At 44.6% G+C, this 57671-nt stretch carries 49 protein-coding genes, 4 tRNA genes, 3 rRNA genes, 2 pseudogenes and 2 riboswitches (2 of these 60 only partly in view); of the genes and pseudogenes, 45 read left to right on the forward strand and 13 right to left on the reverse strand.

Features of this window, described 5'->3' with window-relative positions:
- A protein-coding gene (locus M1M80_RS03310) for a manganese catalase family protein (RefSeq protein WP_060398045.1) crosses the window boundary here: on the reverse strand, positions 1-515 show its 5' portion. Its footprint begins 340 nt before the window's first position; only the first 515 of its 855 coding nucleotides appear in the window; the start codon lies at positions 513-515; its stop codon lies off the left edge, out of view.
- A gap of 334 nt (positions 516-849) precedes the next feature.
- Here M1M80_RS03310 and M1M80_RS03315 point away from each other — a divergent pair.
- From M1M80_RS03315 to tsaD, 12 genes are all read left to right on the forward strand, one after another.
- Positions 850-926 (forward strand) — tRNA-Arg (locus tag M1M80_RS03315).
- A 13-nt stretch (positions 927-939) separates the two neighbouring features.
- Positions 940-1013 (forward strand) — tRNA-Gly (locus M1M80_RS03320).
- Positions 1014-1175: 162 nt separating this feature from the next.
- Positions 1176-2725 (forward strand): 16S ribosomal RNA (locus tag M1M80_RS03325).
- A gap of 169 nt (positions 2726-2894) precedes the next feature.
- Positions 2895-5822, forward strand: a 23S ribosomal RNA gene (locus tag M1M80_RS03330).
- Between the two features lie 54 nt (positions 5823-5876).
- Positions 5877-5992, forward strand: a 5S ribosomal RNA gene (rrf, locus tag M1M80_RS03335).
- The 16S, 23S and 5S rRNA genes sit together here with 4 tRNA genes alongside, the layout of an rRNA operon.
- 22 nt (positions 5993-6014) lie before the next feature.
- Positions 6015-6091 (forward strand) — tRNA-Met (locus M1M80_RS03340).
- Positions 6092-6153: 62 nt separating this feature from the next.
- Positions 6154-6230 (forward strand) — tRNA-Asp (locus M1M80_RS03345).
- Between the two features lie 178 nt (positions 6231-6408).
- Entirely contained in the window at positions 6409-7386 is a 978-nt protein-coding gene (thiL, locus tag M1M80_RS03350; RefSeq protein ID WP_060398046.1) for a thiamine-phosphate kinase, read from the forward strand.
- Positions 7387-7400: 14 nt separating this feature from the next.
- Complete coding sequence (gene tsaE / locus M1M80_RS03355; RefSeq protein ID WP_060398047.1) at positions 7401-7877, forward strand: tRNA (adenosine(37)-N6)-threonylcarbamoyltransferase complex ATPase subunit type 1 TsaE; 477 nt, start codon at positions 7401-7403, stop codon at positions 7875-7877.
- Positions 7858-8547 (forward strand): tRNA (adenosine(37)-N6)-threonylcarbamoyltransferase complex dimerization subunit type 1 TsaB, encoded by a 690-nt coding sequence (gene tsaB, locus M1M80_RS03360; protein WP_060398048.1) that lies wholly within the window; start codon positions 7858-7860, stop codon positions 8545-8547. Before tsaE ends, tsaB begins: the two co-directional genes overlap by 20 nt.
- A 9-nt stretch (positions 8548-8556) precedes the next feature.
- Positions 8557-9012, forward strand: coding sequence for a ribosomal protein S18-alanine N-acetyltransferase (gene rimI, locus M1M80_RS03365; RefSeq protein ID WP_060398049.1), 456 nt, complete (start codon positions 8557-8559; stop codon positions 9010-9012).
- Positions 9005-10045, forward strand: a complete 1041-nt coding sequence (tsaD, locus tag M1M80_RS03370) for a tRNA (adenosine(37)-N6)-threonylcarbamoyltransferase complex transferase subunit TsaD (protein WP_060398050.1) — start codon at positions 9005-9007, stop codon at positions 10043-10045. Before rimI ends, tsaD begins: the two co-directional genes overlap by 8 nt.
- A 226-nt stretch (positions 10046-10271) precedes the next feature.
- Here the strand turns inward: tsaD and M1M80_RS03375 are convergent, their stop codons facing one another.
- Positions 10272-12200 carry an ABC-F family ATP-binding cassette domain-containing protein gene (locus tag M1M80_RS03375; protein WP_060398051.1) on the reverse strand — a complete coding sequence of 643 codons (1929 nt, stop codon included), beginning with the start codon at positions 12198-12200 and terminating at the stop codon, positions 10272-10274.
- Positions 12201-12325: 125 nt separating this feature from the next.
- Between M1M80_RS03375 and moaC the strand changes: the two genes are divergently transcribed.
- Genes moaC through tatC form a run of 4 tightly spaced genes read left to right on the forward strand, consistent with a single transcriptional unit; the run spans position 12326 to position 14448 of the window.
- Complete coding sequence (moaC, locus tag M1M80_RS03380) at positions 12326-12838, forward strand: cyclic pyranopterin monophosphate synthase MoaC (protein ID WP_003243499.1); 513 nt, start codon at positions 12326-12328, stop codon at positions 12836-12838.
- Positions 12835-13482, forward strand: a complete 648-nt coding sequence (locus tag M1M80_RS03385) for a redox-sensing transcriptional repressor Rex (protein ID WP_003225686.1) — start codon at positions 12835-12837, stop codon at positions 13480-13482. Before moaC ends, M1M80_RS03385 begins: the two co-directional genes overlap by 4 nt.
- A gap of 21 nt (positions 13483-13503) precedes the next feature.
- The gene (gene tatAY, locus M1M80_RS03390; protein WP_003225684.1) at positions 13504-13677 is read left to right on the forward strand and encodes a sec-independent protein translocase protein TatAY; all 174 of its coding nucleotides are present in this window, start codon (positions 13504-13506) and stop codon (positions 13675-13677) included.
- A 6-nt stretch (positions 13678-13683) separates the two neighbouring features.
- Positions 13684-14448: a twin-arginine translocase subunit TatC gene (gene tatC, locus M1M80_RS03395; protein ID WP_015252680.1), complete on the forward strand. Its 765-nt coding sequence runs from the start codon at positions 13684-13686 to the stop codon at positions 14446-14448.
- 36 nt (positions 14449-14484) lie between these two features.
- On the opposite strand, the gene M1M80_RS03400 is transcribed toward tatC, so the two are convergent.
- Together M1M80_RS03400 and M1M80_RS03405 are read right to left on the reverse strand one after the other, a co-directional pair.
- Positions 14485-14676 (reverse strand): YdiK family protein, encoded by a 192-nt coding sequence (locus M1M80_RS03400; RefSeq protein ID WP_003225680.1) that lies wholly within the window; start codon positions 14674-14676, stop codon positions 14485-14487.
- Entirely contained in the window at positions 14673-15407 is a 735-nt protein-coding gene (locus M1M80_RS03405) for a CPBP family intramembrane glutamic endopeptidase (RefSeq protein WP_004397818.1), read from the reverse strand. Before M1M80_RS03405 ends, M1M80_RS03400 begins: the two co-directional genes overlap by 4 nt.
- Positions 15408-15645: 238 nt before the next feature.
- Here M1M80_RS03405 and groES point away from each other — a divergent pair, with 238 nt between their 5' ends.
- From groES to M1M80_RS03425, 4 genes and pseudogenes are all read left to right on the forward strand, one after another.
- Entirely contained in the window at positions 15646-15930 is a 285-nt protein-coding gene (groES, locus tag M1M80_RS03410; RefSeq protein ID WP_003155970.1) for a co-chaperone GroES, read from the forward strand.
- Between the two features lie 46 nt (positions 15931-15976).
- Positions 15977-17611, forward strand: a complete 1635-nt coding sequence (gene groL, locus M1M80_RS03415) for a chaperonin GroEL (protein WP_004397771.1) — start codon at positions 15977-15979, stop codon at positions 17609-17611.
- 575 nt (positions 17612-18186) lie between these two features.
- Positions 18187-18510 (forward strand): annotated as a pseudogene (locus M1M80_RS03420) (hypothetical protein); the annotation flags it as partial.
- Between the two features lie 144 nt (positions 18511-18654).
- On the forward strand, positions 18655-19344 hold the full coding sequence (locus M1M80_RS03425; RefSeq protein WP_142940768.1) for an alpha/beta hydrolase: 690 nt from the start codon (positions 18655-18657) through the stop codon (positions 19342-19344).
- 99 nt (positions 19345-19443) lie between these two features.
- On the opposite strand, the gene M1M80_RS03430 is transcribed toward M1M80_RS03425, so the two are convergent.
- Positions 19444-21939 carry an NB-ARC domain-containing protein gene (locus M1M80_RS03430; protein WP_060398052.1) on the reverse strand — a complete coding sequence of 832 codons (2496 nt, stop codon included), beginning with the start codon at positions 21937-21939 and terminating at the stop codon, positions 19444-19446.
- Positions 21940-22143: 204 nt separating this feature from the next.
- Here M1M80_RS03430 and gutB point away from each other — a divergent pair, with 204 nt between their 5' ends.
- The 3 genes from gutB to M1M80_RS03445 all read left to right on the forward strand — a co-directional run bounded on the left by gutB (position 22144) and on the right by M1M80_RS03445 (position 25712).
- Positions 22144-23205, forward strand: a complete 1062-nt coding sequence (gene gutB / locus M1M80_RS03435) for a sorbitol dehydrogenase (protein ID WP_060398053.1) — start codon at positions 22144-22146, stop codon at positions 23203-23205.
- Positions 23206-23278: 73 nt separating this feature from the next.
- The gene (locus M1M80_RS03440) at positions 23279-24655 is read left to right on the forward strand and encodes an MFS transporter (protein WP_060398054.1); all 1377 of its coding nucleotides are present in this window, start codon (positions 23279-23281) and stop codon (positions 24653-24655) included.
- Between the two features lie 94 nt (positions 24656-24749).
- Complete coding sequence (locus M1M80_RS03445) at positions 24750-25712, forward strand: carbohydrate kinase family protein (protein ID WP_060398055.1); 963 nt, start codon at positions 24750-24752, stop codon at positions 25710-25712.
- 60 nt (positions 25713-25772) lie between these two features.
- Here the strand turns inward: M1M80_RS03445 and M1M80_RS03450 are convergent, their stop codons facing one another.
- A complete protein-coding gene (locus M1M80_RS03450; protein WP_060399993.1) occupies positions 25773-26768 on the reverse strand; it encodes a potassium channel family protein in 996 nt (331 codons plus the stop codon).
- A 609-nt stretch (positions 26769-27377) separates the two neighbouring features.
- Between M1M80_RS03450 and iolT the strand changes: the two genes are divergently transcribed.
- Positions 27378-28799 (forward strand): myo-inositol transporter IolT, encoded by a 1422-nt coding sequence (gene iolT / locus M1M80_RS03455; protein WP_060398056.1) that lies wholly within the window; start codon positions 27378-27380, stop codon positions 28797-28799.
- A 47-nt stretch (positions 28800-28846) separates the two neighbouring features.
- Here iolT and bdhA read toward each other — a convergent pair whose 3' ends face one another.
- Entirely contained in the window at positions 28847-29887 is a 1041-nt protein-coding gene (gene bdhA / locus M1M80_RS03460) for a (R,R)-butanediol dehydrogenase (RefSeq protein ID WP_019257652.1), read from the reverse strand.
- Between the two features lie 437 nt (positions 29888-30324).
- Here bdhA and walM point away from each other — a divergent pair, with 437 nt between their 5' ends.
- Positions 30325-30696, forward strand: a complete 372-nt coding sequence (gene walM, locus M1M80_RS03465; RefSeq protein WP_080428965.1) for a cell wall metabolism protein WalM — start codon at positions 30325-30327, stop codon at positions 30694-30696.
- A 65-nt stretch (positions 30697-30761) separates the two neighbouring features.
- Positions 30762-31808, forward strand: a complete 1047-nt coding sequence (locus M1M80_RS03470; protein ID WP_060398057.1) for a type IV pilin N-terminal domain-containing protein — start codon at positions 30762-30764, stop codon at positions 31806-31808.
- 32 nt (positions 31809-31840) lie between these two features.
- On the opposite strand, the pseudogene M1M80_RS03475 reads toward M1M80_RS03470, so the two are convergent.
- From M1M80_RS03475 to gabP, 6 genes and pseudogenes are all read right to left on the reverse strand, one after another.
- Positions 31841-31998: pseudogene (locus M1M80_RS03475) on the reverse strand (hypothetical protein).
- 188 nt (positions 31999-32186) lie between these two features.
- Positions 32187-32396 carry a cold-shock protein gene (locus M1M80_RS03480; RefSeq protein ID WP_003234008.1) on the reverse strand — a complete coding sequence of 70 codons (210 nt, stop codon included), beginning with the start codon at positions 32394-32396 and terminating at the stop codon, positions 32187-32189.
- Positions 32397-32478: 82 nt separating this feature from the next.
- Positions 32479-33294 carry an alpha/beta fold hydrolase gene (locus M1M80_RS03485; RefSeq protein WP_060398058.1) on the reverse strand — a complete coding sequence of 272 codons (816 nt, stop codon included), beginning with the start codon at positions 33292-33294 and terminating at the stop codon, positions 32479-32481.
- Between the two features lie 13 nt (positions 33295-33307).
- On the reverse strand, positions 33308-34297 hold the full coding sequence (locus M1M80_RS03490) for a DUF4003 family protein (RefSeq protein WP_060398059.1): 990 nt from the start codon (positions 34295-34297) through the stop codon (positions 33308-33310).
- 99 nt (positions 34298-34396) lie between these two features.
- On the reverse strand, positions 34397-35938 hold the full coding sequence (gene cotA / locus M1M80_RS03495) for an outer spore coat copper-dependent laccase CotA (protein WP_004397739.1): 1542 nt from the start codon (positions 35936-35938) through the stop codon (positions 34397-34399).
- Between the two features lie 151 nt (positions 35939-36089).
- The gene (gabP, locus tag M1M80_RS03500) at positions 36090-37499 is read right to left on the reverse strand and encodes a GABA permease (protein ID WP_060398060.1); all 1410 of its coding nucleotides are present in this window, start codon (positions 37497-37499) and stop codon (positions 36090-36092) included.
- A 412-nt stretch (positions 37500-37911) separates the two neighbouring features.
- Between gabP and mneS the strand changes: the two genes are divergently transcribed.
- The 19 genes from mneS to purL all read left to right on the forward strand — a co-directional run.
- Entirely contained in the window at positions 37912-38784 is an 873-nt protein-coding gene (gene mneS, locus M1M80_RS03505; RefSeq protein ID WP_004397737.1) for a manganese transporter MneS, read from the forward strand.
- A gap of 151 nt (positions 38785-38935) precedes the next feature.
- The gene (locus M1M80_RS03510; protein ID WP_060398061.1) at positions 38936-39898 is read left to right on the forward strand and encodes an AAA family ATPase; all 963 of its coding nucleotides are present in this window, start codon (positions 38936-38938) and stop codon (positions 39896-39898) included.
- On the forward strand, positions 39898-41094 hold the full coding sequence (locus tag M1M80_RS03515) for a DUF58 domain-containing protein (protein WP_060398062.1): 1197 nt from the start codon (positions 39898-39900) through the stop codon (positions 41092-41094). The genes M1M80_RS03510 and M1M80_RS03515 overlap by 1 nt, the downstream gene beginning before the upstream one ends.
- 21 nt (positions 41095-41115) lie before the next feature.
- Complete coding sequence (locus M1M80_RS03520; protein WP_060398063.1) at positions 41116-43329, forward strand: DUF4129 domain-containing transglutaminase family protein; 2214 nt, start codon at positions 41116-41118, stop codon at positions 43327-43329.
- A gap of 160 nt (positions 43330-43489) precedes the next feature.
- Entirely contained in the window at positions 43490-45031 is a 1542-nt protein-coding gene (gene guaA, locus M1M80_RS03525) for a glutamine-hydrolyzing GMP synthase (protein ID WP_019257661.1), read from the forward strand.
- Between the two features lie 109 nt (positions 45032-45140).
- Positions 45141-45674 (forward strand): sigma-70 family RNA polymerase sigma factor, encoded by a 534-nt coding sequence (locus M1M80_RS03530; RefSeq protein WP_004397732.1) that lies wholly within the window; start codon positions 45141-45143, stop codon positions 45672-45674.
- The gene (locus M1M80_RS03535) at positions 45656-47116 is read left to right on the forward strand and encodes a DUF4179 domain-containing protein (RefSeq protein WP_004397731.1); all 1461 of its coding nucleotides are present in this window, start codon (positions 45656-45658) and stop codon (positions 47114-47116) included. The genes M1M80_RS03530 and M1M80_RS03535 overlap by 19 nt, the downstream gene beginning before the upstream one ends.
- A 152-nt stretch (positions 47117-47268) precedes the next feature.
- Positions 47269-47370: riboswitch (purine riboswitch) on the forward strand.
- A gap of 135 nt (positions 47371-47505) precedes the next feature.
- Entirely contained in the window at positions 47506-48828 is a 1323-nt protein-coding gene (gene pbuG / locus M1M80_RS03540) for a hypoxanthine/guanine permease PbuG (RefSeq protein ID WP_060398064.1), read from the forward strand.
- A gap of 209 nt (positions 48829-49037) precedes the next feature.
- The gene (locus tag M1M80_RS03545) at positions 49038-49841 is read left to right on the forward strand and encodes a hypothetical protein (RefSeq protein WP_004397728.1); all 804 of its coding nucleotides are present in this window, start codon (positions 49038-49040) and stop codon (positions 49839-49841) included.
- A gap of 159 nt (positions 49842-50000) precedes the next feature.
- Positions 50001-50168, forward strand: a complete 168-nt coding sequence (locus M1M80_RS03550; RefSeq protein ID WP_004397726.1) for a Fur-regulated basic protein FbpA — start codon at positions 50001-50003, stop codon at positions 50166-50168.
- 214 nt (positions 50169-50382) lie between these two features.
- The gene (locus tag M1M80_RS03555) at positions 50383-50937 is read left to right on the forward strand and encodes a DUF2179 domain-containing protein (RefSeq protein ID WP_004397724.1); all 555 of its coding nucleotides are present in this window, start codon (positions 50383-50385) and stop codon (positions 50935-50937) included.
- A complete protein-coding gene (locus M1M80_RS03560) occupies positions 50937-51134 on the forward strand; it encodes an NETI motif-containing protein (protein WP_003219403.1) in 198 nt (65 codons plus the stop codon). Before M1M80_RS03555 ends, M1M80_RS03560 begins: the two co-directional genes overlap by 1 nt.
- A gap of 79 nt (positions 51135-51213) precedes the next feature.
- Positions 51214-51315: riboswitch (purine riboswitch) on the forward strand.
- A gap of 140 nt (positions 51316-51455) precedes the next feature.
- Positions 51456-51944, forward strand: a complete 489-nt coding sequence (purE, locus tag M1M80_RS03565) for a 5-(carboxyamino)imidazole ribonucleotide mutase (RefSeq protein ID WP_004397721.1) — start codon at positions 51456-51458, stop codon at positions 51942-51944.
- Positions 51937-53079, forward strand: coding sequence for a 5-(carboxyamino)imidazole ribonucleotide synthase (gene purK, locus M1M80_RS03570; protein ID WP_060398065.1), 1143 nt, complete (start codon positions 51937-51939; stop codon positions 53077-53079). The genes purE and purK overlap by 8 nt, the downstream gene beginning before the upstream one ends.
- Complete coding sequence (gene purB / locus M1M80_RS03575; protein WP_014112914.1) at positions 53076-54371, forward strand: adenylosuccinate lyase; 1296 nt, start codon at positions 53076-53078, stop codon at positions 54369-54371. The genes purK and purB overlap by 4 nt, the downstream gene beginning before the upstream one ends.
- Positions 54372-54445: 74 nt before the next feature.
- Positions 54446-55171, forward strand: coding sequence for a phosphoribosylaminoimidazolesuccinocarboxamide synthase (gene purC, locus M1M80_RS03580; protein WP_004397718.1), 726 nt, complete (start codon positions 54446-54448; stop codon positions 55169-55171).
- Positions 55164-55418 carry a phosphoribosylformylglycinamidine synthase subunit PurS gene (gene purS / locus M1M80_RS03585; RefSeq protein WP_003155758.1) on the forward strand — a complete coding sequence of 85 codons (255 nt, stop codon included), beginning with the start codon at positions 55164-55166 and terminating at the stop codon, positions 55416-55418. Before purC ends, purS begins: the two co-directional genes overlap by 8 nt.
- Positions 55415-56098 carry a phosphoribosylformylglycinamidine synthase subunit PurQ gene (gene purQ, locus M1M80_RS03590; protein WP_060398066.1) on the forward strand — a complete coding sequence of 228 codons (684 nt, stop codon included), beginning with the start codon at positions 55415-55417 and terminating at the stop codon, positions 56096-56098. The genes purS and purQ overlap by 4 nt, the downstream gene beginning before the upstream one ends.
- Positions 56082-57671, forward strand: the 5' portion of a protein-coding gene (gene purL / locus M1M80_RS03595; protein WP_060398067.1) for a phosphoribosylformylglycinamidine synthase subunit PurL. The gene runs 639 nt beyond the window's last position; 1590 of the gene's 2229 nt are visible here — the first part of the coding sequence; the start codon lies at positions 56082-56084; the stop codon falls past the right edge of the window. The genes purQ and purL overlap by 17 nt, the downstream gene beginning before the upstream one ends.

The following is a 57671-nucleotide window of genomic DNA, read 5'->3' on the forward strand; positions in this document are numbered from 1 at the left end:
TCCCGAAACGTCTGATTAGAACTCATTTCATAAATCCTTGTTTTTTGCAGCACTCCTGTTGACTCAAGAAGCAAGTTATCCAACAGGTCGGTGATTAAGTTTCCGTGGTTATACACCCATGACCCATTCCACGGATTGCCCCCTGCATCAACAGGAAGGGAACTTTGCGCCCCGATAATATAATGATGAGGATTAGCATGTTTAATCGCTTCATCAAGTGGTGCCTGATCTGCACCTTGACTGCCGACACCTGCACCGCCTGATTCATCTAATAAAGCATTAATTGTGTTTTGCACCAGTTCAACGTGGGCAATCTCCTCTAAAAAAATGCCACGGAGCAGATCGCGGTACTGTTTCTGTTTTCCTCTGAAATTAGAGCTTTGGAAAAAATACTGCATCATCGTACGCATTTCACCGTAATGTCCGCCTAATATTTCCTGCAGCACCTTAGCGGCTGCCGGGTCTGGCTTGTCCGGCTTAATGATATTTATCAGTTCTTCTTTGTAGTAATACATAACACGCCTCATTTCTTTTCTAGTGATTGATTTCTTATATCCTTTGTAAAGGGAGATAAAATATACGCATATCTAAGCCCGTAAAAGAATTCAATAAAAAATATAGAAAAAGTATTGACCGCAGAAATTACACATGGTATATTATTAAATGTCGCTGATGAACAGCACACAACAACACGAAAAACAAAAAAGTTTTTCTAAGGTGTTTACAAGTTTTTAAAAATGTGTATAATAAGTAAGGTCGAATTAAAAAGTTTCGAACTTCAAAAAACATTTTAAAAAACTTCTTGACTTCAACATCAAATGATAGTATGATAGTTAAGTCGCTTGATAAGCGCCCGTAGCTCAATTGGATAGAGCGTTTGACTACGGATCAAAAGGTTAGGGGTTCGACTCCTCTCGGGCGCGCCAATAAAAATACCACGCGGGTGTAGTTTAGTGGTAAAACCTCAGCCTTCCAAGCTGATGTCGTGAGTTCGATTCTCATCACCCGCTCCATTGTTGAATGATCTTTGAAAACTAAACAAGACAAAACGTACCTGTTAATTCATTTTTAAATAAATCGCACAGCGATGTGCGTAGTCAGTCAAACTAAGGCCTGCACGATGCAGGTCACACAGGTGTCACCGCAGGATGCGGTGGACTTAACCTGTGATCCATTTATCGGAGAGTTTGATCCTGGCTCAGGACGAACGCTGGCGGCGTGCCTAATACATGCAAGTCGAGCGGACAGATGGGAGCTTGCTCCCTGATGTTAGCGGCGGACGGGTGAGTAACACGTGGGTAACCTGCCTGTAAGACTGGGATAACTCCGGGAAACCGGGGCTAATACCGGATGCTTGTTTGAACCGCATGGTTCAAACATAAAAGGTGGCTTCGGCTACCACTTACAGATGGACCCGCGGCGCATTAGCTAGTTGGTGAGGTAACGGCTCACCAAGGCAACGATGCGTAGCCGACCTGAGAGGGTGATCGGCCACACTGGGACTGAGACACGGCCCAGACTCCTACGGGAGGCAGCAGTAGGGAATCTTCCGCAATGGACGAAAGTCTGACGGAGCAACGCCGCGTGAGTGATGAAGGTTTTCGGATCGTAAAGCTCTGTTGTTAGGGAAGAACAAGTACCGTTCGAATAGGGCGGTACCTTGACGGTACCTAACCAGAAAGCCACGGCTAACTACGTGCCAGCAGCCGCGGTAATACGTAGGTGGCAAGCGTTGTCCGGAATTATTGGGCGTAAAGGGCTCGCAGGCGGTTTCTTAAGTCTGATGTGAAAGCCCCCGGCTCAACCGGGGAGGGTCATTGGAAACTGGGGAACTTGAGTGCAGAAGAGGAGAGTGGAATTCCACGTGTAGCGGTGAAATGCGTAGAGATGTGGAGGAACACCAGTGGCGAAGGCGACTCTCTGGTCTGTAACTGACGCTGAGGAGCGAAAGCGTGGGGAGCGAACAGGATTAGATACCCTGGTAGTCCACGCCGTAAACGATGAGTGCTAAGTGTTAGGGGGTTTCCGCCCCTTAGTGCTGCAGCTAACGCATTAAGCACTCCGCCTGGGGAGTACGGTCGCAAGACTGAAACTCAAAGGAATTGACGGGGGCCCGCACAAGCGGTGGAGCATGTGGTTTAATTCGAAGCAACGCGAAGAACCTTACCAGGTCTTGACATCCTCTGACAATCCTAGAGATAGGACGTCCCCTTCGGGGGCAGAGTGACAGGTGGTGCATGGTTGTCGTCAGCTCGTGTCGTGAGATGTTGGGTTAAGTCCCGCAACGAGCGCAACCCTTGATCTTAGTTGCCAGCATTCAGTTGGGCACTCTAAGGTGACTGCCGGTGACAAACCGGAGGAAGGTGGGGATGACGTCAAATCATCATGCCCCTTATGACCTGGGCTACACACGTGCTACAATGGACAGAACAAAGGGCAGCGAAACCGCGAGGTTAAGCCAATCCCACAAATCTGTTCTCAGTTCGGATCGCAGTCTGCAACTCGACTGCGTGAAGCTGGAATCGCTAGTAATCGCGGATCAGCATGCCGCGGTGAATACGTTCCCGGGCCTTGTACACACCGCCCGTCACACCACGAGAGTTTGTAACACCCGAAGTCGGTGAGGTAACCTTTTAGGAGCCAGCCGCCGAAGGTGGGACAGATGATTGGGGTGAAGTCGTAACAAGGTAGCCGTATCGGAAGGTGCGGCTGGATCACCTCCTTTCTAAGGATATTTACGGAATATAAGACCTTGGGTCTTATAAACAGAACGTTCCCTGTCTTGTTTAGTTTTGAAGGATCATTCCTTCGAAACGTGTTCTTTGAAAACTAGATAACAGTAGACATCACATTCAATTAGTAAGACAAGATATCACGTAGTGATTCTTTTTAACGGTTAAGTTAGAAAGGGCGCACGGTGGATGCCTTGGCACTAGGAGCCGATGAAGGACGGGACGAACACCGATATGCTTCGGGGAGCTGTAAGCAAGCTTTGATCCGGAGATTTCCGAATGGGGAAACCCACCACTCGTAATGGAGTGGTATCCATATCTGAATTCATAGGATATGAGAAGGCAGACCCGGGGAACTGAAACATCTAAGTACCCGGAGGAAGAGAAAGCAAATGCGATTCCCTGAGTAGCGGCGAGCGAAACGGGATTAGCCCAAACCAAGAGGCTTGCCTCTTGGGGTTGTAGGACACTCTGTACGGAGTTACAAAAGAACGAGGTAGATGAAGAGGTCTGGAAAGGCCCGCCATAGGAGGTAACAGCCCTGTAGTCAAAACTTCGTTCTCTCCTGAGTGGATCCTGAGTACGGCGGAACACGTGAAATTCCGTCGGAATCCGGGAGGACCATCTCCCAAGGCTAAATACTCCCTAGTGACCGATAGTGAACCAGTACCGTGAGGGAAAGGTGAAAAGCACCCCGGAAGGGGAGTGAAAGAGATCCTGAAACCGTGTGCCTACAAGTAGTCAGAGCCCGTTAACGGGTGATGGCGTGCCTTTTGTAGAATGAACCGGCGAGTTACGATCCCGTGCAAGGTTAAGCAGAAGATGCGGAGCCGCAGCGAAAGCGAGTCTGAATAGGGCGCATGAGTACGTGGTCGTAGACCCGAAACCAGGTGATCTACCCATGTCCAGGGTGAAGTTCAGGTAACACTGAATGGAGGCCCGAACCCACGCACGTTGAAAAGTGCGGGGATGAGGTGTGGGTAGGGGTGAAATGCCAATCGAACCTGGAGATAGCTGGTTCTCTCCGAAATAGCTTTAGGGCTAGCCTCAAGGTAAGAGTCTTGGAGGTAGAGCACTGATTGGACTAGGGGCCCCTACCGGGTTACCGAATTCAGTCAAACTCCGAATGCCAATGACTTATCCTTGGGAGTCAGACTGCGAGTGATAAGATCCGTAGTCGAAAGGGAAACAGCCCAGACCGCCAGCTAAGGTCCCAAAGTATACGTTAAGTGGAAAAGGATGTGGAGTTGCTTAGACAACCAGGATGTTGGCTTAGAAGCAGCCACCATTTAAAGAGTGCGTAATAGCTCACTGGTCGAGTGACTCTGCGCCGAAAATGTACCGGGGCTAAACGTATCACCGAAGCTGCGGACTGTTCTTCGAACAGTGGTAGGAGAGCGTTCTAAGGGCTGTGAAGCCAGACCGGAAGGACTGGTGGAGCGCTTAGAAGTGAGAATGCCGGTATGAGTAGCGAAAGAGGGGTGAGAATCCCCTCCACCGAATGCCTAAGGTTTCCTGAGGAAGGCTCGTCCGCTCAGGGTTAGTCGGGACCTAAGCCGAGGCCGAAAGGCGTAGGCGATGGACAACAGGTTGATATTCCTGTACCACCTCCTCACCATTTGAGCAATGGGGGGACGCAGGAGGATAGGGTAAGCGCGGTATTGGATATCCGCGTCCAAGCAGTTAGGCTGGGAAATAGGCAAATCCGTTTCCCATAAGGCTGAGCTGTGATGGCGAGCGAAATATAGTAGCGAAGTTCCTGATTCCACACTGCCAAGAAAAGCCTCTAGCGAGGTGAGAGGTGCCCGTACCGCAAACCGACACAGGTAGGCGAGGAGAGAATCCTAAGGTGATCGAGAGAACTCTCGTTAAGGAACTCGGCAAAATGACCCCGTAACTTCGGGAGAAGGGGTGCTCTGTTAGGGTGCAAGCCCGAGAGAGCCGCAGTGAATAGGCCCAGGCGACTGTTTAGCAAAAACACAGGTCTCTGCGAAGCCGTAAGGCGAAGTATAGGGGCTGACGCCTGCCCGGTGCTGGAAGGTTAAGAGGAGCGCTTAGCGTAAGCGAAGGTGCGAATTGAAGCCCCAGTAAACGGCGGCCGTAACTATAACGGTCCTAAGGTAGCGAAATTCCTTGTCGGGTAAGTTCCGACCCGCACGAAAGGCGCAACGATCTGGGCACTGTCTCAACGAGAGACTCGGTGAAATTATAGTACCTGTGAAGATGCAGGTTACCCGCGACAGGACGGAAAGACCCCGTGGAGCTTTACTGCAGCCTGATATTGAATGTTGGTACAGCTTGTACAGGATAGGTAGGAGCCTTGGAAACCGGAGCGCCAGCTTCGGTGGAGGCATCGGTGGGATACTACCCTGGCTGTATTGACCTTCTAACCCGCCGCCCTTATCGGGCGGGGAGACAGTGTCAGGTGGGCAGTTTGACTGGGGCGGTCGCCTCCTAAAAGGTAACGGAGGCGCCCAAAGGTTCCCTCAGAATGGTTGGAAATCATTCGCAGAGTGTAAAGGCACAAGGGAGCTTGACTGCGAGACCTACAAGTCGAGCAGGGACGAAAGTCGGGCTTAGTGATCCGGTGGTTCCGCATGGAAGGGCCATCGCTCAACGGATAAAAGCTACCCCGGGGATAACAGGCTTATCTCCCCCAAGAGTCCACATCGACGGGGAGGTTTGGCACCTCGATGTCGGCTCATCGCATCCTGGGGCTGTAGTCGGTCCCAAGGGTTGGGCTGTTCGCCCATTAAAGCGGTACGCGAGCTGGGTTCAGAACGTCGTGAGACAGTTCGGTCCCTATCCGTCGCGGGCGCAGGAAATTTGAGAGGAGCTGTCCTTAGTACGAGAGGACCGGGATGGACGCACCGCTGGTGTACCAGTTGTTCTGCCAAGGGCATCGCTGGGTAGCTATGTGCGGACGGGATAAGTGCTGAAAGCATCTAAGCATGAAGCCCCCCTCAAGATGAGATTTCCCATTCCGCAAGGAAGTAAGATCCCTGAAAGATGATCAGGTTGATAGGTCTGAGGTGGAAGTGTGGCGACACATGGAGCTGACAGATACTAATCGATCGAGGACTTAACCACATTTTGAATGATGTCACACCTGTTATCTAGTTTTGAGAGAACACTCTCAATTTGTTTGGTGGCGATAGCGAAGAGGTCACACCCGTTCCCATACCGAACACGGAAGTTAAGCTCTTCAGCGCCGATGGTAGTCGGGGGTTTCCCCCTGTGAGAGTAGGACGCCGCCAAGCTTTTATCATAAATTATTATCATCGCGGGGTGGAGCAGTTCGGTAGCTCGTCGGGCTCATAACCCGAAGGTCGCAGGTTCAAATCCTGCCCCCGCAACCAAAATATATAAATGAAATAAGGAGTGCCCGAAGGGTGCAGCCAAAATCATTTTATACAAATATGGTCCGGTAGTTCAGTTGGTTAGAATGCCTGCCTGTCACGCAGGAGGTCGCGGGTTCGAGTCCCGTCCGGACCGCCATTATTGTAAACGAAACGATCATGTTTTCGTTTTTTTTGTGTTTTCTTTTACTGTATCTTCTGCTTGGTGTCATAGCCAAGCTTTCTTTATATAGGCAACACCTTGGATATTCCAGCAAAATTCGATACACTAGGAAGAGCACATATAGGCATAAGCAGGTTGAAAGGGGGTTTTGTTCATGGATGAATTTGATTTGATACATAGCATTACTCCGCGGACCATTCACCATTCTTCCGTTGATGTAGGAATTGGTGATGATGCAGCGCTCTACACTGCGAAACACGGTGTTCAGGAAATTGTTTGTGTCGATACTATGGTAGAAGATGTGCATTTTAAATTACACTATTCCTCACCTGAAGATATCGGGTATAAAGCGTTAGCTGTTAATATAAGTGATATTGCCGCGATGGGAGGTATTCCAAAATTTTATTTGGTATCACTTGCGGTACCTTCAAAATGGACGGAATCTGAAATCAAGGCGATGTATGAAGGAATGAATGAACTGGCGAAACTATATCATATGGATCTGATTGGCGGTGATACAGTCTCTACCTCTGACAAATTAGTCGTTACAGTCACTGTAATCGGTGAAGTTGAAAAGGGACGGGCCTGTTTGCGCAGCTTGGCAAGACCGAATGATATTGTGTTTGTAACCGGTGAAATCGGTTCATCTGCAGCAGGACTTTCTTTATTATTAGATGAGACTAATCCTCAAAACTCAGCTATAGACACGGCTTACTTTATCAACAGGCATAAAAGGCCTCAGCCAAGAGTAAGCGTCGGCAGATTATGCTCGAGTTTTAAGCGGGTAGCTTTGAATGATATCAGTGACGGATTAGCTAGTGAACTGAATGAACTTGCAGAAGCCAGCTGTGTTTCAATTGAAATTGATGAAAGCATGCTTCCAGTCCATTCAGATTTGCCCAAGCTTCATCCTAACTGGAAAGAATGGGCTTTGTTTGGCGGTGAGGATTTTGAGCTGACAGGGACGGTTTCAAAGGAGGAATGGGAAGTGTTGAAGCAGAAGTGCGAAACATGTCAACTGCCCATTGCAAAGATTGGCCATGTCAGAGAAAAAACAGAATCCAATGTGATCCTAAAAACAGATAAAACAACAATGACCTTAGAGAAAAAAGGATATAATCATTTTAAATAAGACGGGTGACTCGTGTGAAGCAATTAAAGTGGAGAACTGTAAATCCTGAAGAAACAAAGGCGATTGCTAAGCTGACGGCAACGTTTGCTAAACCGGGAGATGTCCTGACATTAGAGGGCGATTTAGGAGCCGGAAAAACGACTTTTACGAAAGGTTTTGCGGAAGGACTTGGAATTACACGTGTTGTAAACAGTCCGACTTTTACAATTATAAAAGAATATAACGATGGTACACTTCCTCTTTATCATATGGATGTGTATAGAATGGAAGACGAAAGTGAAGATTTGGGGCTTGATGAATATTTTCACGGACAAGGTGTCTGTCTTGTTGAATGGGCCCATTTAATTGAAGAACAGCTGCCGCAGGAGCGACTGCAAATTGTCATTAAAAGAGCTGGTGATGATGAGCGGGAAATGACCTTTACTGCTGTCGGGAATCGGTATGAAATGCTTTGTGAGGAGATAAGTAGACATGACAATATTAGCGATTGACACATCAAATTATACGTTGGGCATTGCGCTGCTTCGAGGAGACACCATCATAGCAGAACACATTACATATTTGAAAAAGAACCACTCTGTAAGAGCGATGCCTGCTGTTCATTCATTGCTGAATGATTGTGATATGACACCGCAGGATCTTTCTAAAATTGTCGTTGCCAAAGGCCCTGGTTCATACACAGGAGTAAGAATAGGTGTGACGCTTGCCAAAACACTTGCCTGGTCTTTACATATTCCGATTGCTGCTGTATCAAGCCTTGAGGCGCTAGCGGCAAATGGACGGCATTTTGACGGTCTGATCAGTCCTATCTTTGATGCAAGACGGGGACAGGTGTATACAGGTCTGTATGAATACAAAAACGGGCTTTTGGAGCAAGTTGTTGCTGATCAAAATGTGATGTTAGCCGAGTGGCTGGAGATGCTAAAAGAAAAGGATCGCCCAGTTTTGTTTTTAGGTCATGATACTTCTATTCACAAGCAGTTGATAGAGGATGTGCTTGGGACAAAGGGTATCATTGGAGCGGCTGCTCAGCATAATCCGCGTCCTTCAGAATTGGCTTTTTTAGGGGCGGAAAAAGAAGAAGCTGATGTTCACGGGCTTGTCCCGGAGTACTTGCGGCTGGCAGAAGCTGAAGCGAAATGGATTGAAAGTCAAAAGTAGGGTGATAGGATGAAAACAAAAGCAGCGGTCAGAAACATGCAGCTTGATGATATTGATCACGTATACGAAATCGAAACATCCTCTTTTACGTCTCCTTGGACGAAGGATTCGTTTTATCATGAGCTGATGGAAAATCCGTATGCTCATTATCTTGTGGTTGAAAAGGACGGCCATGTTGCTGGGTATTGCGGGATTTGGATCGTGATGGACGACGCCCAAATAACAAATATAGCAATAAAACCGGAGTATCGCGGCCAGTCTTTAGGAGAAACGCTTTTTCGCTCAGCGATTGAACTGTGCAAAGAAAAAGACGCGAGACGGCTTTCGCTTGAAGTGAGGGTTTCTAATCATCCTGCTCAAGGCTTATATAAGAAGTTCGGGATGCAGCCCGGCGGAATAAGAAAGAACTATTATACTGATAACGGGGAAGATGCGTTAATTATGTGGGTGACGATAAATGAGTGAGCAAAAAGAGATTTACGTATTAGGAATTGAAACAAGCTGTGATGAGACAGCGGCAGCTATCGTAAAAAACGGAAAAGAAGTCATTTCGAACGTAGTGGCCTCACAAATTGAAAGCCATAAGCGCTTCGGAGGCGTTGTTCCGGAAATTGCTTCAAGACATCATGTTGAGCAAATCACTTTGGTCATAGAAGAAGCTTTTCGTAAAGCCGGCATGACGTATAGTGATATTGATGCGATTGCAGTAACTGAAGGTCCGGGACTGGTGGGAGCGCTTCTTATCGGAGTGAACGCTGCTAAAGCATTGAGCTTTGCGCATAACATTCCGTTAGTTGGCGTCCATCATATAGCCGGTCATATATACGCGAACCGTCTTGTAGAAGAGATTGTGTTCCCGGCACTGGCATTGGTCGTTTCAGGGGGCCATACGGAATTGGTTTATATGAAGGAACACGGATCATTTGAAGTTATTGGGGAAACTCTCGATGATGCAGCAGGAGAAGCTTACGACAAAGTGGCGCGAACGATGGGACTGCCGTATCCGGGAGGACCGCAAATTGACAAGCTTGCTGAAAAAGGGAATGACAATATTCCGCTTCCTCGCGCATGGCTCGAAGAAGGCTCTTACAATTTCAGCTTCAGCGGGTTGAAGTCTGCGGTGATCAATACGCTTCATAATGCGTCTCAAAAAGGACAAGAGATTGCTCCGGAAGATTTGTCTGCCAGTTTCCAAAATAGCGTGATAGATGTCTTGGTGACAAAAACGGCGCGTGCGGCAAAGGAATATGGTGTCAAACAGGTCCTTTTAGCCGGAGGGGTAGCTGCAAACAGAGGCCTCAGAGCCGCATTAGAAAAGGAATTTGCCCAGCATGAAGGGATTAAGCTCGTCATTCCTCCGTTAGCGTTATGTACGGATAATGCTGCAATGATTGCTGCGGCTGGTACAATTGCTTTTGAGAAGGGCATTCGCGGTGCATATGATATGAATGGCCAGCCTGGCCTTGAATTGACTTCTTATCAAAGTCTCACGACATAATGGCGTGAGACTTTTTATCTGTTATTAACAGATAATTCTCAATTTATCCACATATCTGTTAGTAATTATGAAGATATCGATGGATAAAGGGCTGAAGACACTGTTAATAAAGTGGATAAATTCAGAATATTTTGTGGATAATGTGTATAAAGCGCTTACTTCGTTTGTTTGTAAGGTTATTTTCTGTGGATAAAAAGCACCTCTAAAAAGAGGTGCTTGACTTTTTTTAAGCTTCTTCTGTGGATAGTTCTTCCCATTCAGACAAAAGAGTTTCCAGCTCCTGATTGAGCTTCTCGTTGTCTGCATGGATCGCTTGTACCTTTTCATGGTCTTGATAGACTTCAGGATCACAAAGCAATTCATCATTGTGACTAATGTTTTCTTCAATGTTTTGAACAGCGGTTTCAATTTCTTCAATCCGACGGAGCCGTTGGCGCTCTTTCTTTTTCCATTCTTTTTCTTCTTCATATGAACGTTTTGAGTCGGACTTAACCGCAGCAGGAGTTTTTTCGGTTTCCTCTTGCTGATTCATTTTCTCCAGTTCAAGCTGCTCTGTTTTTTTCTCGGTATAATAATCGTAATCTCCCAGATACTCCTCTATATGGTTTGGAGAAAGCTCCAATACTCTTGTGGCGATTCTGTTAATAAAATATCTGTCATGTGAGACAAATAACAGTGTGCCTGGATAATCAATCAGCGCGTTTTCGAGAACTTCTTTGCTGTCTAAGTCCAGGTGGTTCGTCGGTTCATCAAGGATAAGAAAATTGGCTTTTTGCAGCATCAGCTTAGCAAGAGCCAATCTTGCTTTTTCGCCTCCGCTCAGTGAATGGACGGGTTTCAGCACATCATCTCCGGAGAATAAGAAATTGCCGAGACAAGTTCGGATTTCTTTCTCCGGAAGACCAGGGTACTCATCCCACAGCTCATCAAGGACGCGTTTAGAGGAAGTCAGTTCAGCCTGCTCCTGATCATAGTAGCCGACACTGACATTCGAGCCGTATGAGATTATTCCATGATCTGGCTTTAGGGTGTCCATTAATGTTTTCAGCAATGTCGATTTACCGATTCCGTTAGGGCCGACAAGCGCGGCGCTTTCTCCTCTTGTGAGCATGAACGACACTTCTGTTAAAAGCGGCGGCTGGTTTTCATAGCTGATTGTGAGATCTTGAACGCGCAGGACTTCGTTTCCGCTCTGTTTTGTAATATCAAAATGAAAGTTTGCGGATTTTTCATCGCCGAGCGGTTTTGACATGACTTCCATTCGCTCCAGCTGCTTTCGGCGGCTTTGTGCTCTTTTTGTGGTAGAAGCTCTCGCCAGATTTCGGTCTACGAAGTCCTGAAGCTTTGCGATTTCAGCCTGCTGCTTTTCATACATTTTAATATCTTTTTCATACTGCGCGGCTTTTTGGTCGAGATAAGCGCTGTAGTTGCCGTGATACTTTTTGCTTTCAGCTCTTGATACCTCGTATACTTGGTTTACCACTTTGTCCAAAAAGTAGCGGTCATGCGAAACGATCAGAATGGCGCCTGAATATCCCTGCAAATAATGTTCAAGCCAGGTTAGCGTATCAATATCGAGATGGTTTGTCGGCTCATCGAGAATGAGCAAATCAGGCTGTGTTAACAGAAGCTTACCAAGGGCCAGCCTTGTTTTCTGACCTCCGCTGAGGCTTTGCACCTGTGTTGAATCGTCAAAATGGCTGAAGCCGAGACCATGCAGCACAGATCTGACATCTGCTTCATATTGATAGCCGCCTTTATCTCTGAATTCCTGCTGAAGCCGGTCATAGGTTTTCATGATGCTTTCCAATTCACCGGGATCAGCTGCCGCCATTTTTTCTTCGATAACCCGCATTTCCTTTTCCATTGCTTTTAAGTGGTCAAAAACAGTCAGCAGCTCTTCTTTTATGGTAAGCTTAGAATCCAAGCCCGTATGCTGGGCAAGATATCCCATTGTAATATCTTTTGGTTTAATGATTTCGCCCTTTTCATACGAAAGCTGGCCTGCGATAATTTTAAGCAGCGTAGATTTTCCCGCGCCATTTCTTCCTACAATGGCAATGCGATCACGATTTCTGACTTCCAGCTTTATATTGTTTAAAATAGTATCAGCGCCAAACGATTTGGACAGCTGATTAACTTGTAAGATCATCATATTATTTCACCTCTGCTATAATAAGTTAAGTGTAGCTTATGAACCAGAAGTCAGCAAACAATACATTGGCCGAATAAGACATAGAGAAGAAAATAGTGTATGATCTGTTTAAGGAGAGTTTTAATATGAATGGATTTTCTCATTTTAATGAACAGGGCAGAGCCCAGATGGTGGACATCAGCGAAAAATCTTCGACTGTCCGTACTGCGGCAGCTGTTTCAAGCGTACACATGAAGAATGAAGTGTACGAGAAAATACAAAGTCATGATATCGGCAAAGGAGATGTACTGGCTGTTGCTCAGGTGGCAGGCATTATGGCCGCAAAGCAAACGTCGAATATCATTCCGATGTGCCATCCGCTTTCACTGAGCGGGGTAGATATATCGTTTGACTGGAAAATAAAAGAAGCAGAAGTTATACTTCATATAAAAGCACAGGTCAAAACGAAAGGGAGTACAGGTGTGGAAATGGAAGCGCTCACTTCTGCATCGGTGTGCGCTCTTACCGTTTACGATATGTGCAAGGCCCTTGATAAGGGAATGGTCATCGGCCCTACTTTCTTGCTGGAGAAGACAGGCGGGAAAAACGGTGACTTTAAAAGAGAACTATCCGAGTATAATTTGGAGGACCAAAAATGAATAAGGATCAATCAAAAATTCCGCAGGCGACGGCAAAACGGCTGCCGCTTTACTATCGCTTTTTAAAGAATCTGCATGCGTCAGGAAAGCAGCGTGTATCATCCGCTGAACTCAGTGATGCCGTAAAGGTTGATTCTGCCACGATTCGCAGGGATTTTTCCTATTTTGGAGCTCTTGGCAAAAAAGGATATGGATATAATGTGGATTATTTGCTGTCATTTTTCCGAAAAACGCTTGATCAGGATGAGATGACAGACGTTATCTTGATTGGTGTCGGAAACTTGGGAACAGCATTTCTTCACTATAATTTCACAAAAAATAATAACACAAAAATTTCTATGGCTTTTGATATAAATGAGAGTAAAATAGGAACTGAGGTAGGCGGCGTGCCTGTCTATAACCTTGATGACCTTGAACAACACGTAAAAAATGAATCAGTTGCCATTCTTACAGTGCCAGCAGTTGCCGCTCAATCCATTACAGACAGATTGGTCGCGTTAGGAATCAAGGGAATTCTTAATTTTACGCCGGCCCGTTTGAATGTGCCGGAACACATTCGAATTCATCATATAGATTTAGCTGTAGAGCTTCAGTCACTGGTTTATTTCTTGAAGCATTATTCAGTTTTAGAGGAAATCGAATAGAGGGAAAGGAGGAGCCCAAATATGCCGATCGGTCCTGGAAGCCTTGCTGTTATCGCAATCGTTGCTCTGATTATCTTCGGTCCCAAAAAGCTGCCTGAGTTGGGGAAAGCTGCGGGAGACACACTTCGTGAATTCAAAAACGCTACTAAAGGATTAACGAGTGATGACGAGGAAAAAAAGAAAGAAGATCAGTAAGTTAGGATGACACGAATGAAAGTGAATCAAATGTCGCTGCTGGAGCATATTGCTGAGCTTCGAAAACGGTTGCTGATTGTAGCGCTGGCGTTTGTCGTTTTCTTTATCGCGGGATTTTTTTTAGCGAAGCCGATTATTGTATATCTGCAAGAAACAGATGAAGCGAAGCAGCTTACGCTTAACGCGTTTAATCTGACAGACCCGCTTTATGTGTTTATGCAGTTTGCGTTTATCATCGGCATTGTCCTGACCTCGCCGGTTATTCTTTATCAGCTTTGGGCTTTTGTGAGCCCAGGCCTCTATGAGAAAGAGCGCAAAGTAACGCTCAGCTACATTCCGATCTCTATTTTGCTGTTTTTAGCGGGCTTATCTTTTTCATATTATATTTTATTTCCTTTTGTTGTTGATTTTATGAAGCGGATTTCTCAGGACTTGAATGTCAATCAGGTGATTGGAATTAATGAGTATTTTCATTTTCTCCTGCAGCTGACGATTCCGTTTGGACTGTTGTTCCAAATGCCGGTCATCCTCATGTTTTTGACCAGGCTTGGAATTGTGACACCGATGTTCTTAGCGAAAATCAGAAAGTATGCGTATTTTACGCTGCTGGTGATCGCTGCCCTGATTACTCCGCCTGAGCTTTTGTCTCATATGATGGTCACTGTCCCGCTTTTGATTTTATATGAAATCAGTATTCTTATATCGAAGGCCGCTTATCGGAAAGCGCAGAAAAGCAGTGCTGCCGATCAGGACGTGTCTTCCGGGCAATAATAAAAAATCCATTTCTCATTGAGAAATGGATTTTCTTTACTTCTGGTTCTTTTTGATTTTAAAAGAAAAGGCGAACATCTTAAAAGAAATGCTGATGTTGTAAGCGGCGAACACCATCAGCAGGATGGAGTAAAATGACCACATGCTGCCTGGTGAGCTTGCGGCAAGATAAGTAAAGATGCACCCTACGGCAAAATAGATCATTCCCCAAACTACCGGGTTTCTCATAAAAATAATCCTCCAATAATCAATTGCATTTGTGTGCTCTGCTGTTCAAGGTACTTCTGAACAGGCTCAAGCTGCATGATGACGACAAAGGTATTCATCATGACATGGGCGAATATCGGCACCCATATCCGTTTTGTTCTCGCATACAAGAAGGCAAAGGTAAAGCCCATTGCTGTATAAAGAAGAAGATGCTTTAAATCAGCGTGAACAATACCGAAAATAACCGAGCTGATCAGTCCGGCAAAGAAGAAATTCGTTTTTTCGTACAGTGTGCCGAAAATGATTTTTCTGAAGATGATTTCTTCTAATATAGGCCCGACGACAGAAGAAACCATAATCATGAGCGGGACTGCCTGAATGACATCCAGAATAGCTTGTGTATTTTCTGATTCTCTTCCGATGCCAAATACATAATATTCAATAGAGCCTGCTAATCCTTGCGAGAAGAGGGCAATGAAAAAACCGGCTATCGCCCAAAGGATAGAAAGTCCGACTGAGTCTTTCCGGCCGTTTCGCAGCGTTGTTTTCGGAACAGTTCTCAGAATGAGCAGGACGACAACGAGACAGGCGATAAAGCTGATAACGGACCATAATCCTTGTGCGTGTAGCATATTCTCATTTGTAGGCTGTCCTCCGGCATAACCGAATTTAAATAACAAGGGAATCCCGATTAATGCGGAAAACTGCATGATGATATATGTCAAAATAATAAACCAATACTGTTTTCTCAAATGGTATGTACTCCTTTGTTAAATGGGTTTCGTTCATCTACAGCTATTGTAACATAATCGGAACGGCGGTGAAAAAGCTAAGGGAAAAGGGAGCTGAAAAGAATCATGTAAGCGTGAAAAAATTTTTATCTTATCACTTGAAATTGGAAGGGAGATTCTTTATTATAAGAATTGTGTTAGCACTCTTTAGTGTCGAGTGCTAAAATTACATATTCATACTATTGAGGAGGTTATTACATTGTTAAAGCCATTAGGTGATCGCGTTGTCATTGAACTCGTAGAATCTGAAGAAAAAACTGCCAGCGGAATTGTGTTGCCGGATTCTGCAAAAGAAAAACCGCAAGAAGGCAAAATCGTGGCAGCTGGTTCAGGTCGCGTGTTAGAAAGCGGAGAGCGCGTTGCTTTAGAAGTAAAAGAGGGCGACCGCATTATCTTCTCAAAATACGCAGGTACTGAAGTGAAATACGAAGGTACTGAATACTTAATCTTACGTGAAAGCGACATTTTAGCTGTTATCGGCTAATTCTTAAATAAACAATACTTAAAACATTTGAGGAGGTCTTGTAAACATGGCAAAAGAAATTAAGTTTAGTGAAGAAGCTCGCCGCGCAATGCTTCGCGGTGTCGATGCACTTGCTGATGCTGTAAAAGTAACTTTAGGACCAAAAGGACGCAACGTGGTTCTAGAGAAAAAATTCGGTTCTCCGTTAATCACAAATGACGGTGTAACAATCGCTAAAGAAATCGAACTTGAAGACGCGTTTGAAAACATGGGTGCTAAGCTTGTTGCTGAAGTAGCCAGCAAAACAAACGACGTTGCCGGTGACGGTACAACAACTGCGACAGTTCTTGCGCAAGCTATGATCCGTGAAGGCCTTAAAAACGTAACAGCAGGCGCTAACCCTGTAGGCGTGCGTAAAGGTATGGAAAAAGCTGTAGCGGTTGCGATCGAAAACTTAAAAGAAATTTCTAAGCCGATCGAAGGCAAAGAGTCTATCGCTCAGGTTGCTGCGATCTCTGCTGCTGATGAGGAAGTCGGAAGCCTTATCGCTGAAGCAATGGAGCGCGTAGGAAACGACGGCGTTATCACAATCGAAGAGTCTAAAGGCTTCACAACTGAGCTTGAAGTTGTTGAAGGTATGCAATTTGACCGCGGATATGCGTCTCCTTACATGGTAACTGACTCTGATAAGATGGAAGCGGTTCTTGACAATCCTTACATCTTAATCACAGACAAAAAAATCACAAACATTCAAGAAATCCTTCCTGTGCTTGAGCAGGTTGTTCAGCAAGGCAAACCATTGCTTCTGATCGCTGAGGATGTTGAAGGCGAAGCACTTGCAACACTTGTTGTGAACAAACTTCGCGGCACATTCAATGCAGTTGCTGTTAAAGCTCCTGGCTTCGGTGACCGCCGTAAAGCAATGCTTGAAGACATCGCTGTCCTTACTGGCGGAGAAGTCATCACAGAAGATCTTGGCCTTGACCTGAAGTCTACTCAAATCGCTCAATTGGGACGTGCTTCTAAAGTTGTCGTTACAAAAGAAAACACAACAATCGTTGAAGGCGCTGGCGAAACAGACAAAATTTCTGCCCGCGTGACTCAAATCCGTGCTCAAGTGGAAGAAACAACTTCTGAATTCGACAGAGAAAAATTACAAGAGCGTCTTGCGAAACTTGCTGGCGGCGTAGCTGTCATCAAAGTCGGCGCTGCGACTGAAACTGAGCTGAAAGAGCGTAAACTTCGCATCGAAGACGCCTTGAACTCAACTCGCGCAGCTGTTGAAGAAGGCATCGTATCCGGTGGTGGTACAGCGCTTGTAAACGTATATAACAAAGTGGCTGCAGTTGAAGCTGAAGGCGATGCTCAAACAGGTATCAACATCGTGCTTCGCGCACTTGAAGAGCCAATCCGTCAAATCGCACACAACGCTGGTCTTGAAGGATCTGTCATCGTTGAACGCCTCAAAAACGAAGAAATCGGCGTAGGCTTCAACGCTGCAACTGGCGAATGGGTAAACATGATCGAAAAAGGTATCGTTGACCCAACAAAAGTAACTCGCTCAGCTCTTCAAAACGCTGCGTCTGTAGCTGCAATGTTCTTAACAACAGAAGCCGTTGTCGCTGACAAGCCAGAAGAAAACGCTGGCGGCGCAGGAATGCCTGACATGGGCGGCATGGGCGGTATGGGCGGCATGATGTAAAACCGACAAAAAAACCTTGATTTCTAAGGGTTTGTCGGCAACGGACGTCATTTTTGATGCCCTTTTGATGCCATTTATAAATATTCGAAGCTTCTCATGAGTTCACCGAACTTGTGAGAGGCTTCTTTTTTTCTGTCTTTTGTAGTTTGATTTTTTCAGCACTGTTCTATATCGATTTTTAATAGTATTGATAAATGGTAGGTAATCCCGATATGAACTATTCAATTGACCAAAATACAAAATTCTACCGGCTCAGGTTCCTGCTTACGTCTTCTTTGACAAACGGCTTACTGTTACTTCAGTAAACTGCGTTTCTGTTATGATTATAAAAAGGGTTTGAAAATTATTCGTCCAACCCCTTGTTACTTCTCTCTCTATTGCAGACAGGAGACCATATTGGTATCCTCTCATATGACAAAAAAGACCCAGTTATCTAAATAGTGCCACCAACACTCTTAGGCGGTTTCCCCTAGGAAAGCTCTTGTCAAAGAGAAATCCTGTTAAAATGTCTATTTGTGCTGCTTTTTTTAGCTACTAAAGACGTTATTTTCCTTGCAATAAGGAAATCGTCTTTTATGTTAAATATAAAGAGCGACAGAATAATGACATCTGATCCCCAAAAATTCACTGTCGATAGAGTTAGATTCTTCCAAAAAAATCTTGATAAAACCCGTCCCGACTCTATGGAGACAGACAACCCAATTATCAACTCTGATATTATCAAGGAGGACTTAATAGTGCATTTCTCAAAAATTATAGATCGTTTGGCTTTATATGATTTACACAGAAAAAGAAGCAAAGATAAACATTTTTCTGTTGCTTGTAAAGCCGATGTAGTTGATAGTGAGGAATTTTACAGTGCAAATATAGCTGATGTTTCAATTGATTTGAATGAATCTAAAAAAAATTATAGGGTTGGAACATTCAGTTATGAATCCTTAATTCAATCTGGGAATCCTATTAATGATACTTTAAAAGGGAAGGTTTTTTTAAATGAGAATGATATAGATCCACCCAATGTCATCTTTGTACACGGCTGGCGCATGGATTCGTACAATAGGATCAAAAAAATATTTCATAATCGTATAATGAACGATTTAGGCTGGAACATGTATTATTATTCCCTTCCATACCATTTTGAAAGAGAACCGGAAAATTCACTGTATAGTGGCGAGTTGATGATTAGTGCAAATATTGATCGTACAATTGAGTCGACAAGGCAGGCCATTGTCGATTTACGGGCGTTAATTCACTGGATAAAAGCAAATAAAAAAGGCCCTGTTTTCATAGTGGGAGTAAGCTTAGGGGGGTGGGTTACTAATCTAATTGCTACCCTAGAATCCCAAATTGATGTAGTGGTATCAATCTTTTATGCCAATCGCCTTTCTTATTCGATATGGAACACAATTCCAGGTAAATACATAAGAGAAGAATTAGAACAAAATGGTGTGACCTATGAAGATTTAGTGAAATGCTGGAATATTACAGATCCTAGTCAAGCCTTGCCGAAAGTTAATAAAGATAACATTCTGCTGATTTCTGCTAAACACGATCAATATATTGACTTAAAAGATGCAGATTATTTATGGGAAAGTTGGGGGAAACCCACAAGATATGTTTACAATTGTGGTCATTCTGGTATTGTTCTTTGTCGCAAAAAACTGGCAAATGATACGCTTTCCTTTATACGAGAAAGGATACATACGAGAAAAACTGATTCAGTACATTTGTAGACCTTATAAGAAACGATAGGCCAACTAAAGTCGCAGTTGGCCTATTCTGTTTATTAATAAAGAAACTGAGTGAGATTGCTGACAGAACTACTATGCGTACTAGTCGTTTTCTTTAATCACCATACCCAGTTCTTCCACCTCTCCCCGAATCCCAATAGCAGGCTCCCAAGAATCAATTAAACGAATCGCTTTTTGATTGAATTCCATCGCTTTCGTTTTCTCTCCTTTACGGTTCAACAGCTGCGCCATCCCGTAAAAATAATAGATCAACTCAACCTGATTCGCGTTTTGTTTGTCATAGAGCATTTGCTCAAAGGCTTCTTCTGCTTTCTCAAACTGACCACACTTCACGTAAGCCACACCCAGATTAAAATAGGCTTCTATCGTTTTTTCGCCGCCGTACGTGGAGCTGATTTCATTTGCCGATTCGTATAATTGAATGGCTTCTTCATCATGACCTCTTGCAAAGCTTAAGTCACCGCGAACCAATAGAACCCTGTGTTGAATGGTAGGGGAAATCGGATGATCTTCGATTTCGTTTAAAATGGTTTCTGCTTTTTCCTGTTGCCCGGCTTTTAAAAACAGCCTTGCTTGCAGTGCGTGTCCCCATACGTTTAAATCGTCGGCGTCATGATCTTCAGTATCTGATTGTTCCAGAATCCTCAATCCAGCTTCAATTTGCTGTAATGCCTCGCCTAAATCATTAACTTCCATCAGGGCCCAGCCTGCTGTGTCGATTCGGAAGAATGCTTCTCGTGTGTGTTGGCCTAATTGGTGGGCGGCATCGGCGGCTTTGCGTCCGTATTCGATTCGCAGGGGCAGGTTGATTCTGCTTAGAAAATGGCTGATGCGGGTGATGAGTTCGATTAGGGTTTCTTTTTGTCCGGTTTCACTTGTCCATTGGATGACCTTTAAGATGTTTGGCCATTCTTTTTTCATTTGATCTAAATTCCGTCCCAGAAGGTAGCTCCAATAGATAGAGTTGGGCCGTTCCCGTTTTAAATGGGTTTCGGCATAATCAATATAATAGTGAGCCCAGCGGCTGCGGGCTTCTTTTTCATATTCATGCTGTTCGGACAAGTGCTGTTCTCCGTAAGCGACAACGGTTTGATGCGCTAAGTATTGTGTCCTTCCCTCGCTTCGTTCCGGCTGAATCAGGGCATATGACCGCATTTGTTCAATCGCGTAATGGAAACGGCGGGCGTCTAATCCGGCCGCTGCCGCCAGGCTTTTTTCATCCGGTCGCTTGCTGAAAAAGCAAAGTGCCTGCCATAGCTTTCGCGTATCTTCGTTGCATCTTTCCCAAGTGCGGCCAAAGAGGAACTCAAACAATTCCAGCAGTGAGTAGCCCGCTTTTCCAAGTTCATGAATCAGCTGCTGAGCGGGAATGTCATCGTCTGACATATAGGCGATGCTGAGTGCCATGGCTTTCGGGTTTCCGGCAGTTGCTGAAATGAATTCGTTCTTCAGTTCAGACGATAGATGGAACAGCTGCTCCAGCTTTTCCCGTTTATGTGGAAGGTTGCATGTTTGTAAGCAGCGGTGCACTTCTTGCTGAAAAAATTCAAGGGCATCTGTTTGGTCAAGGCCGCTCAGCTGGATGGCCGCCATTTCTCCGAAGCTTTCTCGATAGGTTTGCTTTACGTTTTCCCGTGCTGTAAGGAGAACTTTTACGCCTTGCGGAAGGCTGGTGATAAATTCGTGAATGTCACGTTCTGCGGTATCGATGCTGTCAACGATCAGCAGTACTGGTTTTTCTTTTGTGTAATTGGCTAACGCATTGCGGACGACGAATCGTTTTTCATTGATTGATTTATCGATTTGTTCAGCGCGTCCGAGCTGATAGGCGATCGTATTTAAAAAATCGCTAAAGCTTAAACCTTTCCAATCGGCGCTGACCCAGATGATGCTGTTGAATGCCGGCCAATCTAAAGAATTGCCGACACAGGAATAGGCAGCTTCAAGAGCGATTGTGGTTTTACCCATGCCGGCCCAGCCTGTGATTAAACAGACTGGTGACGGAGAAAGCATCCATTGTCGTATTGCTTCCATATCAAAGCTGCGTCCGATAAAGTTTCCGGACCAGCGTGATGGTAAGTTATGCATGATAGGCTGTTCTGAAAGCGTATTCGTTTCTTGGCTGGTTCTGTCATGAAACAGCCGCTTTACTGCTAGTTCAATATCGTTATCACTTGGAGCTCCGAATGACCCGTCTTTTCGCAGCGTTTTAGCTTTTTTCAAACAAGACGCTGCCCATACAGGCAATGCGGGTTTGATAACAGGGATGGTGGTGGTTTCCAGCAGGCCGGTCAGCCACTCGATATCCAAGTCGGTCTTTTCGAGAATGATCCAGATCATTCCGAACAGTTTTCCGTCGTCAATTCTTCCGGGAATATAGTTTGCACCCATCTGTCCGATCCAGCTTTTGATCGTGTTAGAGGAGACCCCCAGCTGGAGTGCGATTTTATCTATATAAGAATGTCCTGTTTTTTCATTCTTTTTCCTTCTGACTTTATAATCAGGATGAAGTTTTAGTGATTTGACGCCAGGTGCCAGCAGTTGTGCAAATTGTTTCCGGTTTTCAAGTTCAGCCATAAGCCTGCACCTCCTATTAGTACTATTTTATCAATCCAGCGTTTTTTGTATATGAGAAAATAGTAAAGTACAGTGCGGCTGTCCTTTTATACAGCAGAAAAGGCTGTTGAACGTGCTGAAAAGCAGATAAAATGAGGGCAGTAACAGAGAAAACAAAAATGTATGCACTTACATTTTTGTTTTTTAAAGAAAGGAATTTGCCAAATGACTCACACAGTACCTCAAAGCATGAAAGCGGCTGTTATGCACAACACAAGAGAGATCAAAATCGAAACATTGCCTGTGCCTGACATCAATCATGATGAAGTGTTGATTAAGGTGATGGCTGTCGGGATTTGCGGATCAGATCTGCATTACTATACAAATGGCAGAATAGGCAACTATGTAGTGGAAAAACCATTTATCCTTGGCCATGAATGCGCGGGAGAAATTGCCGCTGTCGGATCGTCTGTCAATCAATTTAAGGTGGGAGACCGTGTCGCTGTTGAACCGGGTGTCACGTGCGGACGCTGTGAGGCGTGCAAGGAAGGACGCTATAACCTTTGTCCGGATGTACAGTTTTTGGCTACACCGCCGGTAGATGGCGCGTTTGTTCAATATATTAAAATGCGTCAGGACTTTGTTTTTTTGATCCCAGACTCACTTTCCTATGAAGATGCGGCTTTGATTGAACCGTTTTCTGTCGGCATTCATGCAGCGGCGAGAACGAAGCTTCAGCCGGGATCAACAATTGCGATTATGGGAATGGGCCCTGTGGGGTTAATGGCTGTTGCGGCAGCTAAAGCATTTGGGGCAGGCACAATTATCGTGACCGACTTAGAGCCGCTGCGGTTAGAAGCTGCGAAAAAAATGGGAGCGACTCATATTATCAATATCCGTGAACAGGACGCGCTTGAAGAGATTAAAACGATCACAAATGATAGAGGCGTTGATGTTGCTTGGGAGACAGCGGGAAATCCTGCGGCATTGCAATCCGCACTGGCTTCTGTGCGTCGGGGCGGGAAACTGGCGATTGTCGGTTTGCCTTCTCAGAACGAGATTCCGCTCAACGTGCCGTTTATTGCGGATAATGAGATTGATATTTACGGGATCTTCCGTTATGCCAATACGTATCCAAAGGGAATCGAATTTCTTGCTTCAGGCATTGTGGACACGAAGCATCTTGTAACGGACCAATATTCACTGGAGCAGACACAAGAGGCGATGGAGCGGGCGCTTCAATTTAAGAATGAATGTTTAAAAGTGATGGTGTATCCAAATCGCTGAGTGAACAGGGAGGGTCTTTGTATTCTCCCTCTTGTTTACTGGAAATGAAAACGGATTCTTGGGGTGGGAAATGATGATTGAAACAGAAAAAGCAACGACATTGAAGGCGAAGCATCACGGTCTGTCCTGGTTTGAACGAATCGGATATGGTTTCGGTGATATGTCGTATAATATTGTCTTTCAGTTTGTAAACGCATACTTATTATTCTATTATACAGACGTCGGCGGCATTCAGCCTGCGGTGATCGCCACTTTGTTCCTTGTTGTGCGGGTGCTGGATGCTATTTTTGACCCGATTATGGGATTGATTTTAGACAAAACGAACACAAGGTGGGGAAAGGCAAGGCCATATCTGTTGTGGGTGGCATTCCCTTTTGCGCTTTTTACCTTTTTATGTTTCACGACGCCTCATTTCGGTGAGACGGGGAATATGGTATATGCGTACATCACCTATATTCTGCTTGGGATGTCCTTTAGTATGCAAACGATTCCGGTGAACAGCTTAACGGGGCGGATGACGAATTCTGTGGAGGAACGAACGGTTCTGACAACAACCCGGATGATTTTGGTGTATATCGGCATTCTTTTATCTATTTCCTGTGCGACACCGCTTGCAACTGCTATCGGAGGGGAAAATCAGGCGTTTGGGTTTCAAATGACGGCGCTCATCTATGCGGCGGTCAGCATCGTTTTGAATCTATTCAGTTTCTTTACTGTGCGGGAGCGGATTCAGCCTAAAAAGAGAAAAAAACAAGGGATCAAAAAGACGTTATCCGTTTTATTCCGAAACAAACCTTTGCTTATATTAATTTCATCATTTTTGGCTTTTGCGATCGGGTTTAATATTAAGCTCAGCACGATGGTGTACTATTTTACGTATAACGTAAACCATAAAGAATTTGTATTTTTGGGAACCGTTTTATTTTTCGGAGCAGCGCTGATCAGCAATTTGTTTATCCCTTTCTTTTCTGAGAAGTGGGGCAGAAAACAAGTCATGATCATCACGGCAGGTCTATCGCTTATTTCTTATGCCGGCCTGCACTTCACGCCGTATTCTTCTATTACACTCATTTTTATTTGGCTTTTTGTTTCCGGATTTTTCACAACGCCTTTAAATACGCTTGCTTGGGGGATGGTTGCGGATTGTGTCGATTATGCGGAATGGAAAACCGGAGTTCGCGCGGATGGTGTGGTGATTTCCAGCATGAGCTTTATTAATAAGCTGGGTGTTGCGTTAGCCGGGTCATTTTCGGCCATTTATTTAGGAATTGCCGGATACGTCGCGAATGCAGACCAGACAGTCACGTCATTGAATGCGATTAAAAATATGAATGCTTTAATTCCGGGATTATTCATTTTGCTTTCTATTATTCTCATTGCCTTCTATCCTTTAACTGAAAAAAGATATAAGCAAATCATCTCTGAGCTGGAGAAAAGGTCTGCAAAATAAATATATGTAAAATTTTTAATATTCAATGTTGTATTTATGGCAGAAAGTAATATACTGAGACTGTAATCTAGACTTTATAAATGAGTGTGATAATATGCGTAGTCATTCTGTTGTTTGTATTGGAGAATTGTTGATCGACTTCTTTTGTACCGATGTTGATGTTGATTTAATGGAAGGGCGCAATTTCTTAAAAAGTGCCGGCGGTGCTCCGGCGAATGTGTCAGCAGCCATTGCCAAGCTGGGCGGAGACGCCGCTTTCAGCGGAAAAGTAGGCAAGGATCCGTTTGGGTATTTTCTAAAGCAAACATTGGATGCTGTACAGGTCGATACCTCTATGTTGGTCATGGATGAGAAAGCGCCTACAACTCTTGCTTTTGTTTCATTAAAACAAAATGGGGAGCGCGATTTTGTTTTTAATAGAGGCGCGGACGCTTTGTTTACGCTGGATGATATTGACCAGGAAAAACTAAACGAAGCGAAAATCCTTCATTTCGGCTCGGCAACGGCATTGTTATCAGATCCGTTTTGCTCAGCCTATTTACGGCTTATCTCGATTGCAAAAGACAATGGGCAGTTTATTTCGTTTGACCCTAACTATCGTGAGGATTTATGGAAGGGAAGGGTCTCAGAGTTTGTAAGTGTCGCAAAAAAAGCGATTGCTTTAAGTGATTTTGTGAAAGTCAGTGACGAGGAGCTTGAGATTATCAGCGGTGCGAAGGATCATGAAGAGGGCGTTGCGATCCTTCATGAGATCGGTGCTAAAATTGTCGCTGTGACACTTGGGAAAAGCGGAACGCTTCTTTCGAATGGAAAAGATCATGAAATCATTCCAAGCATTCCGGTTACATCAATTGACTCAACAGGAGCGGGAGATGCTTTTGTCGGTGCGGCTTTATATCAATTGGCAAACACGGATCAGATTCAATCTGTTGATGCTGATTTTGCGAAGCTGCGTGAGATGGTGTTATTCGCCAATAAGGTGGGCGCTCTTGTGTGCACTAAAATTGGAGCGATTGATGCACTGCCCAGCATGAAAGAGATTGAAGTTTCTCTTTAAAGATGAGGATGTTTCTTGAAAGTCTTTGGACTTTTGGGAAGCATCCTTTTTTTTGTTTGCCTACTCTCGTTCAGGCCATTTTCGGGCACCGGCTTGGACAATTCCCAGCAGCAATTGACGCTGTTCCTTTAAAGAATTGATGGCAGTTTGGAATGTTTGCTTTGATAAAGTTGGTATGCCTGATTCTTGAAGCTTTGTGATATCTGGTTCCGGCGGTGCTTGTTCAGCCGGATGGATATAGGCTGTATGGACGGTATCCAAGTAGTTTTTGATACTTGACCGCGTTTCTTTGATGTGAAGCTGGTTCGGCTGATATTGATCAGGAATGCCGTATTTCAAAATGGTTAATGCTTCATCCAATACGGTGACAGCTATAATGGATGATTCCTCACGCTGCGTGCTATGGTAAAAATGAAGGATAGGGAAGGCGTTATGCTGAGCGGTCAGCTTACCCAGCTCTGATGAGAATGTGATAAGAAGGAAATCAATGTCGTGAAAATCTTTACCGTTCCATGCAGTCTGGACAATTTCTGTTCCGTCATGCCCAAGACTTAATACACTTTGGGCAAATGACCGCTTTTGATTAACCGCACTCAAGACGGAAATTAAATACGTGACAGAAAATGTGATAGTAAGAAGGCCTTGAGCTGTTTCAATGACAGTGACAAGCCTCCAGAGGTCCCCATTCGGTGCGAGGTCGCCATTTCCTAATGTAAACATGACATAGCCGGTAAAATAAATTCGATCTGGCCAGGATGCCGGTTCTTTCGATTGAGTTCCGACGAGTGAATGAGGGTCACTCGAGAAAATCAAAACCCACCCGCTCCAAAATAAACTGATCCATATCACTAACGTTAGGCATAACAGCAGAGGACCTGCCGTGCTGAGAACCTTTGCATGGTCTCCGCTGATTTTGCGGCAGCCTTTCCACAGCCATGCAGACAGACATCTTGTGATGGGGCCTGCACCGCTCTCTAACCATAATGTAGTCCATAAAAAATCAATCATTCCCGCTGTCAACAATATAAGGCCTGCAATGACATATACCTCATTCAATTTTGTTGCCTCCCCTAAGCCAGCCATCATTTATTTTCCTTTTCTATTTCCTTTTGTCTCGATTCTGAAACAATTGTTCGGATGTTTGATAAGAAAGTCATTGCAGAAAAGATAGGAGAAGTTACTCAAAACTTACTCATTTTGTCGATATGAGCAGATGAACAGAAACTCACAGGAATTTTGACTTGATTTCCACATTTTTATGAAGAAAAAAGTTCATTTTCCCCTTGAATTGGTCATTTTGCTTTTATTGAGTAAAAAATTTTCAGAAATTTATATTGACTGAAAGCGTTTTTATAATTATGATAATATCAGATGTAACAAAAATGTCACTATAATATCACTACAATAGAACTATGAAGTGACTATAAAATAACAAGTTATGAAGTATATGTGCAAAGAAATACCCACTGTTCTTTTAGCGGAAAATGAAATCGCTTCCAAGAGAACTGCCATGCTAAGAAGAAGGGAAGGTTATGAGGCCATTGGAGAAAAACATGATGAACTTTTTTCTGCAGCCTGCTTACGACATGTGAGGAAGGCAGCAGCCCTAGAATAAGTTTTTGAAATACGCATTGACCGATTTTGAAAAAGACTGGGGGAAACAGTATGAATAAACAAGGCAATCAAATGTCATTTTTACGTACAATTATTTTAGTCTCGACTTTCGGCGGTCTCCTCTTCGGTTATGATACCGGCGTGCTCAATGGAGCTTTGCCGTATATGGGAGAGCCAGACCAGCTTAACCTCAATGCCTTCACAGAGGGGCTTGTCACCAGTTCACTTCTTTTTGGAGCCGCGCTCGGTGCTGTGTTTGGCGGCAGGATGTCTGATTTTAACGGCCGCCGCAAAAATATTTTGTTCCTCGCTGTTATATTTTTCATTTCAACGATCGGGTGTACGTTTGCTCCAAATGTAACGGTCATGATTATTTCCCGTTTTGTGCTTGGCATTGCAGTCGGGGGTGCATCAGTTACGGTTCCTGCTTATTTAGCGGAGATGTCTCCTGTGGAAAGCAGGGGGCGGATGGTGACGCAGAATGAATTGATGATTGTATCAGGACAGCTTTTAGCCTTTGTTTTTAATGCAATCCTTGGAACAACAATGGGAGACAACTCCCATGTGTGGAGATTTATGCTGGTCATTGCGTCGCTTCCAGCTGTATTTCTTTTTTTCGGCATGATCAGAATGCCTGAGAGTCCTCGCTGGCTCGTTTCTAAAGGGAGAAAAGAAGATGCTTTGCGGGTATTGAAAAAAATCAGGGATGAAAAGCGGGCTGCATCTGAGCTGCAAGAAATTGAATTCGCTTTCAAAAAAGAAGATAAGCTTGAAAAAGCGACGTTTAAAGATCTTTCAGTCCCATGGGTGCGCCGGATTGTGTTCATTGGAATCGGGATTGCGATTGTACAGCAAATTACAGGTGTAAACTCGATTATGTATTATGGGACTGAAATTTTAAGAGATTCTGGTTTTCAAACGGAGGCCGCTTTAATCGGAAATATCGCGAATGGCGTGATCTCGGTATTGGCAACATTCGTTGGAATCTGGCTGTTAGGGAGAGTAGGCCGCCGGCCGATGCTGATGACAGGCTTGATCGGTACGACAACGGCATTATTGCTGATCGGGATATTCTCACTTATACTCGAAGGATCACCGGCACTTCCATATGTGGTCCTGTCATTAACGGTTACATTCCTTGCTTTCCAGCAGGGGGCAATTTCACCAGTGACGTGGCTGATGCTTTCTGAGATTTTCCCGCTTCGCCTTCGCGGTCTGGGAATGGGCGTCACGGTATTCTGTCTGTGGATGGTGAATTTTGCAGTCAGTTTCACTTTCCCGATATTGCTGGCCGCCATTGGCCTGTCCACAACGTTCTTTATCTTCGTTGGATTAGGCATTTGCTCTGTCCTGTTTGTGAAGAAGTTTTTACCGGAGACGAAAGGGCTTTCGCTAGAGCAGCTGGAGGATAACTTCCGCGCTTATGATCGCGGCGGGGCGAAGAAAGAGTCTGGCGCTGAAGTGATTGGATAAGATAAAAAAGAATCCGCATACGGGCGCGGATTCTTTTTAGTTTCAAATTAGTTAGGTCTGACAAGGATTTTGACTTGGTTTTTCTCTTTTATAAGAGACCCGAAGCCTTCCTCGATCAAATCGTCTAACACGATTTTTTTCGTTACGAGTTTGTCAGCTGAGAAATAGCCTTCTTTCATTAATGACAATACAGCCGGGAAGATGTCGCGGTATCCGATAATTCCTTTTACTGTACGTTCTTTGATTACGATATCGTTCGGGTGGATTTCAGCGCCTTTTTCCCAAATGCTGACGATGACTGTTTCACCGGCAATTGTAGTGGATTGGATCGCTTGCCGTAATACAACTGGAACGCCTGTGACTTCGAATGATACGTCAACACCGCCGCCGGTACGCTCTGCAATCTCAGCGACTACATCGTCTGTTTTGGACGGATCAACGATGATGGCTCCAAGCTCCTCAGCTTTTTGCTGGCGTTCAGGTGAAAGCTCAACAGCGTAAATATCAGTCGCACCAGCAGCCTTCAGCGCTTCAATCACAAGAAGTCCGATCGGGCCGCAGCCGAATACAGCCGCTTTGTCGCCGGCTTTGATTTTGCTTGAGCGGACAGCATATAAAGCGACCGCAGAAGGCTCAACGAGCGCACCTTGTTCATATGATAATTCATCAGGAAGCTTGAACAACAGCTCTTCATCTACAGAGACGTATTCAGAGAAACCGCCGCCTCCGCCGGCTAAGCCGAGGAATCCCATTTGTTCATCAAGGTTGTAGGCGCCCTGGTGGCCGTGTGTGGCAAAAATCGGTTCGACCACAACGCGGTCTCCTGCTTTATAGTTTTCAACGCCTTCTCCGACTTCAACAACTTCACCGGAGAATTCATGGCCCATTGTGACAGGTGCTGTTTCATTCGTTAACGGATGCGGTTTGTCAACCGGAATAAAGATCGGGCCGCCTAGATATTCGTGTAAATCACTGCCGCAGATGCCGCACCATTTGACTTTGATCTTTACTTTTCCCGGTTCCGTTTTTGGCTCTTCGATATGTTCAATACGGATATCCTTTTGGTTATGCCATCTTGCTGCCTTCATGGATTACCACTCCTATAACTTTTGATGTGAGTAATTCCGCACCGGTCAATATGAACTGTTCACAAAATCGCCATTTTTAAAACCAAAAAAGAAATGAAACTTTTATATAATATAATCTACGTTTTTTTGAAAAAAGAAATTTTGAAGAAAAAAGAGTCTCGCACACTCTTTTTTCTTTATATGAGAGTATGAATCGTTTACATAGCTATGAATTTGGTTTGAACAATACGGTAATGGTTCGTTCATATTGAATGCGACAACTACTCTATCAACAATTATAACGCTAACACTGCAATTATAATAGGATAATCTTCCATGGTTTATTTTAGCAGAGGTAACTTTTCAGACTTTGTAACATTACTGTAAGGATATTGAAATAAAAAATCCCTGGTTCATCGTGTATAATTTTCCTAGATGTTAACAAACAGGGGGACGAAATGTTGAAGAAAGTCATTTTAGCCGCTTTTATCTTAGTAGGAAGTACTTTGGGAGCTTTGAGTTTTTCATCAGATGCCAGTGCGAAACATGTGAACGGAAATATTACTTGGTATAATGGAGTCGGGAAAAAAGGCTCTTCAGGTAAAAAACTTGGACATTGGGACTGTGCGACCAAGATCGGATTTGACGTTCCTAAAAACGGGACAAAAATCAGAGCTTATGCAAAAGCGAAACCTAAAAAGGTGATTACGGTTTACAAAAATGATGTTGGCAGAATGCCTAATGCAGTCCTCGATGTAAGCCCTAAAGCGTTTAAAGCGCTTGGATACCCATTAAGCAAAGGAAAAGTAGCGGGACATTACAGCTATTAATCTACATATATAATCTGTAAAGCAAGAAGTCACATTCTTGCTTTTTCTATTGGTGGAGATAAAAGATGAAAAAAAGAATCATATTATTGTTAACTGTTGTGATAGCAGCCGCTGTGGCGGGTTTTGCGTTTTATGTTGTAAAGGATAAAGGCCATGAGACCGCTGCTGATGTTTCAGTAAATACGGAAAGCGGTGATAAGCTGCTTGTTTCGATTACGAATACCGATCTGCTGACGAAGTATTATGAAAATGATAAGGTGATCCATGAGGAGATGCTGACCAGCTATCCGGCATTTGCCTTGGATCAAAAGCAGCAGGTGCTCTATTATACGGGCAATAATGATCAAAATGAAATGAGGCTTTTTAAGCTGGATCTAAAGTCTAATAAAAAGACGATGCTTTATAAAGGTGCGGAGAGTGCCGACAGCCTGTTTTTATCAAAGGATCGTTCAACCATCTATTTCCGTTTAGGAAAAGCGGACGAAAGCAATTTCCGGATCGCATCCTTTGATCTGAAAACAAAGAAGTATAAAAACCTTTATCCTGCCGCGAATGATCAGGATGACAGCGTCAGCAGCTTCTTTTATAACAAAAAAACAGATTCATTTGCATTGCTTCATTATTCTGTAGAAGAAGACTACAAGAAAACAGATGAAGCGAACGAAAAAGGGATCGATCCTGAACCGACAACGATTCATTTTGCTGCAGGCCATCAAAACAAATTTGATGAGCTGAAGAGCCTTGACCAGTTTATCAGCGATATTGCTGTTTCTGATGATGATAAACGTATATTGTTTACATCATATACACAAAAAGGCACGGAGCAAACCGCTTCTATTCAGATGTTGAATGCGGACACGAAAAAATATGAAAACATCATTTCAAATCAAAAATCATTTAAGCTGTTAATGGACGCACAGCCGCAGTTCTCTAAGGATGGAAAGAACATTTATTTTCTTGCCGAAGCCGAGGGGGCTAAAAAGCTAAAGGATGAAACAGGGCGTGAAGCCAAGGTGCGGACGATTTATTCCTATAATCTTGAAGATAAGACGTTCAAAAAAGTGTGGGAAAATCCAAACGGCATCATCAACAGCTTTTCTGTCATCAACTAATAAAAACCACTCGGCATGGGCTGAGTGGTTTTTTAATGGACGAGGTGCAGGGCTAATGATCCGAGCCATTTAAAGAGATGGATAAGAGGTATCGACAAAAACAGAAGTTCAACATAAGAGTTGATTGCAAGGTTCAGCTTTTTGAACGTAGCCTTTTTTTTAGGTCTTTTTGCTGCTGGTTTGTGATCACGTTATCACCCCTTCTGCATCCATATTATACCATAACGAAAAAATAAAAAGCCCTAAACATTTACAGTTTTGGGCTTCTTTCTAATCTGCGGCCTCTTGCAATGAGAGGCCTTCATTCTGGATATAGAATCTGCGTCTCCGTTCGGGGATTGTTTGCTTGCAGGAGACTGCATTTATTATAGGGAAGAGCTAGCTTGTTTTCGTTTGGCTGTTGTTTTGGAGATTCACTAATGAACGGATGCCGTCGACCATTTTACTTCCGCACAAAGGGCACAATGGCGTGTCACTGCTGGCGAAGTTTTTTCGGGTCCAGCCGTTACAGTCTTCTTTTGTGCATTCCCAAGTACTCACATCTTCTTTAGGCAGCGGTTCTTGATTACGTTTGTTATAGTAAGACATAAAGTCACTTCTTCCCTCATGTATTTTACTGCACATTTCTTATTGTCTCATACTTTTCCCTAATCTCCTAATTCCTTTTTCTTTATGACTTTCCAATCAGTCCATCTAAGAAGGAGAGGAGTGTGCTGTTAAAAGCGTCCGGTTCTTCTAAAAACGGGCAATGGCTGCTTTTTGAAAAGGTGACGAGCGTCGAATTTGGAATGAGGTCATGCAAGTGTTCTCCAGCAGCAGTAGAGAAAAATTTGCGGTCTTCCCCGAAGCACAGCAATGTCGGCACATTGATGTTTTGAAGGGTGCCGCGGTAATCAGCAGCCGTTTGGTTAAATAAAATCGTGCTTGAAATCGCAGCCGGCTGTTTGAGGATTTCTGCCAGCATCCATTCTGTTTCTGTCTCGGCAGGCGGTTCTGCGAACATATTATGGATGAAGTTTTTGTAGAATGGCAGCGGTTCAGTCTGAATGGCGTGCATCGCCGTTTTTAGACCGTCAAAATCAAACGGACCGTGCTCCCAGCCCTCCCATTGGTAGTCGGAAGCTGATTGATCAATAATGACAGCGGCTTGTATGTTATCATTCCCAAATTGATTGAGATAATCCCATACGACAAAAGCACCCATTGACCAGCCGGCAAGCACGGCACGGTCGAGCTCCATTGCTTTTAGAAATTCCCTTACGTCACGGGCATATTGGGAAATGGTGTGTCCGTGCAGGACTTTGTCGGATTCGCCGTGTCCTCTAAGATCGAGACGAATACACTGATAATTGGCAGAGAGTGCTGAGAACTGTTTGTGGAAAAATTGTCCGCTCATCAGCACTCCGTGTATAAACAGGATCGGTGTACCGCTCCCGTGCGTTTCATAGTACAGTCGTGTCTGATCTTCTAATGTGATGTAGGGCATTTTTACTCCTCCTCTAGTTTCCGTCTTGAGAATGACTGGCTGCTGTTGAACTGACGATGACAGCTGTCGCGGCTGCCTGCTGTGCCTGAATGGCGGTTTCGATGGCTGTGTACAGTCCTGATTCCATCAGCAGATTTTTCTCCATATGCTCACTGAGATATAGGCTGACAGCAATTTTGTAGTTCAATTCCTTTTTCCATTTGAATCGTTTATCTTGGTTCAGCTCGTCTGTGATGGCCAGAACAGTTTTGATATCAGGCTCTTCCAGAAATGTGAGCAGGGCAAGATCAGGGTAATGTACATCCTTTGGTTTTTTGTGAGATTCAGTGATGGTTTGGAACAGCTTTCTGCATTGTAAAACAAGCGTTTCAGCTCCTTTTTCATCGTGCAGGGCTAGGATGTGGCTGGTTTGGTGTAAGTGCTGGCCTTTGCGAAATCCGCCAGCTGCCAGCTGCTGATAGCACGCTTCTGCTTTATTCAGCGCCTGTAATCCTTTCCCGTTCCCGGCAAGCAATATGGCAAGCGGGACATTTTGAGTTGACGTGAGGAAATAGTGATGTTTTTTCATCTGCTGATAAACAGAGAGCCCCATGTTCATCTGTTCTTTTTGATTGATCGCTTCGGACTTGCCGGTGAGTATGATAAGGGCGGAAAGGTAAGTGAAAATGTCCCGTTTGTATCCAAGCCTCACCATCTCATTGTATCTGTCAATAAAAGTAAGGAATGCTTGTTTGGCTTCCTGCTGAAAATGAATGTCCAGAATGGAAGCAACAGTAAAGCGGTGGTGTGAATTGAGTGTTGAGAAGCTGCCGATGTTTGATTTGATATAGCTGCTCAAATCATAAAAGCGCTGAAAATCAAACTCTCTTTTATTCACAATATATGCAGAAGAAATGAGCATTAATATCTGATCGTGTGAAACTTTCCATTTTAATTTTGATTTTAATTCGGCATAAATGGAAATGTATCGCTTTGTTTTTTTATTTAGGTCGTTTGTCAGCATAAAAAGCAGCTCCTTTTTGCTGTTTTTACGTTATACGATAAATGGGGCCAAAAGTTTCATAAAGAAAAAAACTTGCCTGCAAGAGGCAAGTTTGTCGGGTTATTTACGGGGATCTGTTATATCCATCGGTCTCATCATGTCATAGTCTTCATGCTCGAGAATATGGCAGTGCCATACGTATCGTCCGCTGTACGGCCCGAATGTCACGGCGATTCTCAGGACTTCACCGGCGTGAGCTTGAATGGTGTCTTTCCACCCCTTTTCACTTGGAGGCGGCGGAACAGCCGGGCCGGTATAGGACAATTCCCCTCTTTCTTGATAACGTGCGATATCAAACGGACGCCGGTCTAATACACGGAAGGAGACCAGATGCAGGTGGATTGGATGTGTTCCGCGTGTCGGGTTGATGATGGACCATATCTCAGTTGTGCCGGCTTTTGGTGCTTCTGTAACAGGATCGTGCCAGCGTTTGTTATTGAGAAGAAGGACGGGTCTGCCGTATTCGTCCTGAGTGCCTGCCAGTTTCAGTGTTCTGATGTTTTGTATTCTTTCATTCTGCACTGAAGGGTATGAGGCGAGGTACTTCGGCTTTCTGCTTTCGTCTTTTTGTTGCAATGGCTTTGTGACTCTGAATTGCATGACATTCGCATCTGTTTCGGGATTGACGTCACCGCCGCAGCCTTCGCTGTTTGCCAAAATGATCGATTGTCCTTCATAGGCTGTGAAGTCAATGATGATATCATAACGCTCAGCAGGCGCAAGACTAAAAGAGTTCAGTTTAACAGAACGAGGCAGAAGCCCTCCGTCTGAACCGATCTGAATAAATTCTCCGCCATTATCGAGTGACAGGTTATAGGTTCTCGTATTAGAGGCGTTGATGACGCGGAAGCGGTATTTCCTCGGTTCGACCTCCAAGTATGGCCATGCCTTCCCGTTGACGAGTATGGTTTCTCCGCAAAAAGCCGGAACGATTGATGGGTTAGGCAGTGACGGGGAAGGGTTTTCAGGCCCGCTTGGATAAAACAAAGAACCGTCCTCATTGATCGTGCGGTCCGTGATAAGAAGCGGGACGTCGTATTCGCCGGAAGGCAGCTTTAAGCGTTTTTCCTTTGGATCGTGAATAATATAAGCGCCGACAAGTCCGGCATAGACATTCAGCCTGGTCAGCGCCATGGCGTGATCGTGATACCACAAAATAGCACCGCGTTGCTGATTCGGATAATGATAAACCTCTCGTTTAAAATAAGGGCCTGTTTGTTCAAAGTCTTTGGAAAACCAGGCCTCCGGATACCCGTCACTATCATCAGGCGTGACGCCTCCGTGTAAATGAACGACAGTCTTTACCTCGGGCTCTTCATGCTGGCTGTCACTATGATGAATGGTGTGGTCGATCGGAAGAAAATGCTCTGACGGAAGGTTGTTCATCCATTTCACATAAACGTTTTCGTTTCTTTTAACCTCAATGGTAGGCCCGGGAAATAAGCCGTTGTAGCCCCACAGGCGGGTCGGGGGGAGATCGCGGTGAAGCTGATGAGTGCATTCCTCCATGGTGACTTCGTAGTAAGTCTTTTCTTTTGTTTGCTGCACCGGCTTTAGTGTATCTGGGATTGGGAGAGCATCCGCAAATTTTTCAAGTGTCATTTTCATCGTCCTTATCTAAATTTTCCAAATTGGTACTATAGTTAATGACAATAAGGACGTGATGGTTACAAAAAAATTTGTGTGTCGCTGCCTGCTCGAAGAAGAAAATAACAAAATCCTAAACGGCAGACCGTTTAGGATTTGATCAGCATTAAGGCAGGATGTCGGGCTGCTGCTGTGTGACTGGCTTGGCTGTCGCTTTCTCGCTCACCTTGCGTTTTCTGAACGCAAGATAAGAAATCAGAACGATTCCCGTGATGACGCCTGTCAGCAGCAGCTCGTCTCTCATGGAATCAATAAACGCCATAGATACTAAAATTCCGCAGATGGCGATGATGGTCAAGTAGGTTAGGAAAGGAAAGAGCCACATTTTGATCTTCAATGCTTCCGGGTTTGTTTTTTCGAGTTTTTTTCGCATTCTCAGCTGGGAAACAGCGATGACGAGATAGACGAGCAAAGCAATGGCGCCTGATGAGTTCACTAAGAATAAAAAGACGGTGTCCGGTGAAAAGTAGTTCATTACGACCGCGATATAAGAGAAAAAGGTTCCGGCGACAATGGCTTGTACGGGAACGCCTTTTTTGCTCAATTTCATAAAACGGCGCGGCGCTTCGTTTCTTTCTGCGAGTGAATACAGCATTCTGGATGTGGTGTACAAACCTGAATTCAGGCAAGAGAGTACGGCTGTGAGGACGATAAAGTTCATAATCTGCGCGGCTGCCGGCACTCCAATATGCTCAAGTACAGCGACGAAAGGGCTTTCTAATATATTCGCTGAATTCCAAGGTAAAAGCGCCACAACAACGGCGATAGAGCCAACGTAAAAGACGATGATGCGCCATACAACGGATCGGGTCGCTTTTGTCACGGATTCGATCGGATTGGATGTTTCTCCCGCTGCAATGGCAACAATTTCTGTTCCCATAAAGGAAAAGATGACAACAACAATACCGAGCAATACGGAGCTGATGCCTTCCGGGAAAAATCCGCCTTTGCCTGTAATATTGGATAAACCGACTGGCTCACTGCCTGGCGCAAAGCCAAAAATAAAGGCAAAACCAACGATTAGAAAAGCGATGATGGTAACAACTTTAATGAGGGAGAACCAATATTCGAACTCACCGAATGACTTAACGGAGTAGATATTTGTCAGGGTGAGCAAGATCGTCAAGATCAAACTTGTCAGCCATAGCGGAATATCTTGGTACCAGTATTGAATAATGCCTGCGCCGGCGATTGCTTCGATCGCGATGACAATCACCCAGAAAAACCAATACAGCCATCCGATTGTAAATCCTGCCCACGGTCCGATGGCATCGTGAGCGTATTGAGAAAACGATCCGCTCGTCGGGTTTACGGCAGACATCTCGCCGAGCATTCTCATGATAAAAATCACCAATAATCCGGCTAGTGCGTAAGAAATAATGGCACCGGGCCCAGTAGAGTGAATCACTGAACCGCTGCCTACAAATAGGCCGGCTCCGATCACGCCGGCGATCGAAATCATTGTCATATGGCGGGTCTTTAATTCTTTTTTTAATCCTGATTGAGACTGGTTCATAGGTTGCCTCCTTTAAGAATGAAGTCATTACTGAATATTATGATAATTGAAACTCTATCATAAATATACAGTTTGTCGAAAATTCGTGTAAGAAAATATAACAGCTTATTTCAAATTTGTAGTGTTTTGTTGGCGATGTTTTCAGCAGATATGCTTGGAATAAAAGAAAAAATGTTCCGTTAATTATTCATTTTTGCAGTTTAGTATAATTTTAAAAATATGGAAGGGTGCCAGAAGCCTTGGCATCATTGAATTTGAAGGGATTTTCAGATGAGAAAATAAATTGGTTTAGAGAAAAAGTGTTCTATCGTCACTATTTTTCTGTGGCTGGTGAATCATGTTTCTGTAGACCCACTGCGGTTCAGCTTTGTATCATAATAATAGGAATACACGTGCGGAGAGGAGGTTTTGTATGGAGAGATATGATGAACTGAAAAAGGGAGAATCCGGGGCGCTGGTCAGCATTGCCGCGTATCTTGTCCTGTCCGCGATTAAGCTGATTATCGGTTATCTTTTTCACTCGGAAGCACTTACGGCAGACGGGTTAAATAACACAACTGACATTATTGCTTCTGTTGCTGTGCTGATCGGCCTGCGTATCTCTCAAAAGCCTCCTGATGAAGATCATCCATACGGCCACTTCCGTGCGGAAACAATTGCATCACTTATCGCATCGTTTATTATGATGGTTGTCGGACTGCAAGTGCTATTCAGCGCCGGAGAATCTATTTTTTCTGCTAAACAAGAGACGCCGGATATGATTGCGGCTTGGACGGCAGCGGGCGGGGCAGCCCTGATGCTTGTGGTCTACCAGTACAATAAAAGGCTGGCCAAAAAGGTGAAGAGCCAGGCGCTCCTTGCCGCAGCTGCTGATAATAAATCAGATGCGTTTGTCAGTATCGGCACGTTTATCGGAATTATAGCAGCGCAATTCCACCTTGCTTGGATTGATACTGTGACGGCGTTTGTGATCGGTCTTCTCATTTGCAAAACGGCATGGGACATTTTTAAAGAATCATCTCACTCATTGACAGATGGCTTCGACGTAAAGGACATTTCGGCTTATAAACAGACGATCGAAAAGGTCTCCGGAGTGAGCCGGTTAAAAGACATTAAAGCGAGATACTTGGGCAGTACTGTTTACGTAGATGTGGTAGTTGAGGTATCAGCAGATTTAAATATTACGGAAAGCCACGATATTGCCAATGAAATTGAGCGGAGAATGAAGGAGGAGCATGCAATTGATTATTCGCATGTTCATATGGAGCCTTTAGAACGCAAATAATTGAGCTTCCTGTCACAGGAAGCTTTTTTTGTGTGTTTTGGCCTGCTTTATTGGAAACAATTTGCTAGAATCGTTTTTTTATACAGATTGTTTTTTGTGGTAAAGTTAGGTTACGATATGATGAATTTTGTAGATGACTAGGAGGAAAAGAATGGCATATCAAGAAGACCTGCATCCTTTGCTGGGGAAAGCAGTTGACCATATTAATAGAGTAATGGTTGGAAAACGAGACATCGCCATACTCAGTTTAGCAGCCATTCTTGCCAAAGGGCATGTGCTGCTTGAGGATGTGCCCGGAGTCGGAAAAACGATGATGGTCCGCGCGCTGGCAAAGTCAATCGGCGCCGATTTCAAAAGAATCCAATTTACTCCAGATTTGCTGCCATCTGATGTAACAGGCGTATCCATCTATAATGCGAAAACGATGGAATTTGAATACCGTCCGGGCCCGATTATGGGAAACATCGTGCTTGCCGATGAAATCAACCGTACCTCTCCGAAGACACAGTCGGCTTTGCTTGAAGCGATGGAAGAGGGAAGCGTAACGGTAGATGGCCATACGATGCCGCTTGCCGCCCCGTTTTTTGTGATGGCAACGCAAAACCCGGTCGAATATGAAGGGACCTATCCTTTGCCGGAAGCCCAGCTTGACCGTTTTTTATTCAAACTCCGCATGGGTTATCCGTCCTTTAATGAGGAGCTGGACGTCTTATCTCTTCAGGAAAAAAGCCATCCGATTGAGACACTTGAACCGGTTATTACAAAAGAAGATTTCATCCGTTTGCAGCGGGAAGTTCAAAATGTCCGCGCTGATGACAGCATAAAAGAATATATTGTTGAAATTGTGCAGAAAACGAGACAGCATGGCTCTGTTCAATTAGGCGTGAGTCCGCGCGGATCAATTGCTCTCATGAAAGCGGCCCAAGCATACGCGCTGCTGCATCATCGCGACTATGTCATTCCGGATGATATTCAATATTTGGCTCCTTTTACGCTTCCGCACCGGATGCTGCTGCAGCCAGAGGCGAAATTTGAAGGGATCCAGGCAGAAGCGATTGTACGGGAGATCATGTCAACTGTGAAGGTGCCGGTTCAAAGGTCGTCGATCCGCTGATGAAGAAGAAATTGCAATGGCTGGTATATGGGTGGAAGCTGATTGTATTAACGTTATTGACGGGTGCTGTTTTTTCCTACGCAATGTTTCAGGGCGGCTTTGTCAGCTGGTTTTTGTTTTACGCATTTCTCCCTTTTGTGGTGTATGCCGGGCTGCTGGCGCTGTACCCGCTCCGCTCTTTTCAGGCTTCACGGCAAATGGTCAAAACACAATTGCATGCGGGGGACAGGCTGGGCGTGTCGGTAACGCTGAGAAGAAAGCTGCCGTTTCCCCTGATGTATATGGTGATTGAAGATTGCCTGCCAGAAGGAATCGAGTCATTGAACCGAGACGAAGCCGCGGCCAAACGGCTCGTTTTTCCTTGGTTTAAACGGAGTATGACAATGTCGTATGAATTAGCTCGGGTACCGCGCGGGGAGCATCATTTTCATGCTGTCAGGGTGCGAACAGGGGATGTTCTCGGTCTGATTGAAAAAACAGCTTTTTATGAGCTGAATGATACCCTGTTTGTTTATCCATCCTTTCAGCGTCTTCCTTATCAGGTGAATGAGAAGCATCAGGAAGATGGAGTAAGCGGTTCTTCTCCGATTCATCAGCACCATTCCGCAGTCGCAGCAAGTGTGCGGAATTATCAGCCGGGAGACCGGTTTGCTGCATTAGATTGGAAGACTTCTGCACGGCGAAACCAGCTGATGACGAAGGAATTTGAACCGTCTCGAAGCAAAAACCTGTTTCTTCTGATGGACCGATTTTCCTCGGAAGCATTCGAAGAGGTCGTTTCTGTGACAGCTTCGATTCTTCATTCTGTTTTAAAAAACGGCGCGGGGGCAGGCTTGGCCTCAGTCGGAAAGGAAAAAAACATTTTTCCTATTCAGGAGGGGGAGCAGCATTTTAAGCATATGCTTCGTCATTTAGCCGTCGCTCATTGTGATGCGGCTGACCCGGTAAGCCGATATGTACGGGAGGAGCTGGGGAAGCCGTCTGTTCGCCAGGCTGACAAAGTGATCGTCACGGGACATTTCACGGAAGATTTGCTGAACATAGCAGAAATCGGGGGCGGCCGGGTGACAGTGATACTGGCAAAAGAGAAAGCTGCTGAGCTTTCTCAAGCTGAAAACGTCATGATCGAACGCATGATGAAACGTCAAATCAGAGTTCAGGTCATGAGGTGCGGACAAGTTTCGCGTGTTGTTTAGAAAGAGAGGTGACGGGTGCACATGCCGCACGATGACCAGAAGGGAAGCCGTTTGAGCTTGCTGTTATTTTATTTTCTGGCGTTTTTATTGCTGTGGGAGTGGCTCAGGCCGCTTGACAGTTTTACAGATACGAAACATACGGGCTTTTTTATTGTGTTTATCGGCTTGACGTTTCTGCTGACCTTTTTCAGGATGAGGTGGTTTGTCACCGTTCCTTTTTGTGTCATATTTACGTTGATCTCGATACACATCCTGTTTTATCAAGGATCTATATTTGACTTGAGCTGGGTCAGCTCTTTTTTTAAGGATGTCTATTTGAATATCACGCTGATTCAATCAGGGCAATGGAATGACATGATTCCTTCGTTTCGGACCCTGCTGTTTTTTGTGCTGCTGTGGCTGCTGGTCTATCTCCTTCATTATTGGGTGATTTACCAGAGAAGAATCTTGTTTTTCTTTATGATGACAGTAGCATATATTACGATTCTTGATACCTTTACACCATATGACGCCACTTTTGCCGTCATCCGTATCGTGCTGATCGGCTTCTTTATGCTGGGTCTTTTATACTTAGAACGCATCAAGCTGATGGAAAGAATCAAGCTGTCAAAAACATCTGTCTTGAAATGGTTTCTTCCTTTATCTGTATTGATTTTGGCTGCGGTGGGATTCGGACTTTCCGCTCCGAAATCAGATCCGGCTTGGCCTGATCCCGTACCTTTTCTCAAAAAAATCACCAATCAAGACCGTGTGTCGGCTGGAGAAAGCAAAATCGGATACGGGAACCATGATGAATCACTCGGCGGCCCGTTTCAGCAGGATAATACCCCTGTTTTTACATGGCAAGGAAAAGAGCGAACGTATTTCCGCGTGGAAACGAAGGATACGTATACAGGAAAAGGCTGGATTGAAACAGACACAGGCATGTCATATCAGCTAAGCGGAGGAAAAGTTGAAAATCTGTGGTTTGACCACAAGGTTTCGACAGACCGCAGCACCGTCCGAGTAAAAGTCGATGATCACTACGGGTATAACCATGTGATGTATCCGATCGGTGCGGTAACCATTCAGCCAAAGCAGGCTGTCTCACTTGAAATGAACGGGAACACGGAACAAATTTCTCCGATCAGTGAACAAGCCGGTGAGATCAGAAATATGGGAAGCTATACAGTAACGTACAATTCTCCGGTCTACAAGCTGGATGAGCTGAGAAAGGTAAAAGTGAGAAACAACAGTGAGGAATACACATTCAGCGACCGCTATATGCAGCTGCCGGATTCACTGCCTGAGCGGGTGAGAACCCTTGCGATCGAGCTGACCCAGGATCACGATAATATGTTTGATAAGGTGAAAGCGGTTGAGGAATACTTAGGATCAAATGAGTTCACATATGAAACAGAAAACGTGACCATCCCTAAGAATGATGAGGATTATGTCGATCAATTTCTGTTTGAAACAAAGATGGGCTACTGTGACAACTTTTCTTCCGCTATGGTGGTGCTCCTGCGTTCGGCCGGCATTCCGGCCCGCTGGGTAAAGGGGTATACGTCCGGCGAATATAAAGAAGCAGGAAACAAAAACGGCAGCATCTACGAAGTGACAAATAACAACGCCCATTCCTGGGTAGAGGTGTATTTCCCGGAACAGGGCTGGGTCACATTTGAGCCGACTAAAGGGTTTACAAATCCGGCTGAGTTTACTTCTACTGACACAAAGGATTCCGGCAGCGAAAGCAGCAGCTCGCCGGAGAAAACAAAAGAGGAGCAGAAAGAAGAGAAAAAACAGCCGAAAAAAGAGGAAAAACAAAAGGATAAACGGGAGCCAGTTGGTTCTGAAAAGTCGTCCGCTTCACATGCAAATGCCGGTGCAGGATGGTATGTAGCGCTTGCACTTCTTGCAGTCCTCCTGTTGGCAGCGGTATTGCTGTATGTTTTCCGTTCGTTATGGATGCCTGTTTTCGTTGTGAGAAAATTGAAGCGGCGCAGCGATCAGCACGTGTTTTTTGAAGCATATGGTGCTCTCCTGAAACAGATGAAGAGAAGAGGACTGCCGAAACAAGGCAGTGAAACGCTGCGTGATTATGCGAAACGAATCGATGGAAAACATGGCTCAGAAGACATGTCAAAGCTGACATCAAGCTATGAACGGGCACTGTACAGAAATGAAGATTCGGCGAAGCTTTGGAATGAATCCAGAGAGTTATGGGAAAATTTAATTAAAAGAAGATGGTCTTGACCGCTTATCAACGTGTTGTTAGAATTAGTGAATATTATCGGAGTCTGGGAGCGAGTTGCCGGACTCCGGCAAACGGCCTTGCCAAAGAGGGCGGAGCGGCTTCATATCTGTCCTCGTTTTTTTCTGTGTCAAAAAACTTAGAGGAGATTAGGTGACAACCATGACAAAGTTAGTGAATGAAATGATTCTTGTCCTTGATTTCGGCAGTCAGTATAACCAGCTGATTACACGCCGTATCCGTGAATTCGGGGTATACAGCGAGCTGCATCCCCATACATTGACGGCTGAAGAAATTAAAGAAATGAATCCAAAAGGAATTATTTTATCCGGCGGTCCAAACAGTGTGTATGATGAAAACTCTTTCCGCTGTGACGAGAAAATCTTCGAGCTTGATATTCCTGTTTTAGGAATTTGCTACGGCATGCAGCTGATGACTCATTACCTTGGCGGTAAAGTTGAAGCGGCAAGCCAGCGTGAATACGGAAAAGCAAACATCCGTATCGAAGGCACACCTGATTTGTTCAAAGATCTTCCGAACGAACAAGTGGTTTGGATGAGCCACGGCGATTTGGTTGTAGAAGTTCCTGAAGGCTTCACTGTTGACGCGACAAGCCATCACTGCCCGAACTCAGCGATGAGCAAAGCGGACAAAAAATGGTACGGCGTTCAGTTCCACCCGGAAGTGCGCCACTCTGAATACGGCAATGATCTTCTGAAAAACTTTGTATTCGGCGTTTGTGATTGTGAAGGCAAATGGTCAATGGAGAACTTTATTGAAATTGAAATGCAAAAAATCCGTGAAACGGTCGGAGACAAGCAGGTTCTTTGCGCGCTAAGCGGCGGCGTTGATTCCTCTGTTGTTGCTGTTTTGATTCATAAAGCGATCGGCGATCAGCTGACTTGTATCTTTGTAGACCATGGTCTTCTCCGTAAAGGCGAGGCCGAGGGTGTTATGAAAACATTCAGCGAAGGCTTTAACATGAACGTGATTAAAGTAGACGCAAAAGACAGGTTCTTAAATAAACTAAAAGGCGTTTCTGATCCTGAGCAAAAACGCAAAATCATTGGTAATGAATTCATTTACGTGTTCGATGATGAAGCGGACAAGCTCAAAGGCATCGACTACCTTGCACAAGGAACGCTTTACACAGATATCATCGAGAGCGGTACTGCAACGGCGCAAACGATCAAATCTCACCACAATGTCGGCGGGCTTCCTGAAGACATGCAGTTTGAACTGATCGAGCCATTAAACACGCTCTTCAAAGACGAAGTGCGCGCGCTTGGCACAGAGCTCGGCATTCCGGATGAAATCGTATGGCGCCAGCCTTTCCCAGGACCGGGACTCGGAATCCGAGTTCTCGGCGAAGTAACAGAAGAAAAACTGGAAATCGTTCGTGAATCAGATGCGATTTTGCGTGAAGAAGTTGCAAATCACGGGTTAGAGCGTGATATCTGGCAATACTTCACTGTTCTTCCTGACATCCGCAGCGTTGGTGTTATGGGTGACGCGAGAACATATGATTACACAATCGGAATCCGCGCAGTTACATCAATCGACGGCATGACATCTGACTGGGCGCGTATCCCGTGGGATGTGCTTGAAGTCATTTCTACACGTATCGTGAATGAAGTGAAGCATATTAACCGCGTGGTGTATGATATTACAAGTAAGCCGCCTGCGACGATTGAGTGGGAGTAAGTAAATAGCTAATAGAAAAACGTCCCTTTTATAAAAGGGGCGTTTTTTTGTTAACTTTTTGAAACCGTTTCGGCAGTTTTCATATCTAACAACATAGGAGGTGGATAAGGTGAAGGAAGAAAGATTGATTACAAAGGCGAGAAAAGGAAATGCTCGGGCCTTTGAAAAGCTTATGATGGCACATCAGGAGACTTTATACAAAACAGCCTATCTCTATTTAAGGAATAAAGAAGATGCACTTGATGCTGTACAGGAAACGGCTTATAAAGCTTTTATCAGTATAGAAAAATTAAAAGAGCCAAAGTACTTTTTAACGTGGCTTACTCGAATACTGATTCATTCCATTTTTGCCATGAATAAAAAGAAAGGAGAATTGGTCCCATTTGAGAAACATCATGATACTGGAACCGATCAAGCAAATATTGAGGAATACATAGATTTGCGAAATGCGATTGATTCACTTGATGAACATGTTCAGCTCACGATTCAGCTATATTATTTTCAAGATTATTCGATTTCAATGATAGCTGAACAAACAGGAATGGCAGAAGGCACGATTAAAACACATTTACATAGAGCGAGAAAAGCATTGAAACAGGAGCTGGAAAAGGAGGATCAAAACATATGGACAAACACCAAGTGAAGCAGATATTTGATGACATAGAAGTGCCAAAGAAAGAGCTAAAAAAAGCAATACATCAAGCTGTCGTCCGTGCTGAAAATGAAAATAACACAAGGCGCCGTTTTAAATGGGGACGAACAATTACAAATGGAATCGCTGTTGCTGCTGTGGTATGTATACTGTATTTAACGTCCGGTCTTTTTCTGCCATCTGTAAACAAAGCGATGGGAAGCATACCCATTGTCGGCCAAATTTATAAGGAGTTTCAAGATAAAGTTGGCCTATCATTGTTTAAAAGCAATTTGGTCACAGCTCTGAATCAAAAAGCTGAGTCAAGGGGAATCACTGTGTCTGTAAACAGCTCCTATTACGATGCCGGACAGCTTGTCTATAATTTCACTGTTGATAACTTCCAGTCTGATGAAAAAGAGATCAGCTATAATGTGGACGAAGCGAATTTTAACGACAATGTTTCAATCAACTATGATTCCTTAATGCTCAAAAAATTAAATAACAAACAATACGCAGGACAATTAAGGATTTATACAAATGGTACTGAAATAAAAAATGGGGATACCGTGCCTTTTGTTATTACTCATATCAATGAAATACAGGGAAATTGGAGATTTAAACTGCCTATTACCAAAAAGAATGCGAACTATTTAGAAAGCTCAAAAGTTGTATCGGCTTATCATAATCGTTATCAATTTTCCAATATTCAAGTGGAAAACGGGAAACTTGGATCTGTCCTTCAATTTACAATAGATTATCAAGGCATAGCAAAGCATGATACGGTTGAAATTAACGAAGTCAAAGATGATTTAGGAAACACATATGAGATGTCAGCGTCAAACATCGAACTTGGAGAACGCAAAAAAGTAAACGAGAGAACGGTAAGAGCAAAAGGCCAAACACAGTTAAAATCACCAATCAATCCAAAAGCGAAAAAGCTAACATTAATAGCAGATATTAGATCTGAGGCTGAGGGTAGTGAAATAGTCCCGCTAAATGCAGGGATGCCGTATCGTCTTTCTGAAACAAAACATCAAAACATAGGGATTGAAATCAAGAACATTAAACAAGAAGGGAGGAAAGTATTGGTTCATTACCGCTTCACAGGAGTTGATACTTCAAGTATGTCAAAAGATGACTTAGTGAATATAGGTGAAATGATTGGCCTTGGTGATATGAAAAAAATGCAATCATGGTCTGATCCAATGGCTTATTATGAAGAAGGTTATTATTTGAAATGGAATAAAGCTGAAGTGCAAAATATGGACACAGCCGAAATGCTATCTACTTTTGAACTGGATGACGCATATCTTGATAAGCTGTCTTTAAAGCATTTTGAGTTTAATGAATACGGTCTGTATATTGATAAAGGCGTTTTAAATGACCTGATTCAACTAAAGCCATTCTCGTTTACTGTACCAGTGCATCAGGTGAGTCAGCCTACAAGATAAAATCATTTTTAGTTGAAAAACCGTATGAAGTCATACATACGGTTTTTATCATTGTTGCCAATTTAGTCAATAGACGAATAAACCAATTTTTTTAATAAGTAATGTTCGTTATTTATATTGTCAATTCAAAATGAAGTTGGTACAATAGACACAGAAATCAAATAAGATGAATTCGTATAATCGCGGGGATATGGCTCGCAAGTCTCTACCAAGCTACCGTAAATGGCTTGACTACGTAAACATTTCTTTCGTTTGATATAAATAAAACACGTTTATTTATTCAAACTGAAACCCATCTGTAGTCAAGCGTCCCAAAATGTATTGGGGCGTTTTTTATTTGGCGTTTTCAGGGCAGGATAAATAGCAAAGAGTGAAGGGAGTCAAATAGCTTGAAAAAGTTTTTTCAGTTTGATGAGCTGGGCACCAGCTATCGCAATGAAATCATTGGCGGATTAACGACTTTTTTATCTATGGCATATATTTTGTTCGTCAATCCGATTACGCTTGCTTTGGAGAGCGTGAAAGATTTTCCGGAGGCACTGAGAATTGACCAAGGTGCGGTCTTTACAGCGACAGCGCTGGCGTCAGCAGCAGGCTGTATCTTAATGGGATTGATAGCGAGATATCCGATTGCCATCGCGCCCGGTATGGGGCTGAACGCGTTTTTTGCGTTTTCTGTTGTCCTCGGTATGGGCATTTCATGGCAGGCAGCTTTGTCTGGTGTTTTTATTTCAGGTCTTATTTTCGTTGCTCTTTCTTTAACAGGTTTTCGTGAAAAAATCATCAACGCCATTCCGCCTGAGCTGAAATTGGCAGTCGGCGCGGGTATCGGCCTGTTTATTACATTTGTTGGATTACAAGGTTCAGGAATCATTACAGCGAATCCTTCTACACTCGTCACCATCGGAAACATTCACAGCGGCCCTGTGCTGTTAACAATTTTCGGTGTGATTGTAACGGTTATTTTAATGGTGCTTCGCGTGAACGCAGGCGTGTTTATCGGGATGCTGTTAACAGCGGTGGCCGGCATGATTTTCGGATTGGTTCCGGTTCCGTCTCAAATCATCGGCAGTGTGCCGAGCCTTGCGCCGACGTTCGGACAAGCATGGATTCACCTGCCGGATATTTTCTCCGTCCAAATGCTGATCGTCATTTTAACTTTCTTGTTTGTCGGATTTTTTGATACAGCGGGTACACTTGTTGCTGTGGCAACTCAAGCTGGTTTAATGAAGGAAAACAAATTGCCGCGTGCGGGCCGTGCGCTTTTAGCTGATTCATCTTCCATTGTAATCGGTGCCGTGCTTGGTACGTCTACTACAACTTCCTACGTTGAATCAAGCTCAGGTGTCGCTGCGGGCGCCCGTTCAGGATTTGCGGCTATTGTAACAGGTATTCTCTTTTTACTGGCTACGTTTTTCTCACCGCTTCTGTCAGTCGTTACATCAAATGTAACAGCTCCGGCGCTGATTATTGTCGGTGCATTGATGGTGGCGCCGCTTGGCAAAATCGCTTGGGATAAGTTCGAAGTGGCCGTTCCTGCTTTCCTTACCATGATCATGATGCCGTTAACGTACAGCATTGCGACTGGGATTGCCATCGGATTTATTTTCTACCCGATTACGATGGTGTGCAAAGGAAAAGCCAAAGAGGTTCATCCGATCATGTACGGACTGTTTGCCGTATTTATCCTGTACTTTATCTTCTTAAAATAAGGAATGAAAACCAGCTGCCGGTGCAGCTGGTTTTTTTGTTGCAAAAGGTAAAACCATTTCATACGATATACCGTCATGTAGATGTGCCGCCATGCTTTACTTAAATGGAAATGACTTGACTGTTCAGGAAGGCTTCGGTACCTTATATAAGTGTTTTATTTTCTTACTGAATGGTATTCCGCCGTATTTTTTTGATAGGAGTTGCTGACATGACGGAAGAAAGAAAAGAAACGTTTGAAGAAGAAGTTAACCAGAGTGAAAGAATAGATGCAGATGAAGAACCGCTATCGAGAATGTCCAGAAAGGCGAGCCGACAAAGCAAGCAGAAGCAAAAACAAAAGCAGAAACCGCACCAGGAACGCGGTGAATCAACTGCTAAAGAAAAGTTTGCGTCTGTATGGGCAGCCATCAACAGATATTGCGGTTTTGCGTTCTCGATTTTAAAATCACCGGCGAAAACCGTCGTGGCGGATGGTTTTTCTCATTATAAGTATGGGCTGATTTCAATGCTTATATTCAGTGTGGTCTTTTCAATCGGGAACTGGTTTCAGTTAAAGGCGAGCTGGAATCGGCCGCTCGGGTTTGGAGAACGCCATCACGCTTTCTATGACGGATTTTTAGTCGTTCTTGTGTATTTGCTCCTCTTTTTCGCGGTAATGGTCTTAGCGGTATGGGCCGTCTCCCGCTATATGATGAAGCAGAAGGTGACGTTCAGAGAAGCGGCTGCCGGTTTGGGTTCATTGCTTGTACCGGTGATTGCTGTTTCAATCCTTTGGCTGATCTTTGCGATCGTGAATATCCCGATGCTGACAGTTCTGTTTACAGTGCTTATCTTGTTTTCGATCTTTTTTATGATGGCGCTGTATGTGCAGCGTTTGTATCAGGCGGCACACGATGCACCGATTGACTATATCTATTGTGTATTTGCTGTGGTTGCGGTAGCGCTGCTGTTTACGGCGGTGACTTGGCCGTTGATTTCTGAGTATTTCACGGCGTCGCTGATTCCGCTTTAATGAAAAAAACCGGCTGTTTATAGCCGGTTTTTTTATGTCACACTTTTTACAAATATATCTAAAAAACACAGTTGATTTGTAGGATTAATCCATGTATGATAGGGAAAATGCTGTAAACGTCCAGCGCACAAACCTTTATGTTTAAGGAGGATGATGGACATGGCCGATTTACTTCGCCGAGCGATTAATCGGAAGAAACAATTTTTAAAAACCAAATTACTGCTCTCGGAATTTTATCAGGGAAGAGGGGAACAGCTGGCTGATTATACGCTGAGTGAGCTTGAAAAAGAATACAAGTCCCTTCTGAAAATGAAAAAAGAAATCTGACAATATATGAGAAGAGGTGAGTCTGCTGAAAAGCGGGCTTTTTTGTTTTGATTTTGAAAAGGTGAGAAAGAGGGTAAACTACTACTGTTCAACCTGACAAAGTGTGTCGAAATATTTTCCTTAGGCTTACGGCCGCAACGGATTGTAAACGACTCGTTTCTCTAGTAGAATATGAATGCTTTATGCAAGCTGAAGAGTAGGGGGATGAAATAAAATGATGCAAACCATCTTATCAAATGGGATAGCCATGGTTCTCATAATTCTCATTATTAATATTGTCTATGTGTCATTTTTTACGATAAGAATGATTTTAACGCTGAAAGGCCAGCGGTATTTAGCGGCCGGCATCAGTACGATTGAAATACTGGTTTATGTGACAGGACTGAGCCTGGTGCTCGATAACTTAGACCAGATTCAAAATGTAATCGCGTACGCGCTCGGTTACGGTCTTGGCGTGATTGCCGGCATGAAAATAGAAGAAAAATTGGCGCTTGGCTATATTATGGTCAACGTGATTACGAAGGAGCTTGATCTTGATCTTCCGAAGCAGCTTCGTGAAAAAGGCTATGGCGTGACGAACTGGGTGGCAGGCGGGCTTGAAGGCGACCGCACAGCCCTTCAGATTCTGACACCGAGAAGATATGAACTCCAGCTGTATGATACGATTAAAACACTTGATTCAAAGGCATTTATTATTGCATATGAACCAAAAACAATTCACGGCGGCTTCTGGGTTAAAGCGGTGAAGAAGAGGAGAATTAAAGAATAATGGCAAAGCCGAAGAAGAAAAAGTTTGAAGTGACAGAGCAGCAAACCATTGATGCGGTGCTTCAGCAAATGAAAGAAGAAGGATATCTGCCTGTACGGCGAATGGAAGAGCCTATTTTTATGGAAAAAAAGGAAAATGGGTCAATTCAGATCGTTCCGTGCGGGAAAAAAATCGTATTTGAAGGGAAATTGATCTAAAACACGAACATTAGTAGAATGAATTTTTGTATCGTTCGATAATATCGTTGACATTATCCATGTCCGTTGTTAAGATAAACATGAAATCAAAACACGACCTCATATAATCTTGGGAATATGGCCCATAAGTTTCTACCCGGCAACCGTAAATTGCCGGACTATGCAGGAAAGTGATCGATAAAACTGACATGGATATATCGCAGAAGCGAACGACTGACGATACATGTACCATGCCCGGTTTGTATTGCTTCCTCATAAGTGCAATGCAGAGCGGGTATTTTTTATTTTCTGAAAACTAAAGCATTAGAAGGTGGGAACAGAATGCAGCCGCTAGTAGGAATCATCATGGGAAGCACTTCCGATTGGGAGACAATGAAAAACGCATGCGATATTCTTGACGAACTCAATGTTCCGTACGAAAAAAAGGTCGTTTCCGCTCACCGGACGCCTGATTTGATGTTTGAATACGCTGAAACTGCCAGAGAGAGAGGCATCAAGGTGATTATCGCCGGTGCCGGAGGAGCAGCGCATCTGCCGGGGATGACGGCGGCGAAAACAACACTGCCGGTCATCGGAGTTCCGGTTCAATCCAAGGCGCTAAACGGAATGGATTCACTTCTTTCCATCGTCCAAATGCCTGGAGGCGTGCCTGTTGCGACAACAGCCATCGGCAAAGCGGGCGCTGTGAACGCAGGCCTGTTAGCGGCGCAAATTTTGTCAGCTTTTGACGAAGATCTTGCCCGTAAGCTGGATGAGAGAAGAGAAAATACAAAACAGACGGTGTTAGAAAGCAGTGATCAGCTTGTCTAATCAAATCATCTATCCGGGAGCTGTAATCGGCATTATCGGCGGCGGCCAGCTTGGAAAAATGATGGCTGTGTCCGCCAAACAAATGGGGTATAAAGTCGCAGTCGTTGATCCGGTGAAAGATTCGCCGTGCGGGCAGGTTGCGGATGTCGAAATTACCGCTCATTATAATGACCGTGAAGCGATTCGAAAATTGGCGGAAATCAGCGACATCATCACGTATGAGTTTGAAAACATCGACTATGATGCGCTGCATTGGCTAAAAGATCATGCGTATCTCCCGCAAGGAAGTGAGCTGCTGCTCATTACCCAAAACCGTGAAACGGAGAAAAAAGCAATTCAAGCCGCGGGCTGTGAAGTAGCGCCGTACAGCATCGTCAAAACAAAGGATGAACTGGAACAGGCGGTACAGGAGCTGGGGCTTCCCGCAGTGCTCAAAACATGCCGCGGCGGATACGACGGCAAAGGACAATTTGTCATCAAGGAAGAGGCGCAAATTGAGCAGGCTGCCGCTCTTTTAGAGCACGGAACTTGCATTCTTGAAAGCTGGGTTTCTTTTGAAATGGAACTGTCGGTTATCGTCGTCAGATCGGTAAACGGCGAAATTTCAACATTTCCGGCAGCTGAAAACATTCACCACAACAATATTCTTTTTCAAAGCATCGTGCTTGCACGGGTGGAGGAAGGAATTCAGAAGAAGGCTGCCGAGCTGGCCGTTAAGCTTGCAGAAGAGCTTAACCTTGTCGGACCGCTTGCTGTTGAAATGTTCCTGACAGAAGACGGAGAGCTCTTGGTCAATGAACTGGCGCCAAGGCCGCACAATTCAGGGCATTATACGCTGGACCTTTGCGAAACGAGCCAGTTTGAACAGCATATCAGAGCGATATGCGGCCTTCCGCTTGGGAAAACAGATTTGCTGAAGCCAGGCATGATGGTGAATCTTCTCGGTGATGAAGTGAAGCTTGTGGAGGAAGAGCCGGAGCTTTTAAAAGAAGCAAAGCTATATATATACGGAAAACACGAAATCAAAAAAGGCCGCAAAATGGGGCATATTACATTTATGAAGCAGCCTGAAGACCACTGGATTCAGGAGATCACAAATAAATGGATGAATAGAGACGGAGGACAAGCAGAATGATCGAACGTTATTCAAGACCTGAAATGTCCGCGATTTGGACGGATGAAAACAGATTTCAAGCGTGGCTAGAGGTGGAGATTCTTGCCTGTGAAGCATGGGCGGAGCTTGGCGTCATTCCGAAAGAAGACGTAAAGGTCATGCGCGAGAACGCGTCATTTGACATTAACCGCATTTTAGAAATCGAACAGGACACGCGCCATGACGTTGTCGCTTTTACACGCGCCGTTTCCGAATCACTGGGCGAGGAAAGAAAATGGGTGCACTACGGCTTAACGTCAACTGACGTTGTTGATACTGCTCTTTCTTACTTATTAAAACAGGCAAACGATATTCTGCTCAAGGACCTTGAGAGATTTGTTGACATTATAAAAGAAAAAGCGAAAGAACATAAATACACAGTCATGATGGGGCGCACACACGGCGTACATGCTGAGCCTACAACATTCGGCTTAAAACTTGCGCTTTGGCATGAAGAAATGAAACGCAATCTTGAGCGTTTCAAACAAGCGAAAGAAGGCATCGAGGTTGGGAAGATTTCCGGCGCTGTCGGCACATATGCGAACATTGATCCATTTGTTGAGCAATATGTATGTGAGAAGCTCGGATTGAAAGCAGCACCGATTTCGACTCAAACCCTTCAGCGTGACCGCCATGCTGACTATATGGCGACACTTGCTTTGATCGCGACAAGCATCGAGAAATTCGCAGTGGAAATTCGCGGACTGCAAAAGAGTGAGACACGCGAAGTTGAGGAATTTTTCGCGAAAGGGCAAAAGGGTTCATCTGCAATGCCGCACAAACGCAATCCGATCGGCTCTGAAAACATGACAGGCATGGCGCGCGTCATTCGCGGCTACATGATGACGGCTTACGAAAATGTTCCATTATGGCATGAGCGCGATATTTCTCATTCTTCAGCAGAACGGATTATTCTTCCGGATGCGACAATCGCGCTGAACTACATGCTGAACCGCTTCTCTAACATCGTGAAGAACTTAACGGTCTTCCCGGAAAACATGAAACGCAACATGGACCGCACACTCGGCCTTATCTACTCTCAGCGCGTGCTGCTTGCTTTGATTGACACAGGCCTGACTCGTGAAGAAGCCTATGATACAGTGCAGCCGAAGGCAATGGAAGCGTGGGAAAAACAAGTGCCGTTCCGTGAGCTTGTGGAAGCGGAAGAGAAAATCACTTCCCGTCTTTCTCCAGAAAAAATTGCTGACTGCTTTGATTACAATTACCATCTGAAAAATGTTGATCTGATCTTTGAACGTTTAGGTTTAGCATAGAAGAAGCTGTTAGGCGGCTTCTTCTATGCCGCTGCAGTTTGAAAATTCCCAACATTCGGGTTAGGAGGCCTTCCGTGAATATTGTGAAAAAAGAACTTTTATACGAAGGAAAAGCAAAAAAGATCTACAAAACCGATGACGAAAACACGCTGTATGTCGTGTATAAAGACTCCGCCACTGCCTTTAACGGCGAGAAAAAAGCAGAAATCAGCGGGAAAGGGCGCTTAAATAACGAGATTTCAAGCTTAATTTTCAAACACCTTCATGCTAAAGGCATTAACAACCATTTTATCGAGCGCATTTCAGAAACAGAGCAGCTCATTAAAAAGGTAACGATTGTGCCGCTTGAAGTCGTCGTCAGAAATGTTGTGGCAGGAAGCATGTCCAAACGTCTCGGCATTCCAGAAGGCACGGAGCTTGAACAGCCGATTATCGAGTTTTACTACAAGGATGACGCGCTGGGTGATCCGCTCATCACAGAAGATCATATTTGGCTCTTAAAAGCGGCGACTCCTGAACAGGTAGAAACCATTAAGTCCATTACAAAAACAGTAAATGAAGAGCTTCAAACCATTTTTGACGATTGTCATGTCAGATTAATAGATTTCAAGCTTGAATTCGGTTTAGATGCAGACGGGCAAGTGCTTTTGGCGGATGAAATTTCACCTGACACATGCCGCTTGTGGGATAAAGACACGAACGAAAAGCTGGACAAAGATTTATTCAGACGCAATCTGGGAAGCTTAACCGACGCATACGAAGAGATTTTCAAAAGACTGGGAGGCATTCATCATGTATAAAGTAAAAGTTTATGTCAGCTTAAAAGAAAGTGTACTAGATCCACAAGGGAGCGCTGTCCAGCATGCCTTGCACAGTATGACTTACAACGAGGTTCAAGATGTGCGCATCGGGAAATACATGGAGCTTACCATTGAAAAATCAGACCGTGATCTTGACGCGCTCGTAAAAGAAATGTGCGAAAAACTTCTTGCGAATACAGTGATTGAAGATTACAGATACGAGGTTGAGGAGGTAGTCGCACAGTGAAATTTGCGGTGATTGTGTTACCCGGCTCCAACTGTGATATCGATATGTATCATGCTGTAAAGGATGAGCTCGGCCATGAAGTGGAATACGTCTGGCATGAGGAAACAAGCCTTGACGGCTTCGACGGCGTATTAATCCCGGGAGGATTTTCTTACGGCGACTACTTGAGATGCGGCGCTATCGCCCGATTTGCGAATATTATGCCAGCTGTCAAACAGGCGGCGGCTGAAGGAAAACCTGTTCTTGGCGTCTGCAACGGATTCCAGATTTTACAGGAGCTTGGCCTTCTGCCAGGCGCAATGAGACGCAACAAAGATTTGAAGTTCATTTGCCGTCCGGTTGAATTAATTGTGCAGAACGACAAAACATTATTCACATCTTCCTATGAAAAGGGACAATCGATTACCATCCCGGTTGCCCATGGTGAAGGAAATTTCTACTGTGATGATGAAATGCTTGCTTCATTGAAAGAAAACAATCAAATTGCTTTCACATACGGCTCCAATATTAACGGAAGTGTCAGCGACATTGCCGGTGTCGTGAATGAGAAAGGCAACGTATTAGGCATGATGCCTCACCCTGAGCGCGCGGTCGATGAACTGCTTGGAAGCGCCGACGGTCTTAAATTGTTTCAGTCTATCGTGAAAAATTGGAGGGAAACTCATGTCACTACTGCTTGAACCAAGTAAAGAACAAATAAAAGAAGAGAAACTGTATCAGCAAATGGGTGTCAGTAATGATGAGTTTGCATTGATTGAATCCATTCTTGGAAGATTGCCGAACTACACAGAAATCGGGATTTTTTCTGTCATGTGGTCAGAGCATTGCAGCTACAAAAACTCAAAGCCGATTCTGCGTAAATTCCCGACAAGCGGAGAGCGCGTGCTGCAAGGTCCGGGGGAAGGCGCCGGAATCGTTGATATCGGTGATAACCAAGCGGTTGTGTTCAAAATTGAATCACATAACCACCCATCAGCTCTCGAACCTTACCAAGGCGCTGCGACTGGCGTAGGCGGCATTATCCGTGACGTATTCTCAATGGGTGCCCGTCCAATCGCTGTATTGAACTCTCTTCGATTTGGTGAACTGACTTCACCGCGCGTGAAGTACTTGTTTGAAGAAGTAGTAGCGGGAATCGCCGGATACGGCAACTGTATCGGGATCCCGACAGTCGGCGGAGAAGTGCAGTTTGACAGCAGCTATGAAGGAAATCCGCTCGTCAACGCAATGTGCGTCGGATTAATTAATCATGAAGACATCAAAAAAGGCCAGGCAAAGGGTGTCGGCAACACAGTGATGTACGTAGGAGCGAAAACAGGGCGTGACGGAATCCACGGCGCTACGTTTGCTTCTGAAGAAATGTCTGATTCGTCTGAAGAAAAGCGCTCTGCTGTTCAAGTGGGCGACCCGTTTATGGAGAAGCTTTTGCTTGAAGCTTGTCTGGAAGTCATCCAATGTGATGCGTTAGTCGGCATTCAGGATATGGGAGCTGCCGGTTTAACAAGCTCAAGTGCCGAAATGGCAAGTAAAGCCGGTTCTGGTATTGAGATGAATCTTGACCTGATTCCTCAGCGTGAAACAGGCATGACCGCTTATGAAATGATGCTTTCTGAATCACAGGAACGGATGCTTTTGGTTATCGAACGCGGACGTGAGCAGGAAATCATCGATATTTTTGACAAGTACGATCTTGAAGCGGTTTCTGTCGGACGTGTGACAGATGATAAAATGCTTCGCCTGACACATAAAGGAGAGGTAGTGTGCGAGCTGCCTGTTGATGCCTTGGCAGAAGAAGCACCGGTTTACCACAAGCCTTCTCAAGAGCCTGCTTACTACCGCGAGTTTTTAGAGACAGACGTTCCGGCTCCTCAAATTGATGATGCCAATGAAACGCTGAAGGCCCTCCTCCAGCAGCCGACGATCGCAAGTAAAGAATGGGTTTACGATCAGTATGACTACATGGTGCGGACGAATACAGTTGTCGCTCCTGGGTCTGACGCAGGTGTTCTCAGAATCCGCGGAACGAAAAAGGCGCTGGCGATGACGACAGATTGTAATGCCCGTTATCTCTATCTTGATCCTGAAGTCGGCGGAAAAATCGCTGTCGCTGAAGCAGCGCGCAACATCATTTGCTCAGGTGCAGAACCGCTTGCCGTCACAGATAACCTTAACTTCGGAAACCCGGAGAAACCGGAAATCTTCTGGCAGATCGAAAAAGCGGCTGACGGCATCAGTGAGGCGTGCAATGTTCTC

Source organism: Bacillus inaquosorum, from assembly GCF_023238325.1.
In the GTDB taxonomy this organism is placed as follows: domain Bacteria; phylum Bacillota; class Bacilli; order Bacillales; family Bacillaceae; genus Bacillus; species Bacillus inaquosorum.

What these genes read in the sequence shown, in the direction of transcription:
- thiL (WP_060398046.1), top strand. Translation starts at nt 6,409, where the DNA reads ATGGATGAATTTGATTTGATACATAGCATTACTCCGCGGACCATTCAC.
- tsaB (WP_060398048.1), top strand. Translation starts at nt 7,858, where the DNA reads ATGACAATATTAGCGATTGACACATCAAATTATACGTTGGGCATTGCG.
- rimI (WP_060398049.1), top strand. Translation starts at nt 8,557, where the DNA reads ATGAAAACAAAAGCAGCGGTCAGAAACATGCAGCTTGATGATATTGAT.
- tsaD (WP_060398050.1), top strand. Translation starts at nt 9,005, where the DNA reads ATGAGTGAGCAAAAAGAGATTTACGTATTAGGAATTGAAACAAGCTGT.
- M1M80_RS03375 (WP_060398051.1), bottom strand. Translation starts at nt 12,200, where the DNA reads ATGATGATCTTACAAGTTAATCAGCTGTCCAAATCGTTTGGCGCTGAT.
- moaC (WP_003243499.1), top strand. Translation starts at nt 12,326, where the DNA reads ATGAATGGATTTTCTCATTTTAATGAACAGGGCAGAGCCCAGATGGTG.
- M1M80_RS03385 (WP_003225686.1), top strand. Translation starts at nt 12,835, where the DNA reads ATGAATAAGGATCAATCAAAAATTCCGCAGGCGACGGCAAAACGGCTG.
- tatAY (WP_003225684.1), top strand. Translation starts at nt 13,504, where the DNA reads ATGCCGATCGGTCCTGGAAGCCTTGCTGTTATCGCAATCGTTGCTCTG.
- tatC (WP_015252680.1), top strand. Translation starts at nt 13,684, where the DNA reads ATGACACGAATGAAAGTGAATCAAATGTCGCTGCTGGAGCATATTGCT.
- M1M80_RS03400 (WP_003225680.1), bottom strand. Translation starts at nt 14,676, where the DNA reads ATGAGAAACCCGGTAGTTTGGGGAATGATCTATTTTGCCGTAGGGTGC.
- groL (WP_004397771.1), top strand. Translation starts at nt 15,977, where the DNA reads ATGGCAAAAGAAATTAAGTTTAGTGAAGAAGCTCGCCGCGCAATGCTT.
- M1M80_RS03425 (WP_142940768.1), top strand. Translation starts at nt 18,655, where the DNA reads ATGGATTCGTACAATAGGATCAAAAAAATATTTCATAATCGTATAATG.
- M1M80_RS03430 (WP_060398052.1), bottom strand. Translation starts at nt 21,939, where the DNA reads ATGGCTGAACTTGAAAACCGGAAACAATTTGCACAACTGCTGGCACCT.
- gutB (WP_060398053.1), top strand. Translation starts at nt 22,144, where the DNA reads ATGACTCACACAGTACCTCAAAGCATGAAAGCGGCTGTTATGCACAAC.
- M1M80_RS03440 (WP_060398054.1), top strand. Translation starts at nt 23,279, where the DNA reads ATGATTGAAACAGAAAAAGCAACGACATTGAAGGCGAAGCATCACGGT.
- M1M80_RS03445 (WP_060398055.1), top strand. Translation starts at nt 24,750, where the DNA reads ATGCGTAGTCATTCTGTTGTTTGTATTGGAGAATTGTTGATCGACTTC.
- iolT (WP_060398056.1), top strand. Translation starts at nt 27,378, where the DNA reads ATGAATAAACAAGGCAATCAAATGTCATTTTTACGTACAATTATTTTA.
- bdhA (WP_019257652.1), bottom strand. Translation starts at nt 29,887, where the DNA reads ATGAAGGCAGCAAGATGGCATAACCAAAAGGATATCCGTATTGAACAT.
- walM (WP_080428965.1), top strand. Translation starts at nt 30,325, where the DNA reads ATGTTGAAGAAAGTCATTTTAGCCGCTTTTATCTTAGTAGGAAGTACT.
- M1M80_RS03470 (WP_060398057.1), top strand. Translation starts at nt 30,762, where the DNA reads ATGAAAAAAAGAATCATATTATTGTTAACTGTTGTGATAGCAGCCGCT.
- M1M80_RS03480 (WP_003234008.1), bottom strand. Translation starts at nt 32,396, where the DNA reads ATGTCTTACTATAACAAACGTAATCAAGAACCGCTGCCTAAAGAAGAT.
- M1M80_RS03485 (WP_060398058.1), bottom strand. Translation starts at nt 33,294, where the DNA reads ATGCCCTACATCACATTAGAAGATCAGACACGACTGTACTATGAAACG.
- M1M80_RS03490 (WP_060398059.1), bottom strand. Translation starts at nt 34,297, where the DNA reads ATGCTGACAAACGACCTAAATAAAAAAACAAAGCGATACATTTCCATT.
- cotA (WP_004397739.1), bottom strand. Translation starts at nt 35,938, where the DNA reads ATGACACTTGAAAAATTTGCGGATGCTCTCCCAATCCCAGATACACTA.
- gabP (WP_060398060.1), bottom strand. Translation starts at nt 37,499, where the DNA reads ATGAACCAGTCTCAATCAGGATTAAAAAAAGAATTAAAGACCCGCCAT.
- mneS (WP_004397737.1), top strand. Translation starts at nt 37,912, where the DNA reads ATGGAGAGATATGATGAACTGAAAAAGGGAGAATCCGGGGCGCTGGTC.
- M1M80_RS03510 (WP_060398061.1), top strand. Translation starts at nt 38,936, where the DNA reads ATGGCATATCAAGAAGACCTGCATCCTTTGCTGGGGAAAGCAGTTGAC.
- M1M80_RS03515 (WP_060398062.1), top strand. Translation starts at nt 39,898, where the DNA reads ATGAAGAAGAAATTGCAATGGCTGGTATATGGGTGGAAGCTGATTGTA.
- M1M80_RS03520 (WP_060398063.1), top strand. Translation starts at nt 41,116, where the DNA reads ATGCCGCACGATGACCAGAAGGGAAGCCGTTTGAGCTTGCTGTTATTT.
- guaA (WP_019257661.1), top strand. Translation starts at nt 43,490, where the DNA reads ATGACAAAGTTAGTGAATGAAATGATTCTTGTCCTTGATTTCGGCAGT.
- M1M80_RS03535 (WP_004397731.1), top strand. Translation starts at nt 45,656, where the DNA reads ATGGACAAACACCAAGTGAAGCAGATATTTGATGACATAGAAGTGCCA.
- M1M80_RS03545 (WP_004397728.1), top strand. Translation starts at nt 49,038, where the DNA reads ATGACGGAAGAAAGAAAAGAAACGTTTGAAGAAGAAGTTAACCAGAGT.
- M1M80_RS03550 (WP_004397726.1), top strand. Translation starts at nt 50,001, where the DNA reads ATGGCCGATTTACTTCGCCGAGCGATTAATCGGAAGAAACAATTTTTA.
- M1M80_RS03555 (WP_004397724.1), top strand. Translation starts at nt 50,383, where the DNA reads ATGATGCAAACCATCTTATCAAATGGGATAGCCATGGTTCTCATAATT.
- M1M80_RS03560 (WP_003219403.1), top strand. Translation starts at nt 50,937, where the DNA reads ATGGCAAAGCCGAAGAAGAAAAAGTTTGAAGTGACAGAGCAGCAAACC.
- purE (WP_004397721.1), top strand. Translation starts at nt 51,456, where the DNA reads ATGCAGCCGCTAGTAGGAATCATCATGGGAAGCACTTCCGATTGGGAG.
- purB (WP_014112914.1), top strand. Translation starts at nt 53,076, where the DNA reads ATGATCGAACGTTATTCAAGACCTGAAATGTCCGCGATTTGGACGGAT.
- purS (WP_003155758.1), top strand. Translation starts at nt 55,164, where the DNA reads ATGTATAAAGTAAAAGTTTATGTCAGCTTAAAAGAAAGTGTACTAGAT.